This is a genomic window from Streptomyces sp. NPDC050988, assembly GCF_044456225.1.
Classification (GTDB): domain Bacteria; phylum Actinomycetota; class Actinomycetes; order Streptomycetales; family Streptomycetaceae; genus Streptomyces.
The window spans coordinates 57,672-110,166 of sequence record NZ_JBITFQ010000035.1; the positions used below are offsets into that span (position 1 = coordinate 57,672).

General features: G+C 70.9%; 43 protein-coding genes and 3 pseudogenes. 31 read left to right on the top strand and 15 right to left on the bottom strand.

Going from position 1 to position 52,495, the window contains the following annotated elements; genetic code table 11:
- Nucleotides 1-166: 166 nt before the first annotated feature.
- The gene (locus tag ACIBEI_RS42390) at nucleotides 167-1,699 is read right to left on the bottom strand and encodes an amino acid permease (protein ID WP_398896219.1); all 1,533 of its coding nucleotides are present in this window, start codon (nucleotides 1,697-1,699) and stop codon (nucleotides 167-169) included.
- Nucleotides 1,700-1,916: 217 nt separating this feature from the next.
- Here ACIBEI_RS42390 and ACIBEI_RS42395 point away from each other — a divergent pair, with 217 nt between their 5' ends.
- The 3 genes from ACIBEI_RS42395 (at nucleotide 1,917) to ACIBEI_RS42405 (ending at nucleotide 4,642) form a co-directional block, all read left to right on the top strand.
- A complete protein-coding gene (locus ACIBEI_RS42395; RefSeq protein WP_398896221.1) occupies nucleotides 1,917-2,615 on the top strand; it encodes a PadR family transcriptional regulator in 699 nt (232 codons plus the stop codon).
- Nucleotides 2,616-2,834: 219 nt separating this feature from the next.
- The gene (locus ACIBEI_RS42400; RefSeq protein WP_398896222.1) at nucleotides 2,835-3,866 is read left to right on the top strand and encodes an ATP-binding cassette domain-containing protein; all 1,032 of its coding nucleotides are present in this window, start codon (nucleotides 2,835-2,837) and stop codon (nucleotides 3,864-3,866) included.
- Complete coding sequence (locus ACIBEI_RS42405; protein WP_398896223.1) at nucleotides 3,863-4,642, top strand: ABC transporter permease; 780 nt, start codon at nucleotides 3,863-3,865, stop codon at nucleotides 4,640-4,642. Before ACIBEI_RS42400 ends, ACIBEI_RS42405 begins: the two co-directional genes overlap by 4 nt.
- A gap of 108 nt (nucleotides 4,643-4,750) precedes the next feature.
- Here the strand turns inward: ACIBEI_RS42405 and ACIBEI_RS42410 are convergent, their stop codons facing one another.
- Both ACIBEI_RS42410 and ACIBEI_RS42415 read right to left on the bottom strand, forming a co-directional pair.
- Nucleotides 4,751-5,593 (bottom strand): siderophore-interacting protein, encoded by an 843-nt coding sequence (locus ACIBEI_RS42410; RefSeq protein WP_398896225.1) that lies wholly within the window; start codon nucleotides 5,591-5,593, stop codon nucleotides 4,751-4,753.
- Nucleotides 5,594-5,702: 109 nt separating this feature from the next.
- Nucleotides 5,703-6,650 (bottom strand): 5'-3' exonuclease H3TH domain-containing protein, encoded by a 948-nt coding sequence (locus ACIBEI_RS42415; RefSeq protein WP_398896277.1) that lies wholly within the window; start codon nucleotides 6,648-6,650, stop codon nucleotides 5,703-5,705.
- A gap of 278 nt (nucleotides 6,651-6,928) precedes the next feature.
- On the opposite strand from ACIBEI_RS42415, the gene ACIBEI_RS42420 reads away from it, so the two are divergent.
- The 4 genes from ACIBEI_RS42420 (at nucleotide 6,929) to ACIBEI_RS42435 (ending at nucleotide 12,343) form a co-directional block, all read left to right on the top strand.
- On the top strand, nucleotides 6,929-8,017 hold the full coding sequence (locus ACIBEI_RS42420) for a glycine betaine/L-proline ABC transporter ATP-binding protein (RefSeq protein WP_398896227.1): 1,089 nt from the start codon (nucleotides 6,929-6,931) through the stop codon (nucleotides 8,015-8,017).
- The gene (locus tag ACIBEI_RS42425; protein ID WP_398896228.1) at nucleotides 8,010-10,625 is read left to right on the top strand and encodes an ABC transporter permease/substrate binding protein; all 2,616 of its coding nucleotides are present in this window, start codon (nucleotides 8,010-8,012) and stop codon (nucleotides 10,623-10,625) included. The genes ACIBEI_RS42420 and ACIBEI_RS42425 overlap by 8 nt, the downstream gene beginning before the upstream one ends.
- Before the next feature lie 375 nt (nucleotides 10,626-11,000).
- On the top strand, nucleotides 11,001-11,567 hold the full coding sequence (locus ACIBEI_RS42430; protein ID WP_398896229.1) for a helix-turn-helix domain-containing protein: 567 nt from the start codon (nucleotides 11,001-11,003) through the stop codon (nucleotides 11,565-11,567).
- Nucleotides 11,568-11,623: 56 nt separating this feature from the next.
- Nucleotides 11,624-12,343: a helical backbone metal receptor gene (locus ACIBEI_RS42435; RefSeq protein WP_398896231.1), complete on the top strand. Its 720-nt coding sequence runs from the start codon at nucleotides 11,624-11,626 to the stop codon at nucleotides 12,341-12,343.
- Here ACIBEI_RS42435 and ACIBEI_RS42440 read toward each other — a convergent pair.
- The gene (locus ACIBEI_RS42440; protein WP_398896232.1) at nucleotides 12,270-13,472 is read right to left on the bottom strand and encodes a TDT family transporter; all 1,203 of its coding nucleotides are present in this window, start codon (nucleotides 13,470-13,472) and stop codon (nucleotides 12,270-12,272) included. The two genes, ACIBEI_RS42435 and ACIBEI_RS42440, sit on opposite strands and share 74 nt — an antisense overlap.
- Before the next feature lie 70 nt (nucleotides 13,473-13,542).
- On the opposite strand from ACIBEI_RS42440, the gene ACIBEI_RS42445 reads away from it, so the two are divergent.
- Nucleotides 13,543-14,493 (top strand): LysR family transcriptional regulator, encoded by a 951-nt coding sequence (locus ACIBEI_RS42445; RefSeq protein WP_398896233.1) that lies wholly within the window; start codon nucleotides 13,543-13,545, stop codon nucleotides 14,491-14,493.
- Nucleotides 14,494-14,666: 173 nt separating this feature from the next.
- Nucleotides 14,667-15,624, top strand: a pseudogene (locus tag ACIBEI_RS42450) (phosphotransferase family protein); the annotation flags it as partial.
- On the opposite strand, the gene ACIBEI_RS42455 reads toward ACIBEI_RS42450, so the two are convergent.
- Together ACIBEI_RS42455 and ACIBEI_RS42460 are read right to left on the bottom strand one after the other, a co-directional pair.
- On the bottom strand, nucleotides 15,625-16,305 hold the full coding sequence (locus tag ACIBEI_RS42455; protein ID WP_398896235.1) for a gamma-glutamyl-gamma-aminobutyrate hydrolase family protein: 681 nt from the start codon (nucleotides 16,303-16,305) through the stop codon (nucleotides 15,625-15,627).
- Nucleotides 16,306-16,418: 113 nt separating this feature from the next.
- The gene (locus ACIBEI_RS42460) at nucleotides 16,419-17,153 is read right to left on the bottom strand and encodes a FadR/GntR family transcriptional regulator (protein ID WP_398896237.1); all 735 of its coding nucleotides are present in this window, start codon (nucleotides 17,151-17,153) and stop codon (nucleotides 16,419-16,421) included.
- A gap of 77 nt (nucleotides 17,154-17,230) precedes the next feature.
- Between ACIBEI_RS42460 and ACIBEI_RS42465 the strand changes: the two genes are divergently transcribed.
- The 4 genes from ACIBEI_RS42465 to ACIBEI_RS42480 are packed head-to-tail and all read left to right on the top strand — an operon-like array spanning nucleotide 17,231 to nucleotide 21,797.
- Entirely contained in the window at nucleotides 17,231-18,595 is a 1,365-nt protein-coding gene (locus ACIBEI_RS42465) for a glutamine synthetase family protein (RefSeq protein WP_398896239.1), read from the top strand.
- Between the two features lie 8 nt (nucleotides 18,596-18,603).
- Nucleotides 18,604-19,983, top strand: coding sequence for an aldehyde dehydrogenase family protein (locus tag ACIBEI_RS42470; protein WP_398896241.1), 1,380 nt, complete (start codon nucleotides 18,604-18,606; stop codon nucleotides 19,981-19,983).
- The gene (locus ACIBEI_RS42475; RefSeq protein WP_398896243.1) at nucleotides 19,980-20,771 is read left to right on the top strand and encodes a 3-oxoacyl-ACP reductase; all 792 of its coding nucleotides are present in this window, start codon (nucleotides 19,980-19,982) and stop codon (nucleotides 20,769-20,771) included. Before ACIBEI_RS42470 ends, ACIBEI_RS42475 begins: the two co-directional genes overlap by 4 nt.
- 60 nt (nucleotides 20,772-20,831) lie before the next feature.
- On the top strand, nucleotides 20,832-21,797 hold the full coding sequence (locus ACIBEI_RS42480) for a DUF2510 domain-containing protein (protein ID WP_398896278.1): 966 nt from the start codon (nucleotides 20,832-20,834) through the stop codon (nucleotides 21,795-21,797).
- A 63-nt stretch (nucleotides 21,798-21,860) separates the two neighbouring features.
- On the opposite strand, the gene ACIBEI_RS42485 is transcribed toward ACIBEI_RS42480, so the two are convergent.
- Nucleotides 21,861-23,063: an amino acid deaminase/aldolase gene (locus ACIBEI_RS42485; protein ID WP_398896245.1), complete on the bottom strand. Its 1,203-nt coding sequence runs from the start codon at nucleotides 23,061-23,063 to the stop codon at nucleotides 21,861-21,863.
- 1,857 nt (nucleotides 23,064-24,920) lie between these two features.
- Between ACIBEI_RS42485 and ACIBEI_RS42490 the strand changes: the two genes are divergently transcribed.
- On the top strand, nucleotides 24,921-25,967 hold the full coding sequence (locus ACIBEI_RS42490) for a hypothetical protein (RefSeq protein ID WP_398896247.1): 1,047 nt from the start codon (nucleotides 24,921-24,923) through the stop codon (nucleotides 25,965-25,967).
- Nucleotides 25,964-27,139, top strand: coding sequence for a type VII secretion-associated serine protease mycosin (mycP, locus tag ACIBEI_RS42495; RefSeq protein ID WP_398896248.1), 1,176 nt, complete (start codon nucleotides 25,964-25,966; stop codon nucleotides 27,137-27,139). Before ACIBEI_RS42490 ends, mycP begins: the two co-directional genes overlap by 4 nt.
- 79 nt (nucleotides 27,140-27,218) lie before the next feature.
- On the opposite strand, the gene ACIBEI_RS42500 is transcribed toward mycP, so the two are convergent.
- Nucleotides 27,219-28,226 (bottom strand): serine hydrolase, encoded by a 1,008-nt coding sequence (locus ACIBEI_RS42500; RefSeq protein ID WP_398896249.1) that lies wholly within the window; start codon nucleotides 28,224-28,226, stop codon nucleotides 27,219-27,221.
- Between the two features lie 215 nt (nucleotides 28,227-28,441).
- Here ACIBEI_RS42500 and ACIBEI_RS42505 point away from each other — a divergent pair, with 215 nt between their 5' ends.
- Nucleotides 28,442-29,173 (top strand): SseB family protein, encoded by a 732-nt coding sequence (locus ACIBEI_RS42505; RefSeq protein WP_398896250.1) that lies wholly within the window; start codon nucleotides 28,442-28,444, stop codon nucleotides 29,171-29,173.
- Nucleotides 29,174-29,250: 77 nt separating this feature from the next.
- Here ACIBEI_RS42505 and ACIBEI_RS42510 read toward each other — a convergent pair whose 3' ends face one another.
- Nucleotides 29,251-29,607, bottom strand: a complete 357-nt coding sequence (locus ACIBEI_RS42510) for a DUF1844 domain-containing protein (protein ID WP_055613892.1) — start codon at nucleotides 29,605-29,607, stop codon at nucleotides 29,251-29,253.
- 401 nt (nucleotides 29,608-30,008) lie between these two features.
- Between ACIBEI_RS42510 and infC the strand changes: the two are divergent.
- The 10 genes and pseudogenes from infC to ACIBEI_RS42560 all read left to right on the top strand — a co-directional run bounded on the left by infC (nucleotide 30,009) and on the right by ACIBEI_RS42560 (nucleotide 41,509).
- A pseudogene (gene infC / locus ACIBEI_RS42515) lies at nucleotides 30,009-30,717 on the top strand (translation initiation factor IF-3).
- Between the two features lie 131 nt (nucleotides 30,718-30,848).
- Nucleotides 30,849-31,043, top strand: coding sequence for a 50S ribosomal protein L35 (rpmI, locus tag ACIBEI_RS42520; RefSeq protein ID WP_019065473.1), 195 nt, complete (start codon nucleotides 30,849-30,851; stop codon nucleotides 31,041-31,043).
- A gap of 95 nt (nucleotides 31,044-31,138) precedes the next feature.
- Nucleotides 31,139-31,522, top strand: a complete 384-nt coding sequence (gene rplT, locus ACIBEI_RS42525; protein WP_003970214.1) for a 50S ribosomal protein L20 — start codon at nucleotides 31,139-31,141, stop codon at nucleotides 31,520-31,522.
- Nucleotides 31,523-31,786: 264 nt separating this feature from the next.
- Nucleotides 31,787-32,629 carry a TrmH family RNA methyltransferase gene (locus ACIBEI_RS42530; protein WP_398896253.1) on the top strand — a complete coding sequence of 281 codons (843 nt, stop codon included), beginning with the start codon at nucleotides 31,787-31,789 and terminating at the stop codon, nucleotides 32,627-32,629.
- Nucleotides 32,630-32,708: 79 nt separating this feature from the next.
- Complete coding sequence (locus ACIBEI_RS42535; protein WP_398896255.1) at nucleotides 32,709-33,854, top strand: ATP-binding protein; 1,146 nt, start codon at nucleotides 32,709-32,711, stop codon at nucleotides 33,852-33,854.
- Nucleotides 33,855-34,000: 146 nt separating this feature from the next.
- Nucleotides 34,001-35,155 carry a phenylalanine--tRNA ligase subunit alpha gene (gene pheS / locus ACIBEI_RS42540; RefSeq protein WP_398896256.1) on the top strand — a complete coding sequence of 385 codons (1,155 nt, stop codon included), beginning with the start codon at nucleotides 34,001-34,003 and terminating at the stop codon, nucleotides 35,153-35,155.
- A complete protein-coding gene (gene pheT / locus ACIBEI_RS42545; protein WP_398896258.1) occupies nucleotides 35,155-37,656 on the top strand; it encodes a phenylalanine--tRNA ligase subunit beta in 2,502 nt (833 codons plus the stop codon). The genes pheS and pheT overlap by 1 nt, the downstream gene beginning before the upstream one ends.
- 483 nt (nucleotides 37,657-38,139) lie before the next feature.
- Complete coding sequence (locus tag ACIBEI_RS42550; RefSeq protein ID WP_398896260.1) at nucleotides 38,140-39,201, top strand: PP2C family protein-serine/threonine phosphatase; 1,062 nt, start codon at nucleotides 38,140-38,142, stop codon at nucleotides 39,199-39,201.
- 297 nt (nucleotides 39,202-39,498) lie between these two features.
- Nucleotides 39,499-40,839, top strand: coding sequence for a transcriptional regulator (locus tag ACIBEI_RS42555; RefSeq protein WP_362077915.1), 1,341 nt, complete (start codon nucleotides 39,499-39,501; stop codon nucleotides 40,837-40,839).
- A gap of 124 nt (nucleotides 40,840-40,963) precedes the next feature.
- On the top strand, nucleotides 40,964-41,509 hold the full coding sequence (locus ACIBEI_RS42560) for an NUDIX hydrolase (protein WP_398896261.1): 546 nt from the start codon (nucleotides 40,964-40,966) through the stop codon (nucleotides 41,507-41,509).
- Between the two features lie 23 nt (nucleotides 41,510-41,532).
- On the opposite strand, the gene ACIBEI_RS42565 is transcribed toward ACIBEI_RS42560, so the two are convergent.
- Together ACIBEI_RS42565 and ACIBEI_RS42570 are read right to left on the bottom strand one after the other, a co-directional pair.
- A complete protein-coding gene (locus ACIBEI_RS42565; RefSeq protein ID WP_362077918.1) occupies nucleotides 41,533-41,790 on the bottom strand; it encodes a hypothetical protein in 258 nt (85 codons plus the stop codon).
- Nucleotides 41,791-42,094: 304 nt separating this feature from the next.
- On the bottom strand, nucleotides 42,095-42,955 hold the full coding sequence (locus ACIBEI_RS42570) for a 3-hydroxybutyryl-CoA dehydrogenase (RefSeq protein WP_398896263.1): 861 nt from the start codon (nucleotides 42,953-42,955) through the stop codon (nucleotides 42,095-42,097).
- Between the two features lie 180 nt (nucleotides 42,956-43,135).
- Here ACIBEI_RS42570 and ACIBEI_RS42575 point away from each other — a divergent pair, with 180 nt between their 5' ends.
- Nucleotides 43,136-44,422 (top strand): glycoside hydrolase family 10 protein, encoded by a 1,287-nt coding sequence (locus ACIBEI_RS42575; protein ID WP_398896265.1) that lies wholly within the window; start codon nucleotides 43,136-43,138, stop codon nucleotides 44,420-44,422.
- On the opposite strand, the gene ACIBEI_RS42580 is transcribed toward ACIBEI_RS42575, so the two are convergent.
- Nucleotides 44,419-44,622 (bottom strand): DUF1918 domain-containing protein, encoded by a 204-nt coding sequence (locus ACIBEI_RS42580; RefSeq protein ID WP_398896267.1) that lies wholly within the window; start codon nucleotides 44,620-44,622, stop codon nucleotides 44,419-44,421. The genes ACIBEI_RS42575 and ACIBEI_RS42580 overlap by 4 nt on opposite strands.
- Before the next feature lie 93 nt (nucleotides 44,623-44,715).
- Nucleotides 44,716-45,663: a DMT family transporter gene (locus ACIBEI_RS42585; RefSeq protein WP_398896269.1), complete on the bottom strand. Its 948-nt coding sequence runs from the start codon at nucleotides 45,661-45,663 to the stop codon at nucleotides 44,716-44,718.
- Between ACIBEI_RS42585 and ACIBEI_RS42590 the strand changes: the two genes are divergently transcribed.
- Together ACIBEI_RS42590 and ACIBEI_RS42595 are read left to right on the top strand one after the other, a co-directional pair.
- A complete protein-coding gene (locus tag ACIBEI_RS42590; RefSeq protein WP_398896270.1) occupies nucleotides 45,662-47,101 on the top strand; it encodes a PLP-dependent aminotransferase family protein in 1,440 nt (479 codons plus the stop codon). The genes ACIBEI_RS42585 and ACIBEI_RS42590 overlap by 2 nt on opposite strands.
- A 116-nt stretch (nucleotides 47,102-47,217) precedes the next feature.
- Nucleotides 47,218-47,802, top strand: a complete 585-nt coding sequence (locus ACIBEI_RS42595) for a histidine phosphatase family protein (RefSeq protein WP_055613879.1) — start codon at nucleotides 47,218-47,220, stop codon at nucleotides 47,800-47,802.
- Here ACIBEI_RS42595 and ACIBEI_RS42600 read toward each other — a convergent pair.
- Nucleotides 47,799-48,281 carry a DUF6314 family protein gene (locus tag ACIBEI_RS42600; protein ID WP_398896272.1) on the bottom strand — a complete coding sequence of 161 codons (483 nt, stop codon included), beginning with the start codon at nucleotides 48,279-48,281 and terminating at the stop codon, nucleotides 47,799-47,801. The genes ACIBEI_RS42595 and ACIBEI_RS42600 overlap by 4 nt on opposite strands.
- A 168-nt stretch (nucleotides 48,282-48,449) precedes the next feature.
- Here ACIBEI_RS42600 and ACIBEI_RS42605 point away from each other — a divergent pair, with 168 nt between their 5' ends.
- The gene (locus ACIBEI_RS42605; protein ID WP_398896273.1) at nucleotides 48,450-50,945 is read left to right on the top strand and encodes an alpha-L-arabinofuranosidase C-terminal domain-containing protein; all 2,496 of its coding nucleotides are present in this window, start codon (nucleotides 48,450-48,452) and stop codon (nucleotides 50,943-50,945) included.
- 13 nt (nucleotides 50,946-50,958) lie between these two features.
- Here the strand turns inward: ACIBEI_RS42605 and ACIBEI_RS42610 are convergent.
- A pseudogene (locus ACIBEI_RS42610) lies at nucleotides 50,959-51,822 on the bottom strand (aminotransferase class V-fold PLP-dependent enzyme); the annotation flags it as partial.
- Between ACIBEI_RS42610 and ACIBEI_RS42615 the strand changes: the two are divergent.
- A complete protein-coding gene (locus ACIBEI_RS42615) occupies nucleotides 51,779-52,387 on the top strand; it encodes an ABATE domain-containing protein (protein WP_398896274.1) in 609 nt (202 codons plus the stop codon). The pseudogene ACIBEI_RS42610 and the gene ACIBEI_RS42615 sit on opposite strands and share 44 nt — an antisense overlap.
- Nucleotides 52,388-52,495: the final 108 nt, after the last annotated feature.

Sequence of the window (52,495 nt, forward strand, 5' to 3'; positions counted from 1 at the left end):
GCACGATGATGCCGCCCTAGTGGTAAGGAGTGAGCTGGCCGGCCGGGTTGCCGAAGCGGGTGGGGTACTGGCCGGCACCGCGTCGGTCCAGGCCAGGTCATCCGGCGCCCTCGTTCGTCAGGACAGCGTGGCTGAACCCCTGATCTCGGATGTCCGCCGAAGCGGATCAAGCGCGCTCGGCAGAGTGCACGCGTCGTGCACGCATCAGCCGGTACAGTGCCCCGCCCCCCACCGTGACCAGCAAGAACAGCACCGTGAACCACTGGAAGTACCAGTGCCCGCCCGCCGGGTCGTACACCTCCGCCCTGGGCCAGGCCAGGTTGACCGTCATGAACAGGCCGTAGAGGAGGGCCAGCGCGTTGACGGGGACGCCCCAGCGGCCGAGGGAGAAGAGCGGGCGCCCCGTCTCGTCGGTGCCCTCGACCGTGAAGCCGCCGCGCAGGCGCTGCCACAGCAGGGGGCCGGTGACCATCGCGTACGCGAGGTACAGCATCACGATGCAGGTGGTCCCGATGGCCAGGAAGGCCTCCGGCGAGGCGAAGTTGAGGAGCAGCAGGGCCGCGGCGAGGACACCGACGACCAGGGCGGGGGCGCTCGGCATACCGGTGCGCGGGTTGACCTTCGCCAGGCGCCCGGAGAAGGGCATCTGGCCGTCGCGGGCCATGGAGAACAGCATCCGGCATGCCGACGTCTGGATCGCGAGGGTCGCGACGGCGATGGCGACGACCACGTCCACCAGCAGGGCCCGGCCCACGCCGTCGCCCAGGCTGCTGGTGAGCACGTAGCTCAGGCCCTCGACACCGAGCCGGCCGTCGGTGAGGCTGGGCGCTGCGAGCAGACCCCCGAGGATGATCAGGCCGCCGAGCAGGCCCGCGGCACCGAGCGCGGTGAGGATCGTGCGGGGCGCGGTGCGCCGGGGATGGTGCGTCTCCTCGCTCATCTCGCCCGCGCTGTCGAAGCCGATCATCACGTACGCCGCCGTGAACGACCCCACAAGGAGCGCCCCGACCAGGCCCGACTCGGCGGCCGTGCCGGTGTGGAAGGTGATGCCCGGGGTGCGCTCGGAGTGAGTGAACAGGAGCACGATGATCAGGGCCGCGCCGATGATCTCGGCGGTCACACCGATGCGGTTGATCAGGGACATCACACGGTTGTCGATGACGTTCACGAACGTCGTCAGGACCAGCAGGAACACACCCAGGACCGCCGCGTTGGCCGCGCCGCTCGCCGACGTGGGCGCCGGGTCGTCGCCGATCAGCTGGAAGCCCGGCCAGATCGCGGGCATGACCACCTGCAGCGCGAGAGCCGCGGCCGCGACCACCACGATCTGCCCGATCACCATGATCCAGCCGGCGAACCAGCCGAAGGTGAGGTTGGAGAGCCGGGACGACCACTGGTAGATGGCGCCGGAGATCGGATAGCGCGCGGCCAGCTCGGCGAAGCACGCGGCGACCAGCAACTGGCCGATCAGCACGGCGGGCCAGGCCCAGAAGAAGACGGGACCGCCGAACGCGTACCCGAAGGCGAAGAACTGGAAGACGGTCGTCAGGACGGAGATGAAGGAGAAACCGGCGGCGAACGAGGCGTACCGGCCCAGGCTGCGGTGCAGCTCCTGGCGGTAGCCGAACTCCGCGAGGGAGCGGTCGCCGGACGACTCCGGCGGATCGGGGCGTACGTCGGAGGGGGCGGTGGTGGTCACGGCGGCGGCACCTGCCTTCGGCGCAGGGGAGCGGGATCCTGGCGGCGACTTGCGGAACTCCGCGGCGGAATTCCTGTCGGGTGACAGAAATTAGGGAGAGCCTGTTTCGCCCGCGTGACGCGGCCATGTCGAGGCCGGGCCTAAGTCCTCACGCCCTTGCGCCGGACCCTGAATCGCGATACATCGTGTGTATTGACGTTCGCCGTCGAGACGCGATATGTTCGGCCACGGATATTCGTGTACGAGGATATGGGTGGTGATCCCGGTGGCGATCAAGCGCCGCAAGCTCGGAAACCCCCTGGCGCTGGCCGTCATGGTGCTGCTCACCGAGCGGCCGATGCATCCGTACGAGATCGCCCAGACCCTGCGCAGCCGCGGCAAGGACACGAGCCTGAAGATCAACTACGGCTCGCTCTACACGGTTGTGCAGAACCTGGAGAAGCACGGATTCGTCGAGGTCGCCGAGGTGCAGCGGCAGGGCAACCGCCCCGAGCGCACGCTCTACGGCATCACGGACGCCGGGCGCGAGGAGGCGACGGAGTGGCTGTCGGACCTGCTCTCCGTCCCGGCACGTGAGTTCCCGATCTTCGAGGCCGCCCTCTCGCTGATGGCGGCGATCCACCCCGACGAGGTGGCGCGGCTGCTGACCGAGCGGCTCAAGGTGCTGGAGGTGCAGGCGGCCAGCGCCCGCGGCGGCCTCACGAAGCTGTACGAGACGCTGCCGCGGATCTTCCTCGTCGAGAGCGAGTACCAGCTGCACATGGTCGAGGCGCAGGCCGAGTGGGTCCGCAGCTTTCTGAGCGAGCTCCGGTCCGGCGAGCTCGACGGGATCAAGGAGTGGCGGAGCTTCCACGAGACCGGGGAAGTGCCGCCGGAGTTCGAGGAGTTGGAGGCCCGCCACTTCGACAAGGAGTGAAGCACTCCGACAAGGAGTGAATCACTTCGGCAAGGAGTGAAGCAGGAACAAGAAGAACAGACCCCGGCAGAGCTGTTGGAGCAGCTCCGCCAGGGTCTCGAACCCCGAGCCGACTCCGCGGTGAGGCAGGCCAGGCGATCGAGGTGCGGCACACCCAGGATAGCCCGGCGCTCTTCACGCGGATCAGCCGTCATCCGCTCACCCAGGAGAGCAGTCGTCATGAGCACCCGTGCGCCCGCAGTGCAGGCGCGTCAGCTGATCAAGACCTACCCCGGTGATGTCACCGCCCTCAGCGGCATGGACCTCACCGTCGAGGCAGGCACCGTCTTCGGACTCCTCGGCCCGAACGGCGCCGGCAAGTCCACCACCGTCAAGATCCTCACCACCCTCGCCCGCCCCGACTCGGGCACCGCCACGGTCGCGGGCCACGACGTCCTGCGCCACCCGGACCGGGTGCGCCGTGCGATCGGCGTGGTCGCCCAGAAGTCCGGCGCCGACCCGGTGGCCACCGGCCGCGAGAACCTCCGACTCCAGGGCAGGCTCTACGGATTGAAGGGCGCGGACCTCCGCCGGCGGGTGGACGAGCTACTGGCCCGCTTCCATCTCGTGGACGCGGCCGGCCGCCAGGTCAAGGGCTACTCCGGAGGCATGCAGCGCCGTCTCGACGTCGCCCTCGGTCTTGTCCACCGGCCCGAGGTCCTCTTCCTCGACGAGCCGACGACCGGCCTCGACCCCGAGGCGCGCACCGCGATGTGGGACGAGATCGCCCGCCTCGCCGGCGACGAGGGCCTGACCATCCTGCTCACCACGCACCACCTCGAAGAGGCCGACCGTCTCGCCGGGCACATCGCGATCGTCGACCGCGGCCGAGTCGTCGTCGAGGGCACCCCGGACACCCTCAAGGGCGAACTCCGCGGCGACGCCGTCCATGTGGAACTGCGCCACCCGGTCGGCGAGGCCGGCCGTACGCTCCTGACGGGCGCCCTCACCGCCCTGCCCGGCGTGTACGAGGCACTCGTCGACGGCCGCCGCATCAGCGTCCGCGCCGAGGACGGGGCCGCGGCCGTGCCCGCCCTGCTCGCCGCCCTGGAACGCGCGGGGGTCGCCGTCAGCGCCGCCACCGTCGCCCGCCCGTCGCTCGACGACGTCTATCTGCGCTACGCGGGCCGCCGTTACTCCGAAGCCGAGACGGCGGCCGCGGTCGCGGCGGAGTCGGCCGACGGCCTCGCCCTCACGGGAGGCACGCGATGAGCACCAACGCCCTGACCCAGACCTGGTACATGACGCAGCGCCAACTGACCGCGGTACTGCGCCAGCCCGCGTACGTCGTGATGATGCTGATCCAGCCCGCGATCTGGCTGTTCCTGTTCGGTAACCTCTTCAAGGAGGTCGTGGAACTCGGTGGCTTCGGCACGACCAGCTATCTCGACTACCTCGTACCGGGCATCGTCGTGATGAGCGCGCTCAGCTCCAACATGTGGGCCGGCATGGGCACGTTGGAGGAGATCGAGCGCGGCACGCTCAACCGGTTCCTCACCACTCCGGTCGGCCGCGGCGCCCTGATGAACGCCAACGTGGTGCAGCAGGCGCTCACCACGGCCGTGCAGTCCCTGCTGATCATCCTGCTCGGCAAGCTCGGCGGCGCGGACTATCCGGGCGGGGCCGCGGGCCTGCTCGTCCTCGTGGTCGCGGCCTCACTGCTCGGCACGGTCTTCGGCGCGTTCTCGAACGCGCTCGGGATGCTGGTGCGCCAGCGGGAGTCGATCATCGGCATCAACACGTTCCTGCTGCTGCCGCTGACCTTCCTCTCCTCGGCCTTCATGGCCCCGTCCCGGATGCCCGGCTGGATGCGCACCATCGCCGACTACAACCCGCTCGACTGGGCGATGGTGGCAGGCCGTTCAGCGATGTCGGACAACCCCGACTGGTCCACCGTACTGACCAGGAGCGGCGCACTCCTGGCCCTGGCGATCACAGCGGTCTGGCTCTCGACCCGCACGTTCAGGTCGTACCAACGCTCGGTCTAGGCCGTAGAGGCGCGGTCGCTCTGCAGCCGTGCCCCGTCAGGGGCGCGGGGAACTGCGCGACCAGCCCAAGACGACCCGCAGACGAAAACGCACCCCCGGGAGGGAACCCTAAGCAACCGGCGGAGCCTCCTGCTCCGCCTCAACCTGCGCGTTCCAGTCCCGCTTCGCGGCCTGCCACCCATCCTCGTTGTGCCCCAGCCGCCAGTACCCGGAGATGGACAGATCCTCGCGGGCGACCTCGTGCTCGACCCGCAGCAGTCGCCGAAGCTCCTTCACGAACGCGGCCTCACCGTGCACGAACGCGTGCACCCGACCCTCGGGGAAGGAAAGGCCCCGCACGGCCTCGACCAGCGCCTCACCGATCGGCCGGTCGCCGCGGTGCAGCCAGACGACCTCGACGTCGGAGTCGATCTTCTGCTCCTCCTCGGGCCCGGCGACCTCCACGAAGGCGTGCACCCGCGCACCGTCGGGCATCGCCTCCAGGGAGGCGGCGATCGCGGGCAGCGCGCTCTCGTCACCGGCCAGCAGATGCCAGTCCGCCTCGGCGTCGGGGGCGTACGCCCCGCCGGGGCCGAGGAACCGGACGATCTCGCCGGCCTGGACACGCGTCGCCCACGGCCCGGCGAGACCCTCGTCGCCGTGGATCACGAAGTCGAGTGTCAGCTCGTGCAGTTCGGGGTCCCAGGCGCGCACCGTGTACGTACGTGTCACGGGCCACTGGTCGCGCGGGAACTCCTCGCGGATCCGGGCGATGTCGAAGGGCTCCGGATAGGTCACGCCCTCGGCCCCGAACAGCAGCTTGACGTAGTGGTCTGTGCTCGTGCCCGCGGTGAATTCGGCGAGGCCGTCGCCGCCGAGGACCACGCGCTGCATGTGCGGCGTGAGTCGCTCCGTGCGGATCACGCTCGCGGCGTGGGGCTTGGGAGCCCTCCGTGCCGGACGCTCTGCCATGACAGCCTCCCGAAGTTCGCTTAGGCTTACCTAAGTTAGCACCTCACCGTCCACTGGCGCCCCCTTCTTGAGAACCCGATTACCGTTCCGTGGGAATCGAATTGCTGCTTCACCTGCGAAGTGTCGACAGCAGTCGCGCCAGCGAACCACCCAGGCCCCAGCGTGTCGCGAGCTCCTCGAGAGTCGCCGGATCGCGCGGTGCGTGGGGCAGCGCGGTGGTCACGTGCGGCAAGGGTACGTCCCCGGCCACGCGGACGACCTTGGGCGCGACGGCGAGGTACGGCCGGGACTCGTCGAGACGCTTGCGCTGGGACGGTGTGAGTTTGGCCTTCGGGTCGTCGACCGCCGCCAGGATCCCGGCCAGGTCCCCGAACTCGGCCAGCAGCTTCGCGGCCGTCTTCTCGCCGATGCCCGGCACGCCCGGCAGGCCGTCGCTCGGGTCGCCGCGCAGCAGGGCCAGATCCGCGTACCCCCCGCCGTCGACGCCGTACTTCTCGCGCAGCCAGGTCTCGTCCGTGAGCTGCAGCATGCCGACGCCCTTGAGCGGGTACAGCACGCGCACCTCCCGCTTGTCGTCGACCAGTTGGTACAGGTCGCGGTCGCCGGTGACGATGTCGACCGGGCCCGTGGCGCGGCCGGCGAATGTCCCGATCACGTCGTCAGCCTCGTACCCCTCGACGCCCACGCGCGCGATGCCCAGTGCGTCCAGGACCGCCTCGATGACCGGCACCTGGGGCGAGAGCGTGTCGGGCACCTCCTCCTCGTCCGGGCCGGTCTCGGTCTCCTGGGCGACGCGATGCGCCTTGTAGGAGGGGATCAGGTCGACCCGCCACTGGGGCCGCCAGTCCGCGTCCATGCAGGCGACCAGATCGTCCGGGCGGTGGTCCTTCACCAGCCGGTCGATGAACTCGAGCAGGCCCCGCACGGCGTTCACCGGTGTGCCGTCCGGGGCCCGCACGGAATCCGGGACCCCGAAATAGGCCCGGAAGTACAGGGAGGCGGTGTCGAGGAGCATGGTTCGCCGGGGCTGCTGCGTCTGCTGCGTCACGCCTCGCATCATGCCGTACGCCACTGACAGTCACCGGTAGTCACTGGTCGGCGCGGAGAGTGGGCGAAAACGAGTGCCCGCACCGTCCGGATGTAAACGCCTTGTGAACTGGGACACGGTCGCGTTTGCGCCATCAAGGCGGGGGCAGGCGCCGACCCGGAGCGAACCCGGTCGCATTTTCAACCACAACTGACATATGCGCACCGGACGAGCGGGCGGAACCCGCGTCGCTCCACGGCCCGCCGGCGGGGGAGGCGGGCCGTCTTCGTTCGACCCGAGAGGTACTTGTGTCATCCAGGCTGCAGGCGGAACAGCTCTACAAAGTGTTCGGCAGACGACCCGGCGAGGCGGTCGAGCGACTGCGCGGGGGAGCCGACCGTGAGGAACTGCGCGCGGACGGCACCACGGCCGCGGTGATCGACGCGTCGTTCACGGTCGAGCCGGGCGAGATCTTCGTCGTCATGGGCCTGTCCGGGTCCGGCAAGTCCACCTTGCTGCGCATGCTCAACGGGCTCCTGGAGCCGACCGCGGGACGCGTGGTCTTCGACGGGCAGGACCTGACCGCGCTGAACGACCGGGAGATGCGCGAGGTGCGCTCCAAGAAGGTCAGCATGGTCTTCCAGCACTTCGCGCTCTTCCCGCACCGCAGCGTCCTGGAGAACGCCGCGTACGGCCTGGAGGTACAGGGCCTGCCGCGCGCCGAGCGCGAGGAGCGCGCCACCAAGGCCCTGGTGCTGGCCGGCCTCGCCGGCTGGGAGACGTCCTGGCCCGACGAGCTGTCCGGCGGTATGCAGCAGCGCGTGGGCCTCGCCCGGGCGCTCGCCACCGACGCCGACCTGCTGCTGATGGACGAGTCCTTCAGCGCGCTCGACCCGCTGATCCGCCGCGACATGCAGGACCAGCTGATCGAACTCCAGAAGAAGCTGAAGAAGACCATCGTCTTCATCACCCACGACCTGAACGAGGCCATGCGCCTGGGCGACCGCATCGCCGTCATGCGCGACGGCAGCATCGTCCAGATCGGCACCGCCGAGGACATCCTCGTCCGCCCCGCGAACGACTACGTCGCCTCCTTCACCAAGGACGTCGACCGCTCCCGGGTCCTCACCGCGTCCTCCGTCATGGACACGGAGCTGCGCGGCGACGAGGCCGACTGCGGCTGCGAGACCGCCAGGCCCGACTCCTCGTTCGGCGAGCTGTGCGCCATCAGCGCGCGGCTCACGCACCCCGTGGCGGTCGTCGACAAGAAGGGCAAGCTGGTCGGTGTCGTGCCCCGGCAGCGGCTCGTCGGCTTCCTCGGCGACGAACAGGCGGAACCAGTGCCCTGCGACACACCGCGCGACAAGAACGTCGAGGCGGTGAAGGCCGGTGCCTAGGATCCCCTTCGGCGACTGGGTCAACGACACGGTCGACTGGCTGCTCGACCACATGGCGTGGCTCTTCGACTTCCTGAAGACCGTCTTCCAGGGCACCTACGACGTCATCAACGACGTCCTGCAGGCGCCCGAACCCCTTCTCCTCGCGGGCATCTTCGCGGTCATCGCGTTCTGGCTGCGCGGCACGTCCGCCGGTGTCCTCGCCTTCGTGGGATTCGCCTTCATCGACTCCCTCGAACTGTGGGAGAACGCGATGGTGACCCTGTCGCTGGTCCTCGTGGCGACGATCATCGCGCTCGTCATCTCCGTGCCCGTCGGTATCTGGGCGGCCCGCTCGGACCGCGTCAGCGGCATCGTCCGCCCCGTGCTCGACCTCATGCAGACGATGCCCGCGATGATCTACCTCATCCCGGCGATCCTGTTCTTCGGCACCGGCGGACCCGCGGGCATCGTGGCCACCCTGATCTTCGCCCTGGCGCCCGGCGTCCGTATGACGGAACTGGGCATCCGCCAGGTCGACAAGGAACTGGTCGAGGCCGCCGACGCGTTCGGCACCACCCCGGGCAACATCCTGCTGCGCGTCCAGCTGCCGCTGGCGCTGCCCACCGTCATGGCCGGCGTCAACCAGGTCATCATGCTGGGCCTGTCCATGGCCGCCATCGCGGGCATGGTCGGCACCGGCGGCCTCGGCGGTGACGTGAACGAGGCGATCGGCCAGCTCAATGTCGGCCTCGGCGCCGAGGCGGGCATAGCGATCGTCATCCTCGCCATCTACCTGGACCGCATGACCAGCGCCCTGGGCACCCAGGTCTCGCCGCTCGGCCGCCGCACCGCAGCCAAGCTGCGTGCCGCACAGGGCCTGAAGATCTGGTCCTACCGCCCCCGGCCCTCCGTGGCCGTCGTCGGCGTCGTCGTCCTCGCGCTCGTCGCGGGCGGCATGGGCATCTTCGGCTCCGGCGACAGCGAGCCCACCGCGTCCGACGCCGGGAACGTAGGCCAGGGCAAGAAGGTCAGCATCGGCTACATCCCTTGGGACGAGGGCGTCGCCTCCACCTTCCTCTGGAAGGAGATCCTGGAGCGGCGCGGCTTCGAGGTCGAGACCAAGCAGTTCGACGCCGGCCCGCTCTACACCTCGCTCGCCCAGGGCGACATCGACTTCCAGACCGACTCGTGGCTGCCGGTCACGCACGAGCAGTACTGGAAGAAGTACGGCAAGCAGCTCGACGACCTGGGCTCCTGGTACGGCCCGACGTCCCTGGAGCTGAGCGTGCCCGCCTACATGACGGACATCAAGTCCCTGGAGGACCTCAAGGGCAAGGCCGGCGAGTTCGACGGAAAGATCACCGGCATCGAGTCGAGCGCCGGAATGATGGGCCTGCTCAAGACCAAGGTCCTCAAGGAGTACGGGCTCGACAAGGAGTACAAGGTCGTCGACAGCTCCACGCCCGCGATGCTGGCCGAGCTGAAGCGCGCGTACGCCAAGAAGGAGCCGTTCGTCGGCACGCTCTGGTCGCCGCACTGGGCGTACAGCGAGTACAAGCTGAAGAAGCTCGAGGACCCCAAGGGTGCCTGGGGCAAGGGCGACGGCGTGCACACGCTCTCCCGCAAGGGCTTCGCCCAGGACAACCCGGTCGTCGCCAAGTGGCTCAAGAGCTTCAAGATGACCGAGGAGCAGCTCACCAGCCTTGAGGCGGACATCAACGAGGCCGGCAAGGGCAAGCAGCAGGACGCCGTGCGCACCTGGCTGAAGAGCAACCCTGGTGTCGTCGACAAGCTGGCCCCGGTCGAGAAGTCCTCCTCCGGCACGCCGGCCGAGGCGAAGCGCACCGTCGACGTCGCCTGGTTCCCCTGGGACGAGGACGTCGCCGTCACCTACCTGTGGAAGGACGTCCTGGCCCGGCGCGGCTACAAGCTGAACCTCAAGCAGATGGACGTCGGCCCGGTCTACACGGGCCTGGCCACCGGTGACATCGACCTCAACTTCGACGCCTGGCTGCCGTACGCGCAGGCGAACTACTGGGACAAGCACAAGAACAACCTGCGCGACCTCGGCACCTGGTACGAACCGACCTCCCTGGAGATCGCCGTTCCCTCGTACGTGAAGGACGTCAAGTCCCTCGCCGACCTCAAGGGCAAGGCCGACACCTTCGACGGGAAGATCATCGGCATCGAACCGGGCACCGGCGAGATGAACCTCGCCAAGACGAAGGTCCTGCCCGGCTACGGCCTGGACAAGGAGTACGAGATCGTCGACGGCTCCACGCCCGCGATGCTGGCCGAGCTGAAGCGCGCGTACGCCAAGAAGGAGCCCGTCGCCGTCACGCTCTGGTCGCCGCACTGGGCCTACAGCGAGTACAAGCTGACGAAGCTCGCGGACCCGAAGAAGACGTTCGGCGAGGGCAACACGATCCGGACGATCTCCAGCAAGAAGTTCCCCGAGCAGTACCCGCAGCTCACGAAGTGGATCAAGAACTTCAAGATGAGCGAGGACGAGCTCGGCAGCCTGGAGAGCGAGATCAAGGACCGCGGTCAGGGCCAGGAGGAGGAAGCCGTCTCCGCGTGGCTGAAGGAGCACCCGGACATGGTGGAACGGATGACTCCGCAGTAGACACGTCCCCAGTGGGGGCCTCCGCGAGGGGTGGGCAGCGCCATACGGCGAGGCCCACCCCTCGCGGCGTCACCTGTGCATACGACCCGGGCAAGGGCCGCGCCGACCTCCCGGCACCGTTCGCACACCACGAAAGCCGCGCCGGCTCTCCCACCGGCGCGAACCGTGACGGTCGGTCACGCGATCGGTGCGGCGATGTTTACAGCGATGTGACGGGCGCATGAAACGGTTTGCCGAACACCCGTAGGGTGCAGACAAGACATCAGGAACTCGCGAGAAATCGGCGTGTACGTACAACGAACGTGCCGCCATCGGACCGCACCGCACGCACGCACCGAGCAGCGCACCGACGACGCAAAGGGGGGAGCCGAAGCGATGGACGAAAACAAAGAGACCCTTCGAGTGGGCGCGGCCGTCAGGCGGCGGCGCCGGGCACTGGAGCTCACCCTCGCCGTCGTCGCCGAGCGCAGCGGCCTGTCGGTGCCGTTCCTGAGCCAGGTCGAGAACGAGCGGGCGCGGCCCAGCATGCGTTCCCTCCAGCGGGTCGCGGACGCCCTGCACACCACGTGTGTCGAACTCCTCGCCGCCGCCGACCCGGCGCGCAGTGTCGACGTGGTGCGCGCGGACGACTCCGAGTTCAACCACGAGCCCCGAGTGCGCCCCCTGGTGCGCGGTCACCACCAGTTGCACGCCATGGAGTTCTCCGGCGACCACGACGCGGGCCGCGAATTCCAGCACCGCAACGACGAGTTGATGTACGTGGCCGACGGCGCCGTCGAGGTCGAGGCGGAGGGCCGCGCCTACCGGCTGGGACGCGGCGACACGCTGCACCTGACGGGCGGCGTACGGCACCGGTGGCGGGCGACCGACGCCGACACACGCGTGCTCATCGTCGCGGTCGCGGACCACATCGAGGCCGTGGAGGACGATCCACGCCGATGACCGTCATCCGGAGTCCTCGGCCATGAGAGTGGTCCGGTCATGAGAGTGGTTCGGTCATGAGAGTGGTGTCACTCGTCCCGTCGCTCACCGAGGCCGTCGCCGAGTCCGCGCCGGGCGTCCTGGTCGGGGCGACCGACTGGTGCAGCCATCCGGCCGGCCTCGACGTCGTACGCGTCAAGGGCACCAAGAACCCGGACGTGGAGCGGATCGTCGCCCTCGCGCCCGACCTGGTGATCGCCAACGAGGAGGAGAACCGCGAGCCCGACCTGACCGCCCTGCGGGAAGCGGGACTCGACGTGCTCGTCACCGAGGTACGGGACGTGCCGGGAGCCTTTCGCGAGCTGGACCGGGTGGTCCGGGCGTGCGGGCTGCGGACGCGGCCGCGGTGGCTGGACGAGGCCGAGGAGGCCTGGCTGGACCCGCCCCGCCCGGAGAGGCGCCTGCGCGCCGCCGTACCGATCTGGCGGCGGCCCTGGATGGTGGTCGGGCGGGACACGTTCGCCGGGGACGTGCTGGCACGCCTGGGCGTCGACAACGCGTACGCGAGCCATGCCGAACGCTATCCGCGCATCCCGGTCGACGAGCTGCGTGCCGTCGGCCTCGACCTGGTCGTGCTGCCCGACGAGCCGTACCGCTTCACGAGCGACGACGGCCCGGAGGCGTTCCCGGGGCTGCCCTGCGCGCTGGTCGGCGGGCGCCATCTCACCTGGTACGGGCCGTCGTTGGTGCGGGCACCGCGAGTGCTCGGCGAGGCGCTGCGAGCAGCCGTCCGCTGACCAGACCGCGGGCCGTGTGGACGGCGGCCACCGCCCAGGCCGCGAGGAGCAGGGCGTACAGGGCGACCGTGAGCCCGTCGTAGACGACGAGTCCGGTATGCCGGGCCAGCCCCTCGGCACCCGTGACACACGTACCGACCGGGAAGGTGAACGCCCACCAGGTCATGCCGAAGACCATGCCTCGGCGGCGGGCCCGCAGCACCAGGGCGGCGGCCAGCGCCAGCCAGAGCAGCGCGAAACCCATCACCGGGACGCCGTAGAGCACCGGCAGGATCGCGAATCCCCGGTCGTACGGGGCGGGCACCGCACCCGGGGCCGCGACGGCGAACTTGTCGACGGCCGTCGTGGACTGGCCCAGCGGGCCCAGGACCAGGAACAGGGTCGGGGTGAGCGCGAGCGGCAGCGGGCCGCCCGTGACGAGGCGGGCGAAGACCATCGGCAGCATCACGAGCGTGGCCAGCAGGCTGAGACCGAACATCGCGAAGCAGGCGAGCAGCAGCGTCTCGCGGGGCTGGCCGGCCGGGAGATGCGGTACGAGCAGGGGGCCGAGCGCTGCGGAGACCATCGGTGCGACGAGGGGGAGCAGCCACACCGGGGTGGCCTGGGACGGGTCCACCCGGTGGCGCACGACCATCAGGTACGGGACGGCCACGGCTGCCGCCAGGCCGATCAGGGTGCCCGTTGAGAAGAGCACGACGTCCAGGGCGACCGCCGCCTGTATGCCGATCCAGTCCCGCCCGACCACCAGCGCGCCGCCGCCCACGGCCAGCAGGGCCATGGAGAGGCAGCCGTAGAAGGGGGCCATCGACGGGTCCAGGAGGTGGGCGCGGGCCTGGTCCCCGTGGTGCGTCCAGTGGACCGCTCGGGCGGCCAGCAGGGCGATGAGCATGGCGAGGGCGAGCGCCCAGATCGTCGCGCAGAACGTACGGAGGCCCGGGATGTCGAAGGGGAGGCCCGCGCCCGCGGTGGCCACGATCGCCGTGCCCATCACCGGGGCGTACCAGTTGGGGCCGAGATGACGGAAGGGGGATGACTCTGCCTCTGCCTCCGCGTTTGCCCTTGTGGGGCGGCTGGGGTTGGCATGGCTGGTGTTGTCCGTGGTGGCGGTGAGCGGGTGGGCTGTGGCCATGAGTTCACCGTGCCTCGGTGGGGGACGGCCCACCAGGGAGTACCGGTCTATGAGGACATAAGGTGGGCTTATGAGTCGGGATGACGGGACGGGTGACCAGGGGGTTCGCGAGACGGCGTCCATACCGGTGGGTGGGCTGTCGCATCGGGTCCCTGATCTGGGTGCGCTGGAGCTGCTGCTCGCCGTGGCGCGGCTCGGGAGCCTCGGCCGGGCCGCCCGGGAGATCGGGATCACGCAGCCGGCCGCCAGCAGCCGGATCCGGTCCATGGAACGGCAGCTGGGGGTCGCCCTGGTCGACCGCTCGCCCACCGGCTCGCGGCTCACCGACGCGGGGGCGCTCGTGACGGACTGGGCCCGGCGGGTGGTGGAGGCGGCGGAGGCCTTCGACGCGGGGGCACAGGCCTTGCGGGACCGGCGGGACTCCCGGTTGCGGGTCGCGGCGAGCATGACGATCGCCGAGTACCTGCTGCCCGGGTGGTTGCTCGCGCTGCGCGCGCAGCGGCCGGACACCGCGGTGTCGCTGATCGCCGGGAACTCGACGGTGGTCGCCGAGCGGGTGCTCTCCGGCGAGGCGGACCTCGGCTTCGTGGAGGGCGTGTCCGTGCCGAGCGGGCTGGACTCCGTGGTGATCGCCCACGACCGGCTGATCGTCGTGACCGCACCCGGGCACGCCTGGGCGCGGAGGCGGCGGGCGCTCGACGCTGGGGAGTTGGCGGGGGCGCCGCTGATCCTGCGGGAGGAGGGGTCCGGGACGCGGCAGGTGCTTGACGCGGCGCTCGGCGGCCTGGCCCGCCCTCTGATCGAGCTCTCGTCCACGACGGCGGTGAAGGCGTCCGCGGCTTCGGGGGCGGGACCGGCGGTTCTGAGCGAGCTGGCGTTGGGGGAGGAGCTGTCCGCTCGGAGGCTCGTCGAGATTCCTGTGGAAGGGGTCCGGCTGAGCCGGGATCTACGGGCTGTCTGGCCGGTGGGGCATCGGCCTACAGGGCCTGCGCGGGACTTGTTGGCGCTGACGCGGTCGTAGGGGCGCGGGGCGGCGACATTCGCGGCTCCGCCGCGTGGGCGCGACCGGCCCCCACCCACCCGTACATGACACTCCAACCGAGGCGCGCCACATCACCCGGACAGCGCCCCCGTGGCACGCGCGGTGGGAAATGTGGTGGCGACGGGGCGCGCCGCCGACGGACGATGCGGGGCATGACGATGAGCGCACCGCCGGCGACAGGCGTCCGCATCCCGTGGGGAGCGGTCCCCGAGTCGGTGAGACACGCTGTCGCGGACCTGCTCGGCGGCCCCGTCGTGGAAGCGGTCACGCAGACCGGCGGATTCTCGCCGGGACCGGCCGTGCGGGTGAGGACCGCGGACGGCCGACGGGGATTCGTGAAGGCCGTCAGCTCCGAGGCGAACCCGGACAGCCCGGACATGCACCGACGCGAAGCGAGGAACGCGGCCGCCCTGCCGGCCGGAACCCCGGCACCGAGGCTTCTCGGAATGCACGACGACGGGAACTGGGTGGCGCTCGTCTTCGAGGACATCGACGGGCGGCAGCCCCGTGTGCCTTGGGACAAGGGGGAGTTGGCGCGCGTTCTCGACGCAGTGGGGGAGCTCAGTCGCACGCTCACGCCGTCCCCCGTGGACGTCCCGCCGGTCGGAGAGTCCCTCGCGGGTGCCTTCCGAGGCTGGCAGCAGATGTCGGATACGGGGCACGGCGCCGGAGACAGGAGCGAGGGCCTCGACCCCTGGACCGTACGGAATCTTCCCGCGCTCGCCGAACTCGCCGAACCCTGGGCCGAGTTCGCCTCGGGCGACACCCTCGCCCATGGCGACCTCCGCGCCGACAACATCCTCCTCACGGCCCCGGAGAACGCATCGCATCGTGTGCTCTTCGTCGACTGGCCGCACGCCCAGCTGGCCGCCCCCTGGTTCGACCTCCTGGTGATGCTGCCGTGCGTCCGTGCACAGGGCGGCCCCGATCCCGAAGTGCTGTTCACCGAGCACCCGTTGGGGAGGGCGGCGGACCCGGGCCGGGGTGACGGCAACCTTGGCCGCGCTTGCGGGATACTTCGTCGGACAGTCGCGGCGGCCCTCGCCACCCGGCCTGCCGACGCTCCGCGCGTTCCAGCGGGCCCAGGGCGACGCAGCCCTCGAATGGCTCTCAGGAAGCGGCTCGGATCAGGCCCGTCATGACCCGGGTGTCCTCGCCCATCTCCGGGTGCCACTGGACGCCCAACACCCAGCCAGGGCCGGGGAGTTCGATTGCCTCGACCGTGCCGTCTGCCGCGTGGGCGGAGGGGGCGAGGCCCGTGCCCAGGTGGTCCACCGCCTGGTGGTGGTAGGTCGGTACGGAAGTTTCCTCGGGGATCAACGCGGCGTAGAGCGAACCCGGCACCGGCTTCACCGTGTGTCGGCCGAAGACCCCTACGGCCTCGACATGACCGTCGAGGTGCTGGACGAGGGTTCCGCCGAGCGCCACGTTCAGGAGCTGCATTCCGCGGCAGATTCCGAGGAGGGGTGTGCCGGAGGTCAACGCGGCGTCGATCAGGGCGAGTTCCCAGGTGTCGCGGGCGCGGGCCTCGGGGCCGCAGCGTGGGTCGCGGGCGGCGCCGTAGCGGGACGGGTCCACGTCGGGGCCGCCCGCGATCACCAGTCCGTCGAGCCGGGCCACGGTCTCGGCCGCGCGGGTGGGTTCGTCCGGTGGCAGCATCGCCGCCAGGCCGCCCGCCGACTGGACCAGGCGCGGGTAGCCGGCCGGCAGCAGTGCCGCCTCCAGTTCCCATACGCCCCAGCGTGCGGTCTCCAGATAGGTGCTGACTCCGATGAGCGGTCTGCCTGCCATCCCCACGCTCCCTGTCCGTTGTGCGCCCCTCCGGAGGAGGCTAATAGACCGACCCCATACCTTTACAGGGGTGACTTGATCGGATCTTGTCCGAGACCGCCTCGCACACGTTCCTATGCCAGGAAGCCGCGCAGGAGTGCCGCCGTGCCCGCGCAGTGTTCGCGCATCATCTCGCGGGCTCCGTCCGCGTCGCCGTCCAGCACCGCCTCGACCAGCGCCTCGTGCTGGCGCTGCGAGTGCTCCAGGTTCCGGACCAGGAGGGGAATGCAGTCGAGCAGGTCGTTCACGGTGGCGCGTACCGCCGCGTACTGGGCGGTGAGCGTCGGTGAACCGCACAGCTCGGCGAGGGTGAGGTGCAGGAGGGTGTCCAGGCGGCGGTAGTCCGCCAGGGGGGCGTCCTGGGTGCGGGCCAGGGCCTCGCGCAGGCGGGCCGAATGGGCGGGGGGCAGACCGTGTGCGGCGCAGAGGCCAGCCGCGCCCACCTCCAGGACCTCGCGGAAGCGCAGGACGTCCTCTATGTCGACCTCGCCGATCCGGCGGCGCAGCTCCGCCTCGCCGGGGGCGTCGGTTCGGGGGAGGACGAACGTGCCGCCGTAGCGACCGCGTCTCGACTCGACCAGACCCTGGTCCTGGAGGACCTTCAGGACCTCGCGCAGCGTCACCCGGCTGATCCCGAGCCGGTCCGCCAACTCCCTTTCGGCGGGCAGCCGTTCACCCCCGGGGACCAGGCCGAGCCGGACGACCTGGAGGATCTGCTCCAGGGCCTCCTCGAAGCCGTTGCCCGCGCGCACCGGGCGCAGCACCGGCGTCAACCGGTCGTTCAGTTCGTGTGGATCCGGCTGCGACATCTGGCCGTGCCCCCTTCCCAAGCAATGGTTCTCGGCAATACCTTATGGCTCTCGGCTGACCGAAGGAGGCATTTCCCGTGGCAGACCGCACACCACCCCTCAGTGTCGAGGAGCTGCACGCCCTCGTCGCGAGCGGGGAGATCGACACGGTAGTCCTGGCCTTCCCGGACATGCAGGGGCGGCTCCAGGGCAAGCGGTTCGCCGCGCGTTTCTTCCTCGACGAGGTCCTGCACCACGGTACGGAGGGCTGCAACTACCTCCTCGCCGTCGACACCGACATGAACACCGTCGACGGCTACGAGATGTCGTCCTGGGAGCGCGGCTACGGCGACTTCGCCATGCATCCGGATCTGAGCACATTGCGTCGTGTTCCGTGGAACGCGGGTACGGCGATGCTCGTCGCCGACCTCGCCTGGGACAACGGCTCGCCCGTCGTGGCCGCGCCCCGCCAGATCCTCCGGCGCCAGCTGGAGCGGCTCGCCGAGCACGGATTCACCGCGCAGGTGGGGACCGAGCTGGAGTTCATCGTCTTCAAGGACACGTACGAGCAGGCCTGGGACGCGAACTACCGGGGGCTCACGCCCGCCAACCAGTACAACATCGACTATTCGGTGCTCGGGACCGGGCGGATCGAGCCCCTGTTGCGCAGGATCCGCAATGAGATGGGCGCCGCCGGGCTGATCGTCGAGTCCGCCAAGGGCGAGTGCAATCCCGGGCAGCACGAGATCGCGTTCAAGTACGACGAGGCCCTGGTCACCTGCGACCAGCACGCCATCTACAAGACCGGGGCCAAGGAGATCGCCTCCCAGGAAGGTGTCTCGCTCACCTTCATGGCCAAGTACAACGAGCGCGAGGGCAACTCCTGCCACATCCACCTCTCGCTCGCCGACGCCGACGGCACCAACGCGATGGCGGGCGACGGGGCGGGCGGGATGTCGCAGGTCATGCGGTACTTCCTCGCCGGACAGCTCGCCGCGCTCCGGGACTTCTCGCTGCTGTACGCGCCCAACATCAACTCGTACAAGCGGTTCCAGCCCGGGTCGTTCGCGCCGACGGCCGTGGCCTGGGGGTACGACAACCGCACCTGTGCGCTGCGGGTGGTCGGGCACGGGCGCTCGATGCGGTTCGAGAACCGGCTTCCGGGTGGCGATGTCAATCCGCACCTCGCCGTCGCGGGGCTCGTCGCGGCCGGGCTGTACGGCATCGAGCAGAAGCTCGAGCTGCCTGAGGCGTGTACCGGGAACGCGTACACCTCGGGCTACGAGCACGTGCCCACCACGCTGCGTGAGGCCGCCGAGATCTGGGAGAACAGCGCGATCGCCAAGGCCGCCTTCGGTGACGAAGTGGTCGCGCACTACCGCAACATGGCGCGCGTCGAACTGGACGCCTTCGACGCCGCGGTGACCGACTGGGAGCTCCGCCGCTCCTTCGAACGTCTGTGAGGCCGAAGTTGTCGCACCTGCACGAACTGGTGGTTCTCAACCCGGCGACGGAGGAGGTCATCACCACCGTCCCGGGCGCCACCCCCGAGGACGTCGACGCCGCGGTCGTACGGGCGGAAAAGGCGCAGGTCCGATGGGCCGCCCTGGCTCCCGGCGAGCGGGCCCGGCTGTTGCGTCGGTTCGCCGTCGTCGTCGATGAACATCTGGAAGAGCTCGCCCAGTTGGAGGTCCGCGAGGCCGGGCACGTCGTCGGCAACGCCCGCTGGGAGGCGGGCAACGTGCGTGATCTGCTCGACTACGCGGCCGGGGGCGTGGAGCGGCTCACCGGGCGCCAGATCCCGGTGCCGGGCGGTCTCGACATCACGATCCTCGAACCGCTGGGCGTCGTCGGGATCATCGCACCCTGGAACTTCCCGATGCCCATCGCGGCCTGGGGTACGGCTCCGGCGCTCGCGGCGGGCAACGCGGTCATCCTCAAGCCTGCCGAAACGACCCCGCTGACGGCCCTGCGGCTCGCCGAACTCGCCCTGGTCGCGGGGCTGCCGGAGCACCTCTTCCAGGTGCTCCCGGGAGCGGGCGCGATCACCGGCAACGCGCTGGTCGAACACCCCGGGGTCGCGAAGATCGTCTTCACGGGGTCAACAACCGTGGGCAAACAGGTGTTGGCGAAGGGCTCCGCGCTTCTCAAGCGCGTCACCCTCGAACTCGGCGGCAAGAGCCCCAACATCGTCTTCGCCGACGCCGACATCGAGGCCGCCGCGGCCGCCACCCCCATGTCCTTCCTCGACAACTCCGGCCAGGACTGCTGCGCCCGCACCCGCATCCTCGTCCAGCGGTCCGCCTACGACCGCTTCCTCGAACTCCTCGCCCCGGCGATCGAGTCCGTCGTCGTCGGCGACCCGGCCGACGAGAAGACCGCCATGGGCCCGCTGATCTCCAGGCCCCAGCTGGAGCGCGTACGGTCGTACGTCACCGATGACTTGAGCGGCATCAGGGGCACCGCCCCCGAAGGCCCCGGCTTCTGGTTCCCGCCCACCGTCCTGACCGGAATCGAGTCCCACGCGCGCGTGGCCGTCGAGGAGGTCTTCGGACCGGTCGCCGTGGTCCTGCCCTTCGAGGACGAGGCCGACGCGATCCGCCTCGCCAACGCCACCGAGTACGGCCTGTCCGGTTCCATCTGGACCCGGGACGTGGGCCGCGCCCTGCGCGTCTCCAGCGCCGTCCGCGCCGGGAACCTGTCCGTCAACTCCCACTCCAGCGTCCGCTACTGGACCCCCTTCGGCGGCTTCAAGCAGTCCGGCATCGGCCGTGAACTCGGCCCGGACGCCCTCGCCGCCTTCACCGAAACCAAGAACGTCTTCATCAGCACGGAGGGCCCCGCACAGTGAGCGCATCGACCGACGACATCATCTGCCGCCGCCTGGTCGGCCGTACCGCCGTCATCACCGGGGCCGGCAGCGGCATCGGCCTCGCCACCGCCCGCCGGCTCGCCTCCGAGGGCGCCCACGTCGTCTGCGGCGACGTCGACGAGACCCGGGGCAAGGCGGCCGCCGAGGAGATCGGCGGCGTCTTCGTGAAGGTCGACGTCACCGACCCCGAGCAGGTCGAGGCGCTCTTCAGGACCGCGTACGACACGTACGGATCCGTCGACATCGCCTTCAACAACGCGGGCATCTCGCCGCCCGACGACGACTCGATCCTGGAGACGGGCCTGGAGGCCTGGAAGCGCGTCCAGGAGGTCAACCTCACGTCCGTGTACCTGTGCTGCAAGGCCGCGATCCCCTACATGCGGCAGCAGGGCAGGGGTTCGATCATCAACACCGCGTCGTTCGTGGCCCGGATGGGCGCCGCGACCTCGCAGATCTCGTACACGGCCTCCAAGGGCGGAGTTCTCGCCATGTCCCGTGAACTGGGCGTGCAGTTCGCCCGGGAGGGCATCCGCGTGAACGCGCTGTGCCCGGGGCCGGTCGACACGCCTCTCCTCCAGGAACTGTTCGCCACGGATCCGGAGCGGGCCGCGCGCCGCCTCGTACACATCCCGGTCGGGCGCTTCGCACGGGCCGAGGAGATCGCCGCGGCGGTCGCGTTCCTCGCCAGCGACGACTCCTCGTTCGTGAACGCCACGGACTTCCTGGTGGACGGCGGGATCTCTGGCGCATACGTGACCCCGCTCTAGACCTCCGACGGAGGCGGCCGTGTGCCGGTGACGGGTGGCGCCTAGAGTGCCGGGATGAGCATGACGCCCCCGCCCGGGTGGTACCGGGACCCCTCCGCCCCGCACGTGGAGCGCTGGTGGGACGGGACCGCCTGGACCGAACACCGGCGCTCACCCGAGGCGGCGACGCCCCAACAGTCGTACGCGCAGCCGCAGTTCACGCCCTCGACGCCGACGGTACCGCTCGGGACCGGCGGTTCCGGCGCCTCCCGCGGCTCCGGACGCGCGAAGGCGATCGCCCTCACCGCAGCGGCGGCCGTGCTGGTCGCCGCGATCGTCACGGGCGCCGTCGTCCTGAGAGGGGACGACGGCGACCCGCAGACGCAGACCGCGCCGACGCCCACGTCGTCCGCGCCCACGAGCACCGAGTCCTCGCCCTCGCCCTCGGAGTCCAGCTCCGAACCGTCCGCCGACGACCCCTCCGTCGTCGTGGACGAGCTGAACGGCATCACCCTGCCGCTCCTCGACGGCTGGGCCAGACCCCAGAGCGTCACCGAGACCGACATCATGATGACCACGTCCGGGACGTACGACTGCCCGGGCGACGACGGCCTCTGCCGCCACGGCACGGTCATCTCGCGCACGGTCACCTCGAACGACGAGAAGTCCCCCGAGACCCTCGCCAAGGACGACATATCCGAGGCGGCCGACCGCGCCTACGACCGCAACAAGGTCAACCAGCGCCCCTTCCACGGCATCACCTCCCACGAGGTGGTCGAGCAGGGGTCGGTGGCGGTCGCCGGCCGCACCGGGTACTTCGTGCGCTGGCGCGTCAGGACCGAGGCGGGGCCGGGAGGTTACGTCCAGTCGATGGCGTTCCCGTCCAGTGTCGGCTCGGAGTCGATGGTCATGGTGCGGTACGCCTTCGACGCGGGCGAGGAGGGGCCGCCCCTCGCCGACATGGACCGGATCACCAAGGGGATCCGGCCGGTAGGCGACGAGGGCACGGGCGGCGGGGTGGGCAGCAGCATCGGCCCCACCGAGTGACCGACTCCGGCCCGCACAGCAGGCCGGCTGTCGGCTGGTCGGCCACCGGCAGGTCGACTGTGGCTAGAGGAACGTGTGGCCCTCTCCGCGATAGGTCGGGACCGTCGCCGTCACCGCGTCGCCCTCCACGAGTTGCAGCACGTCGAACCGCTCGCACAGCTCACCGGCCTTCGCGTGCCGGAACCACACCTTGTCGCCGATCAGCAGATCGTCCGCGGGCGAGCCGAGCAGCGGCGTCTGCACCTCGCCGGCCCCCTCCTGGGCGTCGTACCGCAGCCCCTCGGGCAGGTACGGCACGGGCGACCGGTCGGGGCCCGCGGCGCCCGACGCCGGGTAGCCGCCGCCGAGGACGGTCACCACACCCACCCCCGGCCTGCGCACGACGGGCTGCGCGAAGAGCGCGGCCGGACGCCCGCTGAACGACGTGTAGTTGTCGAAGAGCCGCGGCTGGTACAGCCCCGACCCGGCCGCGATCTCGGTCACCGAGTCCTCGGCCGCGGTGTGCTGGACGCTGCCCGTGCCACCGCCGTTGACGAACTCCAGGTCCGGCACGACGGCCCGGACCGCCCGCACGACGTCCGCACGGCGCTGCGCCAGCTCCTTGCGGGCCGTGGCCTGCATCAGCCGGATCGCACGCGACCGCAGCGGCCGCCCCTGCACGGAGTCGCCCACCCCCGCGATGTGCCCCTCGTACGCCATGATCCCGACAAGCCGGAAACCGGGCCGACGAGCGACCGTACGAGCCATCTCGGCGACCTGGGCGGGGGAGTGCAGCGGCGAACGGCGGGCGCCGACCCGGACCCGGCCGCCGAGCATCTTCAGCGCGGTGTCCAACTCCAGGCACACACGCACCTCTTCGCGTCCGCCGTCCCGGGCGTCGTCGATCAGCTTCAGCTGCGCCGGGTCGTCGACCATGACCGTCACGGCGGCCGCGAGCTTCGGATCGGCGGCGAGCTCCGCGTACGCCTTGCGGTCCGCGGACGGATACGCGAGCAGTACGTCCTCGAAACCGGAGCGCGCCAGCCACAGCGACTCGGCCAGCGTGAACGACATGATCCCGGCGAAACCCTCCCGGGCCAGCACGCGTTCGAGCAGCGCACGGCAACGTACGGACTTGCTCGCGACGCGTACGGGCTTGCCTGCCGCCCTCCGCACGAGATCCTCGGCGTTGGCGTCGAAGGCCTCCAAGTCCACGATGGCGACGGGTGCGTCTAGGTGAGCGGTGGCCCGGTCGTAACGGGCCCGGTCTGCGGCGCGGGCAGTCATGGGCGAAGCCTGCCAGACCTGATTACCGCAGGGTAGGGGGACGTTCCGGGCAGATGCCCCGGGCCTGCCGACTGGTTCCCACTCGCACAGCGTCAACCCGTAGAGTGACGCGCACGCAAGCAGGGAACGGGTCCGGAGGGGATCCTTCGGCGGGCCGGTCGCCGGGGCCGAGGAAACGGGGGGTGCATGAGCACGGAAGCGCGCCGCGCCTCCATTCCTCCACGGCCCTCGACGCCCCCCGAGCAGCCTGCGGCGGAGAGCGGACGAGAGCAGTCCGAGGGGTCCGGGGATACGGGAAACCCGGGTACGCCGTCGGGTCGGGGTGCCGCCGAGGCGCCCGAGAGCCAGGACCGCCGACCCTGGCACGACGCCTTCGGACCTGCGCGGACCGGACGCGCGCCGCACGAGCCCGGGACCGCGGGTGCTCCGCGGGGCCCTGAGGGATCCGACTCCGACTCCGACGATACGGACCCTCTGCCCAGGCGCGACTTCGGAGATGCCCCGCTGAGGCCCGGCGTCTCGGGAACTCGGCCGGGCTCCGGCACCCAGGGCACCCCACACCGGCCGCACGTGTCGGACGGGACCGGCCCCCGAGGCACGTCCTCGGCCGCGTCGTCCCGCTTTCCGAACCTCCGTCCCGCCGGCGAACGGCGACACGAACCGGAGACGCCCCCGCCGCCGCCCGCTTCGGCACGCTTCCCGGACACACCGCCGCACGACACGGGTGCCATGCCCCGCGTGGAACGGACAGGGACACCGTCCGTCCCGCCACGTCCGGCGACCGGTCCCCGCACCTCCCCGACGAGCCCGGAGAACACGGCTCGTCCGCCACGTCCGGCCGGCGCCCCCGGCGCGACACCGGGGCGAGCTGAAGAGACGGGTGTTCCGCCACGTCCGGCAGGTGCCCCCGGCGCGACAGCGGGACGTGCCGAACAGACCGGTGTTCCGCCGCGTCCGGCGCGTGATCCCGGGGCCGCCTCAAGGACCACGGACCAGACCGATGTCCCACGGCGTCCGGCGACCGGGTCGGGAACGGGTGCCGGGCGGGCTGGTGCGCCGCAGCGTCCGGCGACGGAGTCAGGGGCGACCGCGGGGCCTGCCGGGCGGGTCGGCTTCCCGCCGCGTCCGGCAGGGGATCCGCATGCTCCGAGGAGGAACGCCGAGGGGGCGGCCGGGGCCCCGCCGCGTCCCGCGAACGCTCCGGGAGGAGCGGGAGCGGCTGGCCGGAGCACTCGGACCACTCGGGGGACCGATGGTCCGTCGCGGCCCGCGGCGGAGTCCCGCGGCCCGATGGCGAACGGCGAGGGCAGGTCCGTCCCGCCTCGCCCCGCCACCGATCCGCGGACGGCCAACAGCACGTCCCAGGAGCGCCCCGGCTCCGGGTTGCCCCTACGACCCTTCGCCCCACCGAGGCCGGAGACTCCGGCGCCCCGCCCGGGCACCGCCGAGTCCCGGGTCGCTCCGTCGAGCGGGCCCGGTGCCGCCGAACGCCGGGTCGCTCCGCCGAGCGGGCCTGGCGCCGCCGAACGCCGCGTCGCTCCGCCGAGCGGACCGGGCACACCCGAACGCCGCGTCGCGCCACTGTCCGGGCCGAGCACCGCCGAGCCCCGGGTCGCGCCGCCGTCTGGGTCCGGTGCTGCGGAACGCCGGGTCGCTCCGCCGAGCGGGCCGGGCACACCCGAACGCCGAGTCGCGCCACCGTCCGGGCCGGGCGCCGCGGAACGCCGGGTCGCGCCGCCGTCCGGGCCTGGCGCCGCCGAGCCCCGGGTCGCTCCGTCGAGCGGGCCCGGCGCCCCCGAACGCCGCGTCGCGCCGCCGTCCGGGCCCGGTGCGGCGGAACGCCCGGCCAGGCCGCCCGTGCCGCCGCGGCCGAGCACGTTCCTCCACCCCTCCGCGCGGCGAACCGGCGCCCCCTGGGAGACCCCGACGGAGACCACCACCAGGCTCCGGCCCGTCCCGGCCGACCCGCCCGCGGCTCCCAGCGCCCCGCGCCGCCACGACATTCACCTGTCCAGCTCGGCGGAGTCCTTCACGGACCCCGCTCCGCACGTCACCGACCCCCCGGACCCGACCCCCCGCCCCTTCGTGTCCCTCGCGACCCCCGACACGTACGACAACGACACCGTCCAGCCGCGCACGGGAGGAGCCCGGCCGCGCCCCCGCCTCGCGGCCGTCGTGACCTGTGTCGTGCTGGGGCTCGGGCTCATCGGCGGTGCGGTGACGGGCAGTTGGCTGAGCGGTGACAGCGAGGGCGGGGCCGGAACACCGGACGTGTTCACGGCGGCCGGGGCCCTGTGGCACAGCATCCCCGTGGACGAACTGTTCCCGCCCACCGTCGACGGCGAGGGCGCGGGCCCGGGCGGTGCCGACCGCACCTGGACCCGTATCGCCGTGGCCCCTGACAGCGGCTGCAAGGACGCCTTCGACCCGCTCCTGCGCAAGGCCCTCGCCCCCGCGGGCTGTCTGCGCCTCCTGCGCGCGACCTACACGGACGCCACCCGCAGCCACGTCACCACGGTCGGCCTGTTGTTCACGAAGGCGGACTCCGCGGCCATGGGCACCCTGCGCGCCCGGTTCAACTCGCAGGGCCTCGACCGGCGGCGCGACCTCATGCCCCGCCCGTACGCGGCGCAGGGCACCCTCGCCGCCGGGTTCGGTGACGCCCAGCGCGCGTCCTGGACCGTGTCGGTCCTGACCGACGCCCCGGTCGTCGTCTACGCCGTGTCCGGCTTCGCCGACGGCCGTACCTTCACCGAACCGCAACCCGCCGAGGACGCGATGAAGGCCGACGCCACCACGCCCTCCGCCCAGGGCGGCCTGGGCCACGACGCACAGGGCCTGGCCGACCGCATCGAGCGAAGCCTCCGGAAAACCGTCAACTCGGCCACGGAGAAGCCGTCATGACCCGCGGGACCCTGCCCGGGAGGAGACTCGTGGTCGGCCTCATGGCCGCCACCATCGCCCTCCTGCCCGCCACCGCCGCCCACGCCGACGGCATCCGAGCCAAGCAGTGGGCCCTCGACGCGATGCACACGCAGGAGGCGTGGCAGACGACGAAGGGCAAGGGCATCACCGTCGCCGTCCTCGACACGGGCGTCGACGACGAACACCCGGACCTCGCGGGCAACGTCCTCGCCGGCAAGGACATGGTCGGCTTCGGCGCCGGCCGCGGCGACCGGCCCTGGGCCCGCCACGGCACGGCGATGGCGGGCATCATCGCGGGCCACGGACACGGCGTGGGCGACGCCGACGGGGTCATGGGCATCGCCCCCGAGGCGAAGATCCTCCCCGTCCGCGTGATCCTCGAAGACGGCGACTCCGCCCGCGGCAAGGCCCGCAACACCCGTGGCAACGCCCTCGCCGAAGGCATCCGCTGGGCCGCCGACCACGACGCCGACGTCATCAACCTCTCCCTCGGCGACGACTCCAAGTCCGCCCACCCCGAGGCCTCCGAGGACGCCGCCGTCCAGTACGCCCTGAAGAAGGGTGCCGTCGTCGTCGCCTCGGCAGGCAACGGCGGCGAGAAGGGCGACCACATCTCGTACCCGGCGGCCTACCCGGGCGTCATCGCCGCGACGGCCGTCGACCGCTACGGCACCCGCGCCTCGTTCTCCACCCGCCGCTGGTACGCCACGGTCAGCGCGCCCGGCGTCGACGTCGTCATCGCCGATCCGGACCGGAAGTACTACGAGGGCTGGGGTACGAGCGCCGCGTCGGCCTTCGTCTCCGGCGCGGTCGCCCTCATCAAGGCGGCCCACCCGGGCCTGTCCCCGGCCCAGATCAAGCAGCTCCTGGAGGACACGGCCCGTGACGCCCCCACCGGCGGCCGAGACGACTCCCGGGGCTTCGGCTTCGTGGACCCCGCGGCAGCCATCAAGGAAGGCGCGGACCTGAAGCCCGAGGGCCTGAAAGCCGCGGCCCACAACAACAAGTACTTCGGCAACGGCCCCGACACCGCCAAGGAGGACAGGCCCACCTCGGCCTGGGTCGGCCCCCTGGCCGGCAGCACCGGCGGCGTCCTCCTGGTAGTGGCCATCATCCTCTGGCGAGGCAGCAGAAAACCGACCGCCCCGTAGGGCGGGTTTTTAGGGGCGCGGGGAACTGCGCGACCAGCCCACCACGACCCGCACATCCTCACCGGTCCCGCGGGAGCGATCAGTCCCCCTCAAAACAAGACACGGCGGCCTTCGCAACCGCCTCCACCACCGAAACCCCCTTCTCCTTCGACGAGTTGCCGTCGGACAACACAGCCACCAGATACTCCCGACCGCCGCCCACACCCACCCGCCCCACACTGTTGATGTCCCACAACCCGGTCGCGCTCCGAGGCAACCACCCGTTCTTCAGGGCGACTTCAGAGACCCCCACCCCAGACGCGGCCGCGGACACCCCCCAGTCCTGCCCCACGGCGACCTCCCCCATGAGCCCGGCCAGATACGCCCGAGAGCCGGCACTCAACTCCGACTTCTCCCCGAACACCTGACGCAACAAGGTGAGTTGATCGGCGGCCGTGGTCTGTGTAAGCCCCCACAAGGCCCCGTCCCCACCCTCCGTGTTCCGCAGCCCGAACCGATCGTTCGCCGCCCGCAACCCCTCCGCCTGCCCGATCGCCGTCCACAGGGCGGTCGCCGACGCGTTGTCACTGTTCCGGATCATCGCGGCGGCGTACGTCTTCTCCTGCGCGGTGAGCCCTCGCCCCGCGTCCTGCGCCCGCAACAGCAACGAGGCCAGGATGTCGACCTTCACGATGCTCGCGGTGTCGAACGCGCCGTCCCCGTACACGGCACTCTCACCGGACGAGACGTCGAGCACCGCCACCGACACCTCCGCCCCGTCCTCGACGGCCACGGCCTCCACCGCCTCGGCGAGCAGCGCGTTCCGGTCCACCGCTGGCTCGGGCCTGGTCCTGGAACTGGCCGCGGACGTGGGCACAGCCGCAGATTCCACCGTCGCCTCCATGACTTCCGTCGCCCCCGACGAAGCCTCCGCGCCGGGCGCCACCGAGGACGATACGAGCCCCTCGCCGTCGTGTGCCTGCGCCTGCACGTGCATCGTCCCCGAGGAGGCGGCGCCCACGAGCACGACGGAGGCGACCGAGGCGTACACGAGAGCCCTGCGGCGGGACGGACGGCCACTGCGCGGACGAGCCCTGTGGGGGAACATGCCGCGATCGTGGGCCCCGGCACTGTGCGCCCGGTTAGACGGATGTTAGAAGCGTGTCAGCGATCCCTGAGAAACCCGTGAACCTCGTGAACGACGCGTTTCCGAGCGGCGCAAACCGCACGATCGGCCCACCGGACGGGCCGAGGTTCCCCGCCGGACGGGCCGGTGTCGCCCACCGGACGGACCGCCACCGCTCACCGATAGGCTCGGTGCCCGTGGCGAACAAGAACATCCCCGACCCCGGCTTCTCCGACGACGACGGCTCGGCCGACCCCCGGCTGAGCGCGGCGCTCACGGCCTGGGCCGAGGACCGGTCCGCACACGGCCCCGTCCTCGCGGCACTCAAGGGGGCCCGGCTCCTTGTCCCCGTCGTCGCCGTGCTCGGTGAGGTCGAGGAGGACGAGAACGGGCTGCGCCGCGAGAAGACCAGCGACATGGCCGTCCCCACCCTCAAGGCCGGCAACAGGACGGCCCTGCCGGCCTTCACGTCCACCGAGTCGCTGGCCCGCTGGGACCCCGAGGCCCGCCCCGTCGCCGTACCCCTGCACCAGGCTCTCCAGGCCGCCGCCCACGAGAAGGCCGACACCGTCGTACTCGATCTGGCGGGCCCGGTCCCGTACGAGCTGACGGGCCCGGCCCTGCTGGCACTCGCCGAGGGGCGCACCACGACGGACCCGCTGGCCGATCCCGCGGTGGTCGCCGCGGTGCGCGTCGCGGTCGCCGACGAACCCCTGGTGCTCCGCGCCCACCTCGGCCCCGGCCGGGCCGACGGCACGCTCGCCCTCGTACTGGACCCGTCCGCCGACCCGGCCGAGACCGCCCAGGCCGTCGCCCGGCGCCTCGCGGCGGACGAAACACTGAGGGCCCGCCTGGTACGCGGCCTCGACCTGGCACTCCTGCCGGCCGAGGCGACGCCACCGGGCGAGCCCCTGTACGTACGCCAGTAGTGGGCGTACGCCACGGACGGCTGGGCGTACGCCGGAGAAGGGTGGGCGTACGCCGGAAAAGGGTCGTGGCGGGCGGGTCAGCCGAAGACCGGGCCCGTGTACTTCTCGCCCGGGCCCTGGCCCGGCTCGTCCGGGACGAGCGACGCCTCGCGGAACGCCAGCTGCAGCGACTTCAGGCCGTCGCGCAGCGGGGCCGCGTGGAAGGAGCTGATCTCGGTCGCGCTCGCGTCGAGCAGCCCGGCGAGCGCGTGCACCAGCTTGCGTGCCTCGTCGAGGTCCTTGTACTTGTCGCCCTCCTCGGTCAGACCGAGCTTCACGGCGGCGGCGCTCATCAGGTTGACGGCGACCGTCACGAGGACCTCGACCGCGGGGACCTCCGCGATGTCGCGGGTCATGGCGTCGAAGTCGGGGGTCTCAGGAGGGGTCTCACTCATGCCCCACACGATAGGCCCCGGCTCGTCGGCCCCCGTCCGCGGGAGCACTGTTCCCCTTCCTCGGAACAGCCGGAGAACAGTGCATGCAGGCCGATTCGCACCACCCGGGGGGAGCTGCTAACCTTGTGTAACGACCGGCCGGTCACTCCTGTGCCCGGCCCGCAAGTGGAGGCTCCGATCTCCCACCCGACTGTCCTCCGGGACGGCGGGTCACCCGGTCAGGCGGCCACCATCGTTCCGTACGGACGATGGAGTCGCTGGATATGCGCCCCGCGGGCCACCGCGGCGGTGCTCCGGTCATTCTTGGAGCCACCGCCTGTGTCCTGTCCGGGGCATTTTTCATGCGCCGCGGCGGTTGGTCCAGTCAAAGAGACGTATGCGAGCTGTTTGCCAGACAGTCCGTGTGGTGCTATCCGAGGAGGATCCATCAGCACCGAGCCCCGCATCAACGACCGGATTCGCGTTCCCGAAGTGCGACTTGTCGGTCCCAGCGGCGAGCAGGTCGGGATTGTTCCGCTTGCCAAAGCCCTGGAGCTTGCGCAGGAGTACGACCTCGACCTGGTCGAGGTGGCTGCGAGCGCGCGTCCCCCGGTCTGCAAGCTCATGGACTACGGGAAGTTCAAGTACGAGTCGGCCATGAAGGCCCGTGAGGCGCGCAAGAACCAGGCGCACACGGTCATCAAGGAAATGAAGCTCCGGCCGAAGATCGACCCGCACGACTACGACACCAAAAAGGGTCACGTCGTCCGGTTCCTCAAGCAGGGCGACAAGGTCAAGATCACGATCATGTTCCGTGGTCGCGAGCAGTCCCGGCCGGAACTCGGCTACCGACTGCTGCAGCGTCTCGCTTCGGACGTCGAGGACCTCGGGTTCGTCGAGTCCAACCCGAAGCAGGACGGCCGAAACATGATCATGGTTCTCGGTCCGCACAAGAAGAAGACCGAGGCGATGGCCGAGGCCCGTGAGGCCCAGGCGGCCCGCAAGGCGGAGGCGAAGGCCAACCCGGGCAAGTCGCAGAACCACGCGGGTGACGACATCTCCGACGGAGAGGTCGCCGACGCCGACACGGAGACTGCCGAGGCTCCGGCCGAGGCTTCCGCCGAGGCCTGATCCCGGGGCGCCAGTCCCAAGGGGGTTCCCGGACGAGAGTCCGGGGACGTCAACCGATACACATGACGTTCCGTTGTGCCCGGTTTCACGACCGGGCACAGGAGCGCCACTGACGAGGAGAGAACGGCGCTATGCCGAAGAACAAGTCGCACAGCGGTGCCAGCAAGCGCTTCAAGATCACCGGCTCCGGCAAGGTGCTCCGCGAGCGTGCCGGCAAGCGCCACCTGCTCGAGCACAAGTCGTCGCGCGTGACGCGCCGCCTGACCGGCAACGCCGAGATGGCCCCGGGCGACGCCAAGAAGATCAAGAAGCTTCTCGGCAAGTGACGTCCGGGCGCCTCGGCGCCGTACGTCTGGACCGGGACCCAATCGAATTCGGGCCGTGTGACGACCACCACGGCCCCGCTACAAGGAGTTAACAAGTGGCACGCGTCAAGCGGGCAGTCAACGCCCACAAGAAGCGCCGGGCGATCCTCGAGGCGGCCTCCGGCTACCGCGGTCAGCGTTCGCGCCTGTACCGCAAGGCCAAGGAGCAGGTCACCCACTCGCTGGTCTACAACTACAACGACCGCAAGAAGCGCAAGGGTGACTTCCGTCAGCTGTGGATCCAGCGCATCAACGCTGCGGCCCGCCAGAACGGCATGACGTACAACCGCCTCATCCAGGGTCTGAAGGCCGCCAACATCGAGGTGGACCGCAAGATCCTCGCCGAGCTGGCCGTCAACGACGCCAACGCGTTCGCCGCGCTCGTCGAGGTCGCGCAGAAGGCGCTGCCGTCGGACGTCAACGCGCCGAAGGCTGCGTGACGCTCGCGCTGGCCTTGGCCGGAACTGCTGTGGACCCGCTCGCCTCTCGGCTTGCGGGTCCACTTGTGTTTTCCTCCGCCGCGCGTGGGGCCGGCCGGTTCGGCACCGCCGGAATTCGCCGTCGTGGCTGAGCGCCGCCGCGGCGGAAACGAGAAGCCTGCCCCGGCCCCGTGAACCCGGCAGGATGACTTGCCCGGGGCTGTGAAGCACAGCCCTGTGATGTGGCGGAATGACGCACCCCACCCGTGAACCAAAGGTGAACCCATGCCTGTCGGCCCCGAGCTGATCTCCCCCCGTTCCGCGCGCGTTTCCGCCGCCCGGCGGCTTGCCAGGCGGAACTTCCGAGGGAAGGAGGGGCTGTTCCTCGCGGAGGGGCCGCAGGCCGTGCGGGAGGCCGCCGGGCACCGTGGCGACGGCGGCGAGACGCTGGTCGAGCTGTTCGTGACGCCGGACGCCGCCGAGCGGTACGCCGACATCGTGGGGGAGGCCCGGGACGCCGGGGCCCGGGTGCACCTCGCCGCCGAGGACGTGATCGCGGACATCTCGACGACCGTCACCCCGCAGGGACTCGTCGGGATCTGCCGGTTCCTGGACACGCCGTTCGAGGAGATCCTCAAGGCCGGGCCCAGGCTGGTCGCCGTACTGGCGAACGTCCGGGACCCCGGGAACGCGGGCACCGTCCTGCGCTGCGCCGACGCCGCGGGCGCCGACGCCGTCGTCCTCACCGACGCGTCCGTCGACCTCTACAACCCCAAGTCCGTACGGGCTTCGGTCGGTTCGCTGTTCCATCTGCCCGTCGCGGTCGGCGTACCCGTGGAGCACGCGGTGCGGGGGCTGAGGGACGCCGGGGTGCGGATTCTCGCCGCCGACGGCGCGGGCGAGGACGACCTCGACGACGAACTCGACAAGGGCACCATGAGCGGGCCCACCGCCTGGATCTTCGGGAACGAGGCGTGGGGGCTCCCGGAGGAGACGCGCGCGCTGGCGGACGCCGTCGTGCGCGTACCCATTCACGGCAAGGCCGAGAGCTTGAACCTCGCGACGGCGGCCGCCGTATGTCTCTACGCGTCGGCTCGTGCGCAGCGTGCCCGCCCTGCTGGTTCCTGAGGGGGTCCGTTTCGTCACTCCCAGCTAGTAGGGTGACGGGCTCGGGGGCCCTGCGCCAGACGAGAGGTGGGGTACGGGGATGAGTGTCGGCACGAGCGGTGCGAAGAGCGCACTGCGGGCACATGACGTGCGGAGCGCACCCGCGTCCCGGCACGGCGATCTCGCCGAACTCGGCCTCGACCCGGACGAACTGCCCGACGGACTCGTGATCGCCGACGAGCGCGGCCGGGTGATCTGCTTCAACGCCGCGGCAGAACGCATCACCGCCACGTCCGCCGCCGATGCCCTCGGCCGGCATCTCGAGTGGGTCCTGCCGTTAGAGGACCTCGAAGGCCGCCGCTGGTGGCAGCTGACCGATCCCTACGGCGGGCTGGCGATCCGGGTCGGACAGCCCGAGCGCAATCTGCTGCTCCCCGGGGGGCGGGAGGTCCTGGTCTCCGCACGGTACGTGCGGGTGCGGCCCACCGGCCCGATCCGCCGGGTCGTCGTCTCCCTCCGCGACACCGAGGCCCGCCGCCGCACCGAGCGCAGTCACGCCGAGCTGATCGCCACCGTCGCCCACGAGCTGCGCTCGCCGCTCACCTCCGTGAAGGGCTTCACGGCGACGCTGCTCGCCAAGTGGGAGCGGTTCACGGACGACCAGAAGAAGCTGATGCTGGAGACAGTGGACGCGGACGCCAACCGGGTCACCCGCCTCATCGCAGAGCTCCTCGACATCTCGCGCATCGACTCAGGCCGCCTCGAACTGCGCCGTCAGCCCGTCGACATAGGCGCCGCCGTCGGCCGGCACATCCAGGCGTACGTCGCCTCCGGCCAGTCGGCCGACCGCTTCCTGCTCCGTATCGGCCAGCCCCTGCCCGATCTGTGGGCCGACCCCGACAAGGTCGACCAGGTGCTCAGCAACCTGCTGGAAAATGCGGTGCGCCACGGCGAGGGAACCGTCACCATCGACGTGGAGCCCGCGCCGTCACTCCGCGAAGGAGAGGACGCCTGCACGTCGGTCACGGTGAGCGACGAAGGCCCCGGCATCCCGGAGGAGTCCATGAACCGCGTCTTCACCCGCTTCTGGCGGGGCAGCAAGCGCGGCGGCACCGGCCTCGGCCTCTACATCGTCAAGGGCATCGTCGAGGCCCACGGCGGCACCATCACGGTCGGCCGCGCCCCCGAGGGCGGCGCACAGTTCCGATTTACGTTGCCCGTGGGCACCCCGGCGTACTTGCAGTAACGCCGAAGAGGCCCCACGGGCGCATTCGCACACCTCACCCCCGTTAGACTCGGCCTTTGGCACCTTTGCGTCCCCTTTTCAGGGACAGGGCGTCCCGCGAGTCGCGACGGGGACCGTTGGCCAACCAATCGGAAGCACGGGAAGAGATGTCGGCACCGAACAAGTCGTACGACCCTGTTGAGGTCGAGGCACTGAAACCGGAAGAGATCGAGCGCATGCGGGACGAGGCGCTCGCCGCCTTCGCCGCCGCCGGTGACCTCGACGCGCTCCAGGAGGCCAAGGTCGCCCACACCGGCGGCGCCTCGCCGCTGGCCCTCGCCAACCGCGAGATCGGCGCCCTGCCCCCGCACGCCAAGGCCGCCGCCGGCAAGCTGGTCGGCCAGGCCCGCGGCGCGGTGAACAAGGCGCTCGCCGGCCGCCAGGCCGAACTGGAGGCCGAGCGCGACGCACGCGTGCTGGTCGAGGAGGCCGTGGACGTCACGCTGCCCCACGACCGCGTACCGTCCGGCGCCCGGCACCCGCTGACCACCATGATGGAGCGGGTCGCGGACGTCTTCGTGTCCATGGGATACGAGATCGCGGAGGGCCCCGAGGTCGAGGCGGAGTGGTTCAACTTCGACGCCCTGAACTTCGGCCCGGACCACCCGGCCCGGCAGATGCAGGACACCTTCTTCGTACAGGGCCCCAAGGCTGCATCCGACAGCGGCTCCGCCGCGGGCGACAGCGACGGCGAGTCCGGTGTCGTGCTGCGGACGCACACCTCGCCCGTGCAGGCCCGCGCGCTGCTCGACCGGGAGCCGCCCGTCTACGTCGTGTGCCCCGGCCGCGTGTACCGCACGGACGAGCTGGACGCCACGCACACCCCGGTCTTCCACCAGATCGAGCTGCTCGCCGTCGACGAGGGCCTGACCATGGCCGACCTCAAGGGCACCCTGGACCACATGGTCCAGTCGCTCTTCGGCGCGGACATGAAGACCCGGTTGCGCCCGAACTACTTCCCCTTCACCGAGCCGTCCGCCGAGATGGACATGCTCTGCTACGTCTGCAAGGGCGAGTCCGTCGGCAACCCCGACCGCTCCTGCCGCACCTGTTCCAGCGAGGGCTGGATCGAGCTCGGCGGCTGCGGCATGGTCAACCCGCGCGTGCTGACCGCCTGCGGTGTGGACCCCGAGAAGTACAGCGGATTCGCCTTCGGGTTCGGCATCGAGCGGATGCTGATGTTCCGCCACAACGTCGAAGACATGCGAGACATGGTCGAGGGTGACGTCCGGTTCACCCGGCCGTTCGGGATGGAGATCTGATGCGGGTCCCGCTTTCCTGGCTGCGGGAGTACGTCGACCTCCCCGCCACCGAGACCGGCCGCGATGTGCAGGCCAAGCTCGTTTCCGCCGGCCTGGAGGTCGAGAGGGTCGAGCAGCTCGGCGCCGACCTCAAGGGGCCGCTCGTCGTCGGCCAGGTGCTGACCATCGAGGAGCTGGAGGGCTTCAAGAAGCCCATCCGCTTCTGCACGGTCGACGTCGGCACGGCCAACGGCACCGGTGAGCCTCAGGAGATCGTCTGCGGCGCCCGCAACTTCGCCGTCGGCGACAAGGTCGTCGTGGTCCTGCCCGGCGCCGTCCTGCCCGGCAACTTCGCGATCGCCGCGCGCAAGACGTACGGCAAGACCTCGCACGGCATGATCTGCTCCGGCGACGAGCTGGGCATGGGCGACGACGGCAGCGGGGGCATCATCGTGCTGCCGCCCGAGCACGAGGTCGGCACGGACGCCGTCGAGCTGCTCGAACTCGTCGACGAGGTCCTCGACATCGCCGTCACGCCCGACCGCGGCTACGCGCTGTCGATGCGCGGCGTCGCCCGCGAGGCCGCCACCGCGTACGGCCTGCCGCTGCGCGACCCGGCGCTGCTCGACGTGCCGGGTCCGAACGCGTTCGGCTACCCGGTGCAGGTCTCCGACCCGCAGGGCTGCGACCGCTTCACCGCGCGTACCGTCACCGGTCTCTCGCCCGAGGCGCACTCCCCGATCTGGCTGCGGCGGCGCCTCCAGAAGGCGGGCATGCGCCCGATCTCGCTGGCCGTCGACATCACCAACTACGTGATGCTGGAGCTGGGTCAGCCCCTGCACGCGTACGACCGCTCCCGCGTCCAGGGCACGATCGGTGTGCGCCGGGCCGAGCCGGGCGAGAAGCTCACCACCCTCGACGGCACCAAGCGCACGCTGGACGCCGAGGACCTGGTGATCACCGACGACCGCGGGCCGATCGGCCTGGCCGGTGTCATGGGCGGTGCCCACACCGAGATCGACGACACCGAGGGCACCACCACCGAGGTCGTCGTCGAGGCCGCGCACTTCGACCCGATCTCCATCGCCCGCACGGCCCGCCGCCACAAGCTGGCCTCCGAGGCGTCCAAGCGCTTCGAGCGGGGCGTCGACCCTCAGGCCACGTCCGCCGCCGCCCAGCGCACGGTCGACCTGCTGGTCCTCCTCGCGGGCGGCACCGCCGACGGGGGCGTCACCGAGGTCATCGCGCCCTCGGCGCCGCGCACCATCAGCATCCCGGCGAACCACCCGGACAAGGTCGCGGGCGTCGACTACGGCCGCGAGACCGTCGTACGCCGTCTCCAGGAGGTCGGCTGCGACGTCTATGGGCAGGACGAGCTGATCGTCACCGTGCCGTCCTGGCGGCCCGACCTGACGGACCCGAACGACCTGGCCGAAGAGGTCATCCGTCTCGAGGGCTACGAGAACCTGCCCTCGACGCTGCCGAAGCCCCCGGCGGGCCTCGGCCTCACCGACCGGCAGCGGCTGCACCGCCGGGTCGGCCGCGCGCTGGCCGGCGCGGGCTATGTCGAGGCGCTGAACTACCCGTTCATCGGCGAGCACGTCTTCGACCAGCTCGGCCTGGCCGCGGACGACCCGAAGCGCCGGGTCGTCAAGCTGGTCAACCCGCTCTCCGACGAGGAGCCCGCACTCCGTACGACGCTGCTGCCGGGCCTGCTCCAGGCGCTGCGCCGCAACGACGGGCGGGGCTCGCACGACCTGGCGCTCTTCGAGACGGGCCTGGTCTTCCACCCGCAGGACGAACTGCGCGTCGCGGTACGGCTGCCCGTCGACCGCCGTCCCACGGACGAGGAGATCGCGTCCCTCACCGCCGCGCTCCCCGTCCAGCCCCGGCATGCCGCCGTCGTCCTCGCGGGCGCCCGTGAGCAGGCCGGCTGGTGGGGCAAGGGCCGCCCGGCCGACTGGGCCGACGCCGTCGAGTCCGCGCGCACCCTCGCTCGCGAGGCGGGGACCGAACTCCTCGTGCGCCAGGGCCAGTACGGGCCGTGGCACCCGGGCCGCTGCGCCGAGCTGGCCGTCGTCCTCGACGGTGCCGAGCGGGTCATCGGGTACGCGGGCGAGCTGCACCCCCGTGTCCTCAAGGCTCTGGGGCTGCCCGCGCGCACCTGTGCGATGGAGCTGAACCTGGACGTGCTGGAGGCGGCGAGTGCGGGCGTTCCGCAGGGTCCGCACGTGTCGACCTTCCCCGTGGCCACGCAGGACGTCGCGCTGGTCGTCTCCCAGGACGTGCCGGCGGCCGACGTCGAGGCCGCGCTCCGCGAGGGGGCGGGCGAACTGCTGGAGTCCATCCGGCTGTTCGACGTCTACGCGGGCGAGCAGCTCGGCGAGGGGCGGAAGTCGCTGGCGTACGCGTTGCGCTTCCGCGCGGACGATCGCACGTTGACCGTGGACGAGGCCTCCGCGGCGCGTGACGCGGCCGTTGCCCTCGCGGGTGAGCGTGCGGGAGCTGTTCTTCGGAGCTAGCTCTTTGTAAGTGGTGCCGGGGAACTGCGGGTTGATGGCTTGCCGCGGATGCGTCGTGGCTTGTCGCGCAGTTCCCCGCGCCTCTTTCAGGGGCCCGTGGCTGGTCGTGCTCTCGCGGCGGAGCCGCAAAATTTCACAGCCCCGTGCCCCTTTCGGGGCGCTGTTCGTGTCACCTCACTCATTCGGGTGAGAAGTGTGGGCGATCCGGGCCGATCGGGGCAGGCGATCGACAGAATCGACCCGGCCGAACAGGCCGGTGCCTGCGCTGAACAGGGCCTTAGGGGGGCCATCGGCATGATCCATACCAAGGCTGGGGGTCTCCGTCGGGCCAGTCCCGGGGTGAGCCACCGGACACGATGGCGGAAAACCGTCTCCCGGACGCTCGGTCGCACACCGGCCGACAGACTGTGCCGGGCCCGGGCCCGGCGGCCGGGCCGCGGTGAGATCCGTCGGCTCGGCCGGGATCAGCAACGACTGCGGCGGATGCTGGAGATGGGGCTGCCCGCCGTGTGGGGCGCGGCGGCGATCACGTACAAACTGGCCTGTCCGCTCGCCCAGCAGAACGGGCTCGGCGCCCGGATCGTCAGCTGTGCCGTCTTCTTCGCCGTCGGCACGGGCCTGATGATGCACGTCAGACGAGGGCTGCTGCGCGAACTCCGGCAGATCCGCAAGGTCGCGGGGGCTGCCCAGGGTGCCCTCCTTCGCCCGCCGCCACCGCGCGTCGACGGGCTGAACATCGCGGCGGCCCAGTTCTCCGCCGACCGCGGGGCCACCGTCGGGGGAGACCTGTACGAGGTGATCGGCACCGAGCACGGGGTGCGGATCGTGATGGGCGACGTCCGAGGGCACGGGCTCGCCGCCCTCCGTACCGTCGCCGCCGTGCTCGGCAGCTTCCGCGAGGCCGTCCACGACGAGGCCGAACTCGCGGGCGTACTACGGAGGCTGGAGCGCGCCATGGCCCGCCATCTGCGGGAGCGCGCGAAGGCCGAGCACCCCTCGTCCGGTCTCGACCCCGACAACCCGGTCGCCGAGGAGTTCGTCACCGTCCTGCTCCTGGAGATCGGCCCCGACGGCGAGATCCGTGCCCTCAACTGCGGTCATCCGTGGCCGTATCTGCTGCGCCACCACGCGGAACCGGTCGGGGTACGAGGACAGGTGGAGCACCTAGCCCTCGGCGACCCCCTTCCTCCCCTCGGGCTCTTCCCCCTCCCCGCCGAACTGCCCGTCGTCAACTGCGGGCCCTTCCTGCCCGGCGAGACGCTGTTCCTGCACACGGACGGTGTCGAGGACGCCCGCGACGGCGACGGCCGGTTCTTTCCCCTCGCCACGACACTCACCGAGGCCGCCCACACCCAACCCGTCTCACCCCAGGCGGTACTCCGCACGGTCTTCACCCAACTGCTGCGCCACGCGGGAGGACTCCCGACGGATGACGTAGCCGTAGTGGTCCTACGCAACGATCGTCAGCACGGTCGGGCCCCCTTGGGGGCGCGGGGAACTGCGCGACAAGCCACGATGGACCCGCAGCCGACCAACCACCTTTAGTCGTCCGGCGCTTTGTCGTCCGGCCCAACCCGGCGGAGCGAACCGGCGGAGCCGTCCGCCCCGCCACGGAGTGTCGGGCAGGCAGCTGGGCGGACGGCGCGAATCGGGCCGCCGCACTGTACGAGGGGGAGCCGGCGGCCCGGCCGGCCTCTTACGAGGCAATTCAGTCAACCGGGTGGCAACTCTCCGCAACAGCGCGCGTACTGCCCGGATTCGGGCACTCCGTTCACACCCCGTGTGAAGACGGAGGCGCTACGTTATGCAGCACCGTCTGCACCGAGCCACCGGATGGCATTCATGCAGCCCAACACTCTGCTCGACGCGATCCTCGACGAGGCCGGGATCTCGCACGCGGGACTCGCCGCCCATGTGAACCAGGCAGGCCGGGCGCGTGGCCTCGCACTCCGTTACGAACACACGGCCGTGGCGCGGTGGTTGAAGGGGCAGCGACCGCGCGGCCAGGTGCCCGATCTGATCTGCGAGGTACTCGCCGGCCGGCTCCAACGGCCCGTCACACTCGACGACATCGGCCTCGGCGTGCCCGGCGAACCGGCCACCCCGCACGGGACGACGCTCTCCGGTTTCGTGGAGCGTGCCACCGCGCTGTGGCGCTCCGACGAGCAGCAGCGCCCGCATATCCTCGGCGCCCCGGCCGTCACCGGCACGCCCGCCGTGATGCCCGTGTGGGAGTGGGAGAACCCGCCCGAGGACGTGGACGTCTCGCGCGGCGGACGGCACCGCGTGAGCATGTCCGACATCGAGATGCTGCGCGCCGCCCGCGCCCACTACGAGCAGATGTACCGCAAGGCCGGTGGCGTGGCGACCCGTACCCGCATCGTCGGCTTCCTCAACTCCGAGACCGCGCCGCTCCTCAGAGGCAGCTACACCGACGCCACCGGCCGCCAGCTGCACCGGGCCACCGGCGGCCTGGTGGCGATCGCGGGCATCTGCGCCTACGACTCCGACGCGCACGGCCTGGCCCAGCGGTACTTCCACCAGGCGCTCCGACTCGCGAAGGCCAGCGGGGACAGAGGACTTGGCGCCTATGTCATCGCGCTCCTCGTCAACCAGGCGCTCTTCATGCGTGAGCACCGGCAGGCGGTCGCCTTCGCGGAGGCCGCCCTGCGCGCCGCGGGCCGGCACATCACTCCGGCGCTCGCGTCGGACCTCTACGCGATGCAGGCCAAGGCGTACGCACACCTCGGCGACGGCAGCAGCGCGCTGTCCTGCATCCGGCGTGCCGAGCAGGCCGCCGAGCGCATCCGGCGCGGCTACGAACCGGACGAGACCGGCTATGTCCAACCCGGTCTGGTGAACGTACAGGTGGCGGAGGCACTCCTGAGCCTCGGCGACCTGTCCGCCGCGCGGGAGCACGCCGCGGCGGCCGTGGACAACCCGGCGCACGACCGGGGCAGGGTGCACCGGCTCGCCATGCTCAGCCAGATCGAACTGCGCCAGGGCAACGCCGACAAGGCGGTGGTGACCGCGGTCGAAATGGCGGAGCGGGCCCGGGGGATGGAGTCCCAGCGGCTGCGCGACAGACTGCGGGCGGTACGCGAACACCTGGTGGCCAACGGGTGCGCGGGCACCTCCGAAGCCGCTGAACTCATCGACGGGGCACTGCGCGTACCGCTCTAGACGTTCCGACCACCGCCGGGAGCCCCCGAGCCTCCCCGCGGTGGGCAACTCTGCTCCTGCCGCTGCGCTGTGAAGACGCTCCTGCTGCCATATTGCCATCTACTCGGCGGAAGGTGGCAGAAAAGTGCAGTGGACGAAACTGAACGAACAAACTGTGTATGCAAACCGCTGGTTCAGCGTCAATCTCGCAGATGTCGAGCTGCCGGACGGTCGGCACCTCGATCACTTCTTAATACGGCTGCGGCCCGTCGCCGTGGCCACTGTGGTGAATGAGGCGAACGAGGTGCTGCTGCTGTGGCGGCACCGCTTCATCACCGACAGCTGGGGATGGGAACTCCCCGCGGGTGTCGTCGAGGAAGGCGAGGACATCGCGGTCGCGGCGGCCCGCGAACTGGAGGAGGAGACCGGGTGGCGACCGGGACCCCTGCGCCATCTGATGAGCGTCGAGCCCTCCAACGGGCTCACCGACGCCCGGCACCACATCTACTGGGCCGACGAAGGCGCGTACATCGGGCATCCCGTGGACGACTTCGAGTCGGACCGTCGGGAATGGGTTCCCCTCAAGCTCGTCCCCGACATGGTCGCCCGCGGCGAGGTCCCGGCCGCCAACATGGCAGCCGCGCTGCTCCTCCTGCACCATCTGAGGCTCGGGCAGGACGCTCTGCCCTGATCCCCCCACCGCGTCCTGGGGCCTCAGCGGCCCAGAGCCTGATAGACCGCCACGGCGAGTGCGCCCACGGCCGTGACGACCGCTACCGCGCGCAGCGGCCAGCGGGTGTGTTCCAGGGTGACGACCCGTGCGCTCAGGTCGTTCACCTCCTTGGCGGTCTGTTCGGCGCGATGGCTGAGCAGAGCCAGGCCGCCCTCGACGCGGGCATGAGCCACATCGAGTTTGCGGCGTAACTCTGCGAGTTCTCCTTGGACCACGGGATGCTCCGGGTCGGCGGTCACGGGTCCGCTCCTTTCCGTAGTCGGCACATCCGCTTCATGCGCACGGAAAGTCAACTCGCCTGGTGGACGCGTGGGGAGAGTGTGCGAGGGGCATATGCGAGCCCGCCACGCACACGGTGTGTGAATGACACGGGCCCGGCCTCCAAAAGGGAGCCGGGCCCGCGTCGGCCTGAGGTTATACGGACAGTAGTTTCGCGCGCCGGGGGCGCCCCGAAGGGGCGCGGGGAACTGCGCGACAAGCCCCAACGAACCCGCACCCAACGGACAACCCGCGGAAGCGCCCGCTCAGGCGGTCACGCAGAAATCAGGCGTACGTATAGAACCCGGACCCGGACTTACGCCCGAGCCGCCCCGCGTCAACCATCCGCTGAAGCAGCGGCGGAGCCGCGTACAACGGCTCCTTGTACTCCTCGTACATCGAATACGCGACAGACGAAACCGTGTCGAGACCGATCAGGTCGGACAACTTGAGCGGTCCCATCGGATGGGCACACCCCAGCTCCATCCCGTTGTCGATGTCCTCGCGGCTCGCCATGCCGGACTCGAACATCCGGATCGCGGAGAGCAGATACGGGATCAGCAGCGCGTTGACCACGAACCCCGAACGGTCCTGCGCACGGATCGCGTGCTTGCCGAGGATCTTCTCGACCAGCGACTGCGCCCGGCTGATGGTGCCCTCGGACGTGGTGAGCGCCGGGATCAGCTCGACGAGCTTCTGCACCGGGGCCGGGTTGAAGAAGTGGATGCCGATGACCTGGTCGGGACGCGACGTGGCGACGGCGAGCTTCACCAGCGGGATCGAGGAGGTGTTGGAGGCGAGGATCGCGTCCTGCCGCGTCACCACCTGGTCCAGCACCTGGAAGATCTCGGTCTTCACCTGCTCGTTCTCGACGACCGCCTCGATCACCAGATCACGGTCGGAGAACTCGCCGAGGTCGGTGGTGAAGGAGAGCCGATCCTGGGTGGCGTCGCGCTCCTCCTCGGAGATCTTGCCGCGCTCGGCCGCCTTGGAGAGCGAGTTGTAGAGCCGGGTCCGGCCAATCTCCAACGCCTCACCGGTGGTCTCGGCGACCTTCACATCCAGGCCGGCGCGGGCGCACACCTCGGCGATGCCCGCCCCCATCTGGCCGCAGCCCACCACTCCGACGCGTTCGATGTCGGTCACATCGTCCCTTTCGCTCTCACCAGTCACTGGCCCGACAGGTCCCCGTACGGTGCCTGTCACCGCCACGCACGTTACTCCGGAACCGCGCACGATCGTCCGGCCGGGTCGGGCATGCTGTGCGGTGGAAACGGTCCGTGACCAGGCGGACCCGGAGTGTTTGGAGCGTGCGGCATGGGGCGTATGTCACGTCGGGGATTCGCGACGGCCGCGGCGGTCGGACTGTCGGGACTCGTGACGGCGGGACTGGCGGTGGCGGCGGAGATCTCCGGGGGTGACGGGTCCGGTGGCGACTCCGGTGGTGACGACTCCCGGCCCCGCAAGCGCCGCGCTCCGGCAGGCGAGCTGCGCGGCATGTGGGTGGCGACCGTCGCCAACCGCGACTGGCCCTCGAAGCCCGGGCTGACGGCGGCGCAGCAGCGCGCCGAGCTGCTCGGGCACCTCGACCAGGCGGTGGCGCGCCGGCTGAACGCGGTGATCTTCCAGGTGCGGCCCACGGCCGACGCCCTGTGGCCCTCGCCGTACGAACCCTGGGCCCAGTGCCTCACCGGCGTCCAGGGCAAGGCCCCCGGCTGGGACCCGCTCGGCACCGCGGTGAAGGAGGCCCACGCGCGCGGTCTGGAACTGCACGCCTGGTTCAACCCGTACCGGATCGCCAACCACACCGACCCGACGAAGCTCGTCGCCTCGCACCCCGCGCGCAAGCACCCCGACTGGGTCGTGCCGTACGGCGGGAAGCTGTACTACAACCCGGGCCTGCCCGAGGTCCGCACCTTTGTCCAGGACGCGATGCTCGACGCGGTGGAGAAGTACGCCGTGGACGCCGTGCACTGGGACGACTACTTCTACCCGTATCCGGTCGCGGGCCAGGTCTTCGACGACGACGACGCGTTCGCCGCGTACGGCGACGACTTCGCCGACCGGGCGGCCTGGCGGCGGGACAACATCGACCGGCTGGTGCTGGAGACGGCCGCCCGGATCAAGAAGGTCCGGCCGGGCACGAAGTTCGGGATCAGCCCGTTCGGGGTGTGGCGCAACGCCACGACCGACTCACGGGGCTCGGACACCAGGGCCGGGGTGCAGACGTACGACGATCTGCACGCGGACACCAGGAAGTGGGTCCGGCAGGGCTGGATCGACTACATCGTCCCGCAGCTCTACTGGAACATCGGCTTCGCCGCCGCGGACTACGCGAAGCTGGTCCCCTGGTGGGCCGAGACCGCGCGCGGCAGCAGCACGAAGCTGTACGTCGGTGAGGCGCTCTACAAGGCCGGTGACCCCGCGCAGCCCGCGGCCTGGCAGGACGTGGCCGAGCTGTCCCGCCACCTCACCCTGGCGCGGAACCATCCCGAGGTGCGCGGGCATGTGTTCTTCTCCGCCAGGGAAGTGGCGGCAGACAGCATCGGCGCCATGGCACGCGTGGTCGCCGACCACTACAAGCAGCCGGCGAAGCCCGCGCGCAGGGCCTAGTGGGTGGTGGCGGTGTCGTCGTGGTGCTGGACCACGCAGTCGGGGCCGGGTGACATCAGGGTCTCGTGGCCGTCCTCGAAGCGGACCCGGTAAGGGGGGCTGCCCTTCTGTCCGAGCACCTCGATGACTTCCGCGACCCGGTCGTGCTGCCCGACGATCCTGCCGTGCACCAGCAGATGGTCGCCTACGGTTGCTTGCATCTGTAGGGCCTCCTCGTTCCGCACGGGAGTAGCGGTTGGTGGCCGTAAGTCTACGGCGGGTGACACGGGTTGCTACCGGCTCGTACGGGCCGGTCAACCCCGGGCCCGTTGGGTGACGGCGATGCAGACGAGCACGGCCGCGGCCGTCAGCGGTGCGGCCGGTGTCAGATGCTCGCCCAGGAGCAGCACCGACCACACCAGTGTGAGCAGCGGCTGGGCCAACTGCAACTGGCTGGCCTTCGGGATGCCGATCGCCGCCATGCCGCGGTACCAGACGACCAGACCGAGGAACTGGGAGCCCGCCGCGACCCACAGCAGCCCGGTCACGCTCTGCGCGGTCAGTTGTACGGGCTCGGACGACAGCGCGATCACGGCCACGGGCACCGTCACCGGCAGACACAGGACCAGCGCCCAGCCGATGACCTGCCAGCCCGGCATCACGCGGGCCAGCCGGCCGCCCTCCGTGTATCCTGCGGCGCAGACCAGCAATGCCGCGAAGAGATAGGCGTCCGCGCTGGTCAGCGCGCCGCCGCTCTGCTGCACGGTGAACGCGATCACCACGGCAGCGCCCGCGGACGCCGCGAACCAGAAGGTGCGCGAGGGGCGGGTGCCGACGCGCAGCGCCGAGAACAGGGCTGTCGTGAGAGGGAGCAGCCCGACGACGACCGCGGCGTGCGCGGTGGTCGACGACTGCAGGGCGAGCGTCGTCAGCAGTGGGAAGCCGAGCACGACTCCGGCGGCGACGACGGCCAGCCCCGCCCAGTGACGGCGGCCGGGGAACGGCACCCGCAGGGCGAGCAGGCAGCCGCCCGCGATGACGGCCGCCAGGACGGTCCGTACGGCGACGAGCGACCAGGGGCCGAACCCCTCAAGACCCCAGGCGGTGGCCGGGAAGGTGAGGGAGAACGCCGTGACACCGAGGGCGGCCTGGAGGGTGCCGGCCCTCGCGGCGGAGCCCCGGCCCGTGGCGGGCCGACCGGATCCGGGGGCGGCGGGCACCGCTATCGCGGTCTGCGCAGTAGCGCTATCCTGTGCTCTCATGCAAGAGCGTAGCAGTGTCGGTGATCTGGCGAATCAGCTGCGGGGCGAGCTGAACCGCTACTCTCCCGGTGGAAAGCTGCCATCCAGTCGGGCCCTCGTCGAGCGGTTCCGGGTCAGTCCCGTGACCGTGTCCCGGGCGCTGGCCCAACTGTCCGCCGAGGGGCTGGTGGTCACCCGGCCCGGAGCCGGGGCGTTCCGGGCCGCGCCGCGCGATGCCGGGCCGGCCGTGGGGGACACCTCCTGGCAGGAGGTCGCGCTGAGCGCCGACTCCGCCGCCGAACTCGTACCGCGCACGGTGGACGCCTCCGCGGTCGTCGCCACGCTCGCCGCCCCGCCGCCGGGAGTCGTTGAGTTCAACGGCGGCTATCTGCACCCCTCGCTCCAGCCGGAGCGGGCGATGGCCGCCGCCCTGTCCCGGGCAGGCCGCCGCCCCGGCGCCTGGGGGCGGCCGCCCGTGGACGGGCTGCCGGAGCTGCGCGAGTGGTTCGCGCGGGGCATCGGCGGCGCCGTCACCGCCGCCGAGGTGCTCATCACGGCGGGCGGCCAGTCCGGGCTGACCACCGCGCTGCGCGCGCTCGCCCCGCCCGGCGCTCCGGTCCTCGTCGAATCGCCCACCTACCCCGGCATGCTGGCGATCGCCCGCGCCGCCGGCCTCAGGCCCGTGCCGGTCCCGGTGGACCGGGACGGTGTGAAACCGGCGCTGCTCGCCGACGCCCTGAGGGCGACCGGCGCCCGCGTCTTCGTCTGCCAGCCGCTCTTCCAGAACCCGACCGGCGCGGTGCTCGCCCCCGAGCGGCGCGGCGAGGTCCTGCGGATCGCACGCGACGCGGGCGCGTTCGTCATCGAGGACGACTTCGTACGCCGACTCGTGCACGAGGACTCGGGGCCGCTGCCGCGTCCGCTGGCCTCGGACGACCCCGACGGAGTCGTCGTGCACGTCTGCTCCCTCACCAAGGCGACCTCGCCGAGCTTCCGGGTGAGCGCGCTGGCAGCCCGCGGGCCCGTACTCGAACGGCTGCGGGCGATCCAGGTCGTCGACACCTTCTTCGTGCCGCGCCCGCTCCAGGAGGCGGCCCTGGAACTCGTCGGCTCGCCCGCCTGGCCACGGCATCTGCGTGCCGTGTCGACCGAGCTGAGGAGCCGCCGCGACACGATGACCTCCGCACTCCTGTTGAACCTCCCCGAACTCGCCCTGCCCCACATCCCGTCCGGCGGCTACCACCTGTGGCTGCGCCTCCCCGACGGCACGGACGAACAGGCCCTGTTCACCGCCGCGCTCCGCTCGGGCGTCGCCGTCACCCCGGGCCGCCCCTACTTCAGCGCCGAACCCCCGGCCGCACACCTCCGGTTGAGCTTCGCGGCGGTCGCGGGGAGGGCGGAGATCACCGAGGGCGTACGGAGACTGCGGGCGGCCTGTGACGAGGTGCTCCGGGTCTGAGCCGATGCCCGACGATCCGACGGGCCCGGTATCCGACGGCGCACCGGCCGTGAGTATTCCGTAAGCACTGCCGATCACCTCTTGACCTGCGGAGTCCCGCCCTCCACCATCGCCGCATGCATGTTCGGGTCACGCTGGTCGCCGCCGCCCGCAGTTCCTCGCTGCTCGCCGAGCGTTTCGACGACGACCGGCCGCTGGACCAGGCGGGCTGGGGCGAGGTGCAGCGCGTCGCGCACATGCTGGTGCCGTTGGCGGTGGCCGAGCTGCGGTACTGCTCGCCGACTCCGCGCAGCCGGGCCACCGGTGACGCGCTGGGCCTCGCGCCGCTGGCCCAGCCGGCCCTGCGCGACTGCGACATGGGGCGCTGGCGCGGGCTGACGCTCGGCGAGGCGATGGCCCGCGAACCCGAGGCCGTGGACGCCTGGCTCGCCGACCCGTACTCCGCGGCGCACGGCGGGGAGTCCCTGGTGGAGTTCATCCAGCGGGTGGGCGGCTGGCTCGACACCCGCCCGGCCGACGACGGGGGTCGCATCGTCGCCGTGGCCGAGCCCGCCGTCGTACGGGCCGCGCTCGTCTACTCCCTGAAGGCGCACCCGTCGGCGTACTGGAACCTCGACGTCCGCCCCTTGTCGACGGCCACGCTCACCGGCCGGGCCGGGCGCTGGAACCTCCGCTTCGAGGCGCAGTCCGAACGGCTCTAGCGTGGCTCGGAGCCCTGCCCGGGCCCTTGCTCCGAGTCCCGCGTGTAGTCCGTCGTGAGGAGCAGGTCCTTGGCGGGGCCGCCCACCCGCCACACCGTTCGCCAGTGGTCCGCGTCGCGCACGGTGAACTCGCCCCGGTAGAGGTCCGCCGCGCACGGATGGTCGGTGACGTGGTGCCCGGAGGTCAGGTCCAGGTCGTGGAAGGGGCGGCCGTCGGCGAACCGTACGTCGGCCCGGCCGGCCGCGTCGCCGTCCGCCAGGAACCGCAGGGTGCGCTCGGCGGGACGGGCCACGTCCTGCCAGACGAAGGTGCCGGACTCGTGGTGGAGCAGCCCCTTCTCGTCGTCGAGCGGCTCGAACACCGTCGCCCCGCTGAACGAGCCCTGGGCCCCGCTCGCGAGATCCCGCACCGAACGCTCCACGCGCCAGCTGCCCGTCAGATACGCCAACGCATCGGTCACCGGCCAGTATTCGGACATCCCCTCCGCCTCCCCAGCCTCTCCTGTGCAACCCATTGACGTGCTCCTGCCCTCTACCTATCTTGCCGTTCGAAGTATTGATCAGTGTCCGATATCTCGAACGACCCGATTTGCTGGCCCCGTTTGCTGACCTCGTTTGCTGACCCCCTCTAGAGCCGCGGAGGATCCATGTCACGCACCCGCACCCGCTGGAGACTCTCCCTCACGGCCACCGCTCTGCTGGCCGCGTCCTTCCTCGTCCCGGCCCCGGTGAACGCCGCCGCCGAGGACGTCACCGCCGAGGACACCACCGACTACGCGATCACCGTCGACCCGAGGGCCGCGGGCGCGAAGATCGACGACACGATGTACGGCGTCTTCTTCGAGGACATCAACCGGGCCGCGGACGGCGGTCTGTACGCGGAGCTCGTGCAGAACCGCTCCTTCGAGTACTCGACGGCCGACAACCGCTCGTACACGCCGCTCACCTCCTGGGCGCCCACCGGCACCGCGAAGACAGTGGACGACGACGGCCGCCTGAACGCCCGAAACCGCACGTACCTCACCCTGGGCAGCGGCTCGTCCGTCACCAACTCCGGTTACAACACCGGGATTTCGGTCGAGAAGGGCAAGGTCTACGACTTCTCGGTGTGGGCCCGCGCGGAGGGAAGGCCGGCCCTCACGGTCACCCTCCAGGACGCCGACGGCGAACTCGCCGAGGCCGGGCGCGTGACCGCTCGCGGCGGCTGGGCGAAGTACACCGCACGCTTCACCGCCACCCGTACCAGCGCCACCGGCCGGCTCACCGTGGCCGCCGCCGGTCCCGTCGCGCTCGACATGATCTCGCTCACCCCGCGCGACACGTACAAGGGCCACGGCCTGCGCAAGGACCTCGCCCAGAAGATCGCAGCCCTCGACCCCGCCTTCGTCCGCTTCCCGGGCGGCTGTCTGGTCAACACGGGCTCCATGCAGGACTACAGCGAGGCCTCCAACTGGGAGCGCAAGCGCTCGTACCAGTGGAAGGACACGATCGGACCCGTCGAGCAGCGCCCGACGAACGCCAACTTCTGGAACTACAACCAGAGTTACGGGCTCGGCTACCACGAGTACTTCCAGTTCTCCGAGGACATCGGCGCCATGCCGCTGCCCGTGGTGCCCGCGCTCGTCACCGGCTGCGGCCAGAACAGGGCCGTCGATGACGAGGCGCTCCTCCAGCGGCACATCCAGGACACCCTGGACCTCATCGAGTACGCCAACGGTCCCGTGACCAGCGAGTGGGGCCGGAAGCGGGCGAAGGCGGGTCACCCGAAGCCCTTCCACCTCACGCACCTCGCGGTCGGCAACGAGGAGAACCTGCCGAACGAGTACTTCGAGCGCTTCAAGAAGTTCCGCGCGGCCATCGAGGTGAAGTACCCCGACATCACCGTCGTCTCCAACTCCGGCCCGGACGACAGCGGTTCGACGTTCGACACGGCCTGGAAGCTCAACCGGGAAGCGAACGTCGACATGGTCGACGAGCACTACTACAACAGCCCGCAGTGGTTCCTCCAGAACAACGACCGCTACGACTCGTACGACAGGAAGGGACCCAAGGTCTTCCTCGGCGAGTACGCCTCGCAGGGCAACACCTTCAAGAACGCCCTCTCCGAAGCCGCGTTCATGACCGGCCTGGAGCGCAACGCGGACATCGTGAAGCTCGCCTCGTACGCTCCGCTGCTCGCCAACGAGGACTATGTACAGTGGCGGCCCGACCTGATCTGGTTCAACAACCACGCGTCCTGGAACTCGGCCAACTACGAGGTCCAGAAGCTCTTCATGCGCAACGTCGGCGACCGGGTCGTGCCCTCGACCGCCACCGGCACACCCTCCCTGAGCGGGCCCATCACGGGCGCGGTCGGCCTGTCGACATGGGCGACGACCGCCGCGTACGACGATGTGAAGGTGACCGGCGCGGACGGTGCGGCGCTGCTCGGCGACGACTTCTCCGGTGACGCGTCCCAGTGGACCCATACGGGCGGCGGCAGTTGGAGCGTCCAGGACGGGCAGTACGTGCAGAGCGACGTGGCGGCCGAGAACACCATGGTCTCCGCGGGCGACCCGGCCTGGCACGACTACGACCTGCATGTGAAGGCCACCAAGAAGTCCGGCAAGGAGGGCTTCCTCGTCGCCTTCGGCGTCAAGGACACCGGCAACTACTACTGGTGGAACCTGGGCGGCTGGAACAACACCCAGTCCGCCGTCGAACAGGCCGTGGACGGCGGCAAGTCGACGCTCGTCTCCAAGGCCGGGTCCATCGAGACGGGCCGCGCCTACGACATCGACGTCAAGGTGCGCGGCCGCCAGGTGACCCTCCTCCTCGACGGTCAGGAGTGGGGCAGCTTCACCGACGACAAGCCGGCCGAGCCCTTCCGGCAGGTGGTCACCAAGGACAAGAGGACCGGTGACCTGATCGTCAAGGTGGTCAACGCCCAGGCGGCGGACGCCCGTACGGCGATCGACCTCGGCGGCGCGAAGGTCCGCCCGAAGGCCGGAGTGACCACGCTGGCCGCCGCGCCCGACGCGGTGAACACTGAGACGGAGGCGCCCGTCGCACCGGTCACGTCCACGTTCTCCGGAGTGGCCGACAGGTTCACGTACACCTTCCCGGCGAACTCGGTCACCTTCCTGCGGATCAGGAAGGGGTGAACCGGCGGGCGGCTCACGTGCCGAAGTACGCCTGGGCCGCCCGTACCCCCTCCGCCAACTGCTCCACTTCCTCAAGGGTGTTGTAGACGTAGAAGGTCGCCCGGGTGGTGGCCGGGACGCCGTAGCGGCGGACGATGGGGCGGGCACAGTGGTGACCCGTGCGGACCGCGACACCACGGTCGTCGAGGACCTGGCCGATGTCGTGCGGATGGATGCCGTCGACGGCGAAGGAGACCGCCGAGCCGCGATCGTCGGTGCCGCGCGGGCCGATGATGTGAACGCCCGGGATCTCCTGGAGGAGTTGAAGTGCCCGCGCGGTGAGGACGTCCTCGTGTGCGGCGACCTCGTCCATACCGAGAGCCCTCAAGTAGTCGACGGCCGCGGCCAGTCCGACCGCCTGCGGAGCCATCGGGACGCCCGCCTCGAACCGCTGGGGCGGCGGCAGGAACGTCGTACGGCCCATCTCGACGACCTCGATCATCGAGCCGCCGGTGAGGAACGGCGGGAGATCCGCGAGGAGTTCGCGTCGGCCCCACAGCACGCCGACGCCGTTCGGACCGAGCATCTTGTGCCCGGAGAAGGCGAGAAAGTCGGCCCCCAACTCCCGTACGTCCACGGGCCGGTGGGGCACAGACTGGGCGCCGTCGACCACCACCAGCGCCCCGACGGCGTGCGCGCGGTCGGCGATCAGCCGTACCGGATTGAGAGTGCCGAGGACGTTCGACTGATGGGTGAGGGCGACGACCTTCGTCCGCTCGTCGAGGAGTTCGTCGATACGGGACAGGTCGAGGCGGCCCTCGTCGGTGAGCCCGAACCAGTCCAGGGTCGCGCCGGTGCGCTCCGCGAGCTGCTGCCAGGGGACGAGGTTCGCGTGGTGCCTGCACCACCTACAGGTCCCCGGCGAGGAGCGGTTTGTCTCGCTCGCCCTGGTCAACACGCGTTTTTCGCTGAGTCACGGCCCGGTCGACCTGCTCGACGGCACCGAGGCCGCGCACCTGTGGCTCGTACGGCACGAGCTGCTGCCGGACCGGGTGGCGCTGAACGGGCGGCAGGCGGGCAGACTCCTCGGGCTGCGGGAGGCCTCGCGTGCGCTGTTCGAGGCGCGGGCCGTCGGCGCCGTACCGCCCGGGGAGAGTCTCGACACCCTCAACTCCGCTCTGGGGGCGGCCCCTTCGACGCCACGGCTCGCCTGGACGTCCGACGGACCGCACCGCGCCGACGAGCCGGACACCGGCAACCCGGCCGCGGCCGCCCTCTCCCTCCTCGCCGAGGACGCCACGGAACTCCTCACCGGCGCCGAGGCCGAACAGCTCACGGAATGCGCGGCCCAGGGCTGCGCCCGCTGGTTCCTGCGCTCCCACGCGGCCCGCCGCTGGTGCACGACGAAGTGCGGCAACCGGGTACGGGCCGCGAGGGCGTACGCGGCGCGGAAGGGGCGGTGACGGGGGTGGGGGCTTAGGGGTCCTTGCAGAAAGATCGTGTTGTGGCACGGTGGAGAGGTATGTGATCCCGTCTTCTGTGGGGTGTGACCATGGCGCGGCGGAAGCCGT

What these genes read in the sequence shown, in the direction of transcription:
- ACIBEI_RS42460 (WP_398896237.1), bottom strand. Translation starts at nt 17,153, where the DNA reads ATGTCGCAGCCGGATCCACACGAACTGAACGACCGGTTGACGCCGGTG.
- ACIBEI_RS42550 (WP_398896260.1), top strand. Translation starts at nt 38,140, where the DNA reads ATGCTGGAGATGGGGCTGCCCGCCGTGTGGGGCGCGGCGGCGATCACG.
- ACIBEI_RS42510 (WP_055613892.1), bottom strand. Translation starts at nt 29,607, where the DNA reads ATGAGTGAGACCCCTCCTGAGACCCCCGACTTCGACGCCATGACCCGC.
- pheS (WP_398896256.1), top strand. Translation starts at nt 34,001, where the DNA reads ATGTCGGCACCGAACAAGTCGTACGACCCTGTTGAGGTCGAGGCACTG.
- ACIBEI_RS42435 (WP_398896231.1), top strand. Translation starts at nt 11,624, where the DNA reads ATGAGAGTGGTGTCACTCGTCCCGTCGCTCACCGAGGCCGTCGCCGAG.
- ACIBEI_RS42580 (WP_398896267.1), bottom strand. Translation starts at nt 44,622, where the DNA reads ATGCAAGCAACCGTAGGCGACCATCTGCTGGTGCACGGCAGGATCGTC.
- ACIBEI_RS42480 (WP_398896278.1), top strand. Translation starts at nt 20,832, where the DNA reads ATGACGCCCCCGCCCGGGTGGTACCGGGACCCCTCCGCCCCGCACGTG.
- ACIBEI_RS42535 (WP_398896255.1), top strand. Translation starts at nt 32,709, where the DNA reads ATGAGTGTCGGCACGAGCGGTGCGAAGAGCGCACTGCGGGCACATGAC.
- ACIBEI_RS42595 (WP_055613879.1), top strand. Translation starts at nt 47,218, where the DNA reads ATGCATGTTCGGGTCACGCTGGTCGCCGCCGCCCGCAGTTCCTCGCTG.
- ACIBEI_RS42395 (WP_398896221.1), top strand. Translation starts at nt 1,917, where the DNA reads ATGTTCGGCCACGGATATTCGTGTACGAGGATATGGGTGGTGATCCCG.
- ACIBEI_RS42485 (WP_398896245.1), bottom strand. Translation starts at nt 23,063, where the DNA reads ATGACTGCCCGCGCCGCAGACCGGGCCCGTTACGACCGGGCCACCGCT.
- ACIBEI_RS42430 (WP_398896229.1), top strand. Translation starts at nt 11,001, where the DNA reads ATGGACGAAAACAAAGAGACCCTTCGAGTGGGCGCGGCCGTCAGGCGG.
- ACIBEI_RS42530 (WP_398896253.1), top strand. Translation starts at nt 31,787, where the DNA reads ATGCCTGTCGGCCCCGAGCTGATCTCCCCCCGTTCCGCGCGCGTTTCC.
- ACIBEI_RS42585 (WP_398896269.1), bottom strand. Translation starts at nt 45,663, where the DNA reads ATGAGAGCACAGGATAGCGCTACTGCGCAGACCGCGATAGCGGTGCCC.
- ACIBEI_RS42605 (WP_398896273.1), top strand. Translation starts at nt 48,450, where the DNA reads ATGTCACGCACCCGCACCCGCTGGAGACTCTCCCTCACGGCCACCGCT.
- ACIBEI_RS42590 (WP_398896270.1), top strand. Translation starts at nt 45,662, where the DNA reads ATGCAAGAGCGTAGCAGTGTCGGTGATCTGGCGAATCAGCTGCGGGGC.
- pheT (WP_398896258.1), top strand. Translation starts at nt 35,155, where the DNA reads ATGCGGGTCCCGCTTTCCTGGCTGCGGGAGTACGTCGACCTCCCCGCC.
- ACIBEI_RS42410 (WP_398896225.1), bottom strand. Translation starts at nt 5,593, where the DNA reads ATGGCAGAGCGTCCGGCACGGAGGGCTCCCAAGCCCCACGCCGCGAGC.
- ACIBEI_RS42575 (WP_398896265.1), top strand. Translation starts at nt 43,136, where the DNA reads ATGTCACGTCGGGGATTCGCGACGGCCGCGGCGGTCGGACTGTCGGGA.
- ACIBEI_RS42440 (WP_398896232.1), bottom strand. Translation starts at nt 13,472, where the DNA reads ATGGCCACAGCCCACCCGCTCACCGCCACCACGGACAACACCAGCCAT.
- ACIBEI_RS42445 (WP_398896233.1), top strand. Translation starts at nt 13,543, where the DNA reads ATGAGTCGGGATGACGGGACGGGTGACCAGGGGGTTCGCGAGACGGCG.
- ACIBEI_RS42500 (WP_398896249.1), bottom strand. Translation starts at nt 28,226, where the DNA reads ATGTTCCCCCACAGGGCTCGTCCGCGCAGTGGCCGTCCGTCCCGCCGC.
- rpmI (WP_019065473.1), top strand. Translation starts at nt 30,849, where the DNA reads ATGCCGAAGAACAAGTCGCACAGCGGTGCCAGCAAGCGCTTCAAGATC.
- ACIBEI_RS42455 (WP_398896235.1), bottom strand. Translation starts at nt 16,305, where the DNA reads ATGGCAGGCAGACCGCTCATCGGAGTCAGCACCTATCTGGAGACCGCA.
- ACIBEI_RS42415 (WP_398896277.1), bottom strand. Translation starts at nt 6,650, where the DNA reads ATGCGAGGCGTGACGCAGCAGACGCAGCAGCCCCGGCGAACCATGCTC.
- ACIBEI_RS42405 (WP_398896223.1), top strand. Translation starts at nt 3,863, where the DNA reads ATGAGCACCAACGCCCTGACCCAGACCTGGTACATGACGCAGCGCCAA.
- ACIBEI_RS42600 (WP_398896272.1), bottom strand. Translation starts at nt 48,281, where the DNA reads ATGTCCGAATACTGGCCGGTGACCGATGCGTTGGCGTATCTGACGGGC.
- mycP (WP_398896248.1), top strand. Translation starts at nt 25,964, where the DNA reads ATGACCCGCGGGACCCTGCCCGGGAGGAGACTCGTGGTCGGCCTCATG.
- ACIBEI_RS42400 (WP_398896222.1), top strand. Translation starts at nt 2,835, where the DNA reads ATGAGCACCCGTGCGCCCGCAGTGCAGGCGCGTCAGCTGATCAAGACC.
- ACIBEI_RS42555 (WP_362077915.1), top strand. Translation starts at nt 39,499, where the DNA reads ATGCAGCCCAACACTCTGCTCGACGCGATCCTCGACGAGGCCGGGATC.